The sequence below is a fragment of the Flavobacterium psychrophilum DSM 3660 = ATCC 49418 genome (genome assembly GCF_002217405.1).
GTDB lineage: Bacteria > Bacteroidota > Bacteroidia > Flavobacteriales > Flavobacteriaceae > Flavobacterium > Flavobacterium psychrophilum.
In genome coordinates this window covers 1-57,671 of the sequence record NZ_MUHE01000030.1, presented here as the reverse complement: position 1 = coordinate 57,671, position 57,671 = coordinate 1, and the positions used below count along the sequence as shown (strand labels likewise).

Here is a 57,671-nt window from a genome sequence, read left to right as displayed (position 1 = left end):
CCCAAACAGCTTTTACAAACCAAGTACAACCTACAACAATAGTGTGTCTTTAGCTGGCGGTAATGAAAATGGTACTTTCCGTATTTCATACACCAAATTTGACCAAAATGGTTTTATACCAAATAGTCAAATGAAAAAAGACAACATCAACATTAGTGGATCTTACAATTTAAGCCCTAAAACTAGCATATCGGCTAATGCAAACTACATAAAAACCGACATCTTAGGTCAAAATGAAGTTGGATACGGAGACGGTGGTAACAACATATTTGCTAGTTTCCGCCAGTGGTGGCAAACAAATGCCGACATGAAAGATCTTGAAGATGCTTACAACCTAACAGGCCGTAACCTTTCTTGGAATGCAAAATCAAGGTTTGACACATCACCTGAATTTCATGACAACCCTTATTTTGTACGTTACAACAACTACAATACTGTAAACAGAGATCGTTTTTTTGGTAACCTTACCTTTACCACACAATTAGCCAAATGGTTAAGTTTTACTGGTCGTGGATCTGCAGATACTTACCTAGAACTAGACGAGGAACGCATAGCTCCAACATCTAGTAGAACTACAAACCGCTTAGGTGCGTATAGCAGATACAACAGAAACTCAAAAGAAATAAACCTAGACGCATTTTTAAATTTCGACACTAAAATCGTAAGCGATTTAACATTAAAAGCGATGTTAGGTGGTACTGCTAGAAGAAATTTTGTAGATGCTATATACGCCACTACTTCTGGCGGATTAATTGTACCTGGTGTGTATAACTTAGGTAACTCTATAGGCCAAGTGCCAACTCCTACAGAAACATTGTTAAGAAAAGGAATAAATAGCGTATATGCAAATGCAACATTTGGTTACAAAGACACTTATTTTGTAGAAGGATCATACCGTATAGACCAATCCTCGACATTACCAGTAGAAAATGCAATATACAATTACCCTTCTATTTCAGGTAGTTGGATATTTAGCAACAACTTAAAACAAGTTGCTCCTTGGGTATCTTTTGGTAAATTACGTGTAAACTATGCACAAACAGGTAGCGATGCCGATTTTGCAGTAGTTAAATCAACTTACGCTAAAACTGATACTAATTTTGGTTCTGCCTATTTATTTAGTACCGAAGATTGGAAGAAAAATAGCTTACTAAAATCTGAACTTACTACCGCAAAAGAAATAGGTCTTGAACTTGCCTTATTTAAAAAACGCATAAACCTAGATGCTTCTGCTTATACTAGTGATACAAAAGACCAAATTATACCAGTAAGTGTATCTAACGCTTCTGGCTATTACAAGGCATATGTAAATGGTGGTACTGTACAAAATAGAGGTCTTGAAGCTAGTTTAAATGTTACTGCAATAAAAACCAATAATTTTTCTTGGAATACTAGAATCAACTGGGCAAGAAACATCAGTAAAGTATTAAGCTTACCAGATAACACACCAAATTTTGAATACGGATTCTACCAAGGTATATCAATAAAAGCAGAAGTTGGACAACCACTAGGTGTCTTAAGAGGATCTGGATATACATACCAAAATGGACAAAGATTAGTAAATTCTGCTGGTAATTATGTTTTAACACAAGGTGCCGTTATAGGAAATATTAATCCAGAATGGACAGCAGGTATTAACAATACATTTACTTACAAAAACGTATCATTAGGAGTTTTAATAGATGGACGTAAAGGTGGTAACATATTCTCTTTAGATCAATATTACGGTCAAGGATCTGGTTTATACGCAAATACTGTTGGTACTAACGATCTAGGAAATCCAATCAGAAATAGCGTAGCAAATGGTGGTGGCCAAATACTAGAAGGAGTACAAGCAAACGGTAGTACAAACACAGTAAGACAAGAATATAGCAGCGATACACAGGGGTACAATTCATTCCCTCATGAATCTTTTGTATATGACGCCTCATTTATCAAATTAAGAGAAGTAACATTAGGTTATAAATTGCCTTCTAAACTTCTAAAAAACACCTCGATAACTAATGTAATGTTCTCATTAAACGCAAGTAATCTCTGGATAATATATAAAAAATTACCATACGCAGATCCTGAATCTGGAGGAACAGGAAACACACAAGGTGTTCAAGGAGCGGTAATGCCTACCACTAGAGATATTAGCTTTAATGTAAAAATACAATTGTAATAAAAATTATACCGATGAAAAAAATAAACAAAACACTTCTTGGGCTTACACTAGGATTGTTGGTAGTAACTTCTTGTTCAGACATAGATAGTTTAAACCAAAACGAAAAAGCTTTCGAAAAGCCTATAGCAGAAGCGCTAATGAGTTCGGCACAAAAATCCTATGCTGATCAATTAACTATAATGGATGTAAATAGTAACATATTTCGTTACTTATCACAACATTGGACAAATATATATGCGATAGGAAACAGAGAAACAAAATACAATTTCTCTCGTGATATTGGAGGATCCCTATTCGGAAACACCTACGTTACTGTTTTACAAGACTTAAACAATTCAAGAAAGCTAATCGAAGCTAGCACAGCATTAACCACAACAGAAATTGCTGAAAAACAAAACAAAATTGCTATCATAGATATACAAATAGCCAATACTTATTTATTTTTGGTTGATTGTTTTGGAGATGTACCTTATACTGAGGCATTACAAGAAAACAACTACAATCCTAAATATGATGATGCAAAAAGTATTTATCTTGCAATGGGAGCTAAATTAACCAATGCCATTAATAAATTAGATGTTACAAACAACAGTTTTGCAAAAGAAGATTTAATATACAACGGTAATGTAGCAAAATGGAAACAATTTGCCAACTCTATCCGATTAAAAGCTGGACTTCATCTACATGATGTAGCACCAATGGAAGCAAAAGCATTAATAGAAGCTTCTGCCTCAGGTGCTATTGCTAGCAATGCTAATAATGCAGAATTAAAATATTTTGACAATGGCGAAAAAAGTAAAAACCCAAATTACTTATTAAATTCAGGTAGTCAAGAATTTGTACCTACAAAATTATTTGTAGATGAGTTAAACGCTAAGACAGACCCTAGAGCAGACAAATATTTAGACCCAACTTCAAAAATTGGAGCTAATTATGCAGGAGCTGTATATGCTGCCGATGGTGATTATACAGATTATTCACACTTTACAACTACATTTAACAATCCTACCTACGCAGCCGTTATATTTGATTATGCCGAAACTTGCTTTTTACTAGCAGACGCTAAAGACAAAGGATATGCAATAACAGGAACTACCCAAGATTGGTACAACAAAGGCATAACAGCAAGTATGGAGTCTTGGGGTGTAGCAACAGCAGACATCACCACTTACCTAGCTAAACCAAGCGTAGCATTTACTAGTGCAATAGGTATAAACGGAGAAGCAGTAAACGCTACTCAAAAAATCGCATACCAATTATGGTTATCTTACGGTAATAGAGGCTTTGAGGCTTGGACAGAATATCGTCGCTTAGACTATCCAAAACTACAAGCACCCGCAAATGCAGAACAGGAAGCAGGCAACAAAGTACCCGTACGCTTATTCTATTCAAGATCCGACATTAGCACTAATAATGCTAACTATCAAGCTGCCGCTAACAAAATTGGTGGAGACAAACTTACTACCAAAATATTCTGGGATAAATTCTAAAATTTGAGTTAGTATTTTCCTCAAACCACCAGCCAAAAACTGGTGGTTTTTTTATATCTTTGCCACATGGAAAAAGAAAACCAAATATTCGGAATACGTGCGATCATAGAAGCTATAAATGCCAAAAAAGAAATCGACAAAGTATTTATACAAAGCGACGCTCAAAGCGAATTAATGCAAGAATTACAAAAATTGATGAAAAAAAACAGCATCAACTTTTCGTATGTCCCTGTCGAGAAACTAAACAGACTAACACCAAATAACCACCAAGGAGCAGTAGCAACCATTGCCCCTATTGCCTTTCAGGATCTAGAAAAACTAATAGACACCGTTATAGAAAGTGGCAAAAAACCACTATTTCTTATATTAGACCAATTGTCTGACGCAAGAAATTTTGGCGCAATTATTCGTACCGCAGAATGCACAGGAGTCGATGGAATAATTGTACAAAAACAAGGCTCTGCCCCCGTAAACGGAGACACCGTAAAAACCTCCGCCGGTGCTGTTTTTAATGTACCCATCTGCAAAGTAGATCACATCAAAGACGCTATATTCTTACTACAAGCTTCTGGCATAAAAACGGTAGCTGCTACCGAAAAAACCGAAAGCAATATTTATGACATTTCACTAAACGAAGGCGTTGCCATCATCATGGGAAGCGAAGACCGAGGAGTAAATCCTTCTGTTTTAAAAATCGTAGATGAAAAAGCCAAATTACCAATGTTTGGAACCATTGGATCCCTAAATGTTTCCGTAGCTTGCGGCGCATTTTTATATGAAACCGTAAGACAAAGAGGATAAGACCCCAAAAAAAGTTAAATAAAAATAGTCTGAAGCGAAAGTTTCAGGCTTTTTTTGTAATCGCAATTCCTGCTATCGGCTTTAGTCTCGTTTCGAGAAAAACTCAACGAGAGCTATCGCCTCTATCAGGGCTATTCATAAAATTATTCGCCTCTTTGGATTTTACAAACTCATAATTAACAATAGGATTAAAAACAAAATAAGAAGACAATTCCTGCTCTACCACAACCCTAGAAATAGACACAAAATTACCATTATCATCAAAATGTTTCATAAACTCATCCTGACTAGGATCAAAATCTGGCCGCTCCCAATCATACCTTATTGGCTTCTCATACTTAGTCCTTTTAGTATAAAAAGCCAACAAATAACCCGCAATAAACCCAGACAAATGACCTTCCCAAGAAATATTTTCCTCCGCAGAAGGAAACACAAACCAAATCATTCCGCCATAAACAACAACAATTGCCAATGACAAAGCCACCAACCTAAAATACCCAGACTGTATCCCTTTAAAGAAAATAAAACTAACCAAAACATAAATTAATCCACTAGCACCAATATGATAACTTTCTCTCCCTATAAGCCAAGTGCCAAATCCAGAAAACAAAACACCCAAAATTAAAACCTTTAGCGATTCCCTCCGATAAAAAAACCGCAAAGCAGCCACTAAAACAAATAACGGAATCGAATTATTAAACAAATGCCCTATATCGCCATGCAAAAACGGACTCAGCACAATCCCCCTAAGCCCCCAAACTGTCCTTGGCCAGATCCCGAAATGAGAAAAATTACCCGGAAAAACAATTTCAACAGTATAAACCAACCACAACAACAAAACCAAATACAAAGGCCATGCTAGGACTGACAAGGAAAATTTAAAATCGGTTTCTTTCATAGAAGACAATAGATAATAGACTAAAAGATAATAGATTATTGTCAAATATTTAGCCAAAGTGAAATTAATGAACTTTTGTCAGAGTTAACTACTTTTAACCACAAAGAACACTAGGCAATCACCAAGCAAACAAGACCTCGTGAACTTTGCATCTAAAATAAAACTTCTCTTTGTGAACTTTGTGTAAAACTTCGTGAACTTTGTGGTTAAAAAAATATTATTTTTACCCCATGGAAGCACCATTAGCAGAGCGAATTCGTCCGCAGAATTTACAAGATTACATAAGTCAGTCACATTTAGTAGGCCAAAATGGCTCATTAACACATCAAATTGCGAAAGGAATTATTCCGTCGCTAATTTTCTGGGGACCGCCTGGCACAGGAAAAACAACCCTGTCCCAAATTATTGCACAAGAAAGCAAACGCCCATTTTATATCTTAAGCGCCATAAATTCTGGCGTAAAAGACATTCGTGATGTCATTGAAAAAGCCAAACAAGCAGGCGGATTATTTACAACTAAAAACCCCATTTTATTTATAGACGAGATACATCGTTTTAGTAAATCACAACAAGATTCTTTACTAGCCGCCGTCGAAAAAGGTTGGATAACACTCATTGGCGCAACTACCGAAAACCCTAGTTTTGAAGTAATCCCAGCCTTATTGTCAAGATGTCAGGTTTATATTTTAAATGCTTTTTCCAAGCAAGATCTCGAAGCACTTTTGCATCGTGCGATAACAACAGATACTTTTTTGAAAACCAAAAATATCGAATTAGCCGAAACCGAAGCTTTATTGCGACTTTCTGGCGGAGACGGACGCAAACTATTAAACATTTTCGAACTAGTCGTAAACGCAACCAATGAAGACCATATTTTGATTACCAATGAAAAAGTCATGCAATTGGTTCAAAAAAACACCGTTTTATATGATAAAACAGGCGAACAACATTACGATATTGTATCAGCATTTATAAAATCTATTCGTGGTAGCGATCCAAATGGTGCCGTTTATTGGTTGGCTCGTATGATTGAAGGTGGCGAAGATGTAAAATTTATTGCTCGCAGAATGCTAATCCTGTCTTCTGAAGATATTGGAAATGCTAATCCTACAGCTTTTATTATGGCAAACAATACTTTTCAGGCGGTAACAACTATTGGGTATCCTGAGAGTAGAATTATCCTGAGCCAATGTGCGGTTTATTTAGCTACTTCTCCTAAAAGTAATGCGAGTTATATAGCCATTGGTGAGGCTCAAAAAGTGGTAAAGCAAACAGGAGATTTACCTGTTCCTATTCCTCTGCGAAATGCACCAACTAAACTCATGAAAGAATTGAGTTATGGCGAAGAATACAAATATTCCCACGATTATAGTAATAATTTTGCTGCGCAAGAATTTTTGCCCAACGAAATTTCGGAAACTGTCTTTTATAATCCAGGGAATAATTCTCGTGAAAATGCCACCCGAGAATTTTTAAAAAACCGATGGAAAGACAAGTATGGATATTAAAAAATATTTCAAAATAAATGATACCGTTTGCGCCATTCTTCCGAAGGAGTAATATTGTAAACAACCAATATTAAGCCCCTCATTTTTGTAGCACACATTACAATGAAAATTCTTTTTAAGACTTATGCGGCTTCAAAAGAACTTTAGCTATACTTTTGTTTTTATCAGAATTCACTAAACTGCGTTTGTAACAAAAAGACAAACCCTTGAGGAAACACGCTAATATTCAAAATTAAAAACATCCGTTTTATTTGCAATTTGAGCAAGAATTACATGACTAAAACTCGACTGAATACAGCACAATACGCATTAAAAATTAACATCCAATTTTTCTGAAATTAACTTTCCGTTCTCTAAATATTCGAAAAACCAAACCTCATCTTTAGCAAAAACGACCCCGTTTTTTCCGTTTTGATTACACAAGTAAATACCTTCTCTAGAAGTTTTATACAACAGTAGTTCCTGCTGATTTGCTTGATTTACAACTTTTACAAACACTTCGCTTGTAACTAACGCATCTTGTTTTGTAACTTTCTCATACGTTACTCCTTTTTCAGACTTAGTGATTTTTGTAACCTCTGACGATATGCTATGCACATCACGACTTTTTATTTTTTCTTGCGCTTCCTCGTCGTAGTAAGTTTTTCCTGAAAATTTATACCTCGCTTTATCAAACGATTTCAAAGCTAATAATAATGCTTGATTGTATCCTTTACCTAATTCTTTTTCTCTACTTTCACCTAAATCGGTAGTAAATAAAACTAATTGCTTGCAATTTTTAAATTCGATTTTTATTCTTGTAGAAAAAAGAGTGTTTTCTTCTAGAACATTTACAAAAATTTTATTGCAATTGTAATCTAAAAATCCTTCTGGCAAGACATCGGTCGAAACATAAGCTTCAAATCCTTTTTGCTTTAAGAAGGCTTTAATTGTTGAGCTAATACGGTATTGATTATCTTCCTTTTGAAATTCGAATTTTGAAGGAATTATTGCCATTTCATAATCATTTAAACCTGATTGCGAATAAGTTACACTTGAAATTAAAGCAAACACGAGTATAGAAAAATATTTCTTCATTTTAAAAAAGTTTTATTAGTTCTGCTAAGTTAGCAATTTGGTTGATACTTTGTGGAACTTGAATTTTATTTGGATTAAAAAAAATAGCTTCTATCCCGAAATCTAATGCGCCCTTTACATCAGCATCTAGACAATCGCCTATCATGATACTTTCGTGTTTTTGAGCATTGGCTACCTTCAAAGCATGCTCGAAAATAATTGGATTTGGTTTTTTAGCTCCTGCCAATTCTGAATTTGTAATGGTTTGAAAGTAGTGACTAATATTAGAATTGTTTAGTTTTTTATCTTGCACTTGGGCAAAACCATTGGTAATTATATGCAACTGATAATTCTCGCTTAGGAAATTTAAAACTTCGATAGCGTTGTCAAACAAATGATTAAAATCTGGCAGAAATTCGATGTATTCATCTGAAATTAAATCAATTTGCTTGTCTGAAATTTTCTGATTCAAAACATCAAAAGTATCTTTTAGCCTTTTGTATCGTAATTCTTGATGCGTAATTTTGTCTTTTTGATACAATTTCCAACAGGCTTGATTGATTGGTGCATAAATCGCAACAAAATCTTCAATCTTAATATCTGGAAAATAATTGCTTAAAATTAGTCCGAAAGCCAATTCAGAATTTTTATCGAAATCCCAAAGTGTATGATCTAAATCGAAAAAAATGTGTTTGATGCTATGCTTCATTTGTATATAATATTTTTTTATTGGAATATGCTATCGTTATAAGAAATTTTACGTTTGTATATTCGTGAATTAAGTGTCATAAATATTTCATGAATTAAAATATATTTTCATCTTGAAAACTTAAATAACCTTTTTCGGTAATAATAATATGGTCTAAAATAGGAATTGACAGTTGTTGTCCCGCTAATTTTAATTGTTTTGTAATGTTTTTATCGGCATCGCTAGCTTCTAGTTTTCCTGACGGATGATTGTGTGTCAAGATTATTGAAGTTGCATTTTGCTCTAATGCCATTTTAAAAACCACACGAACATCGACCACTGTTCCGGTTATTCCGCCTTTACTAATTTGAGATTTGTAAATCACTTTATTAGCATTATTTAAGAACAAAACCCAAAATTCTTCATGAACCAACTCTCCAATTATGGGTTGCATAATTTCGAAAACCGCTTTGCTCGAAGTAATTTTGGCAAGTTCTACAGTTTCTTCCGTTCGGCGTCGGCGACCTAATTCGGTAGCGGCAACGATTGAAATGGCTTTTGCTTCTCCAATTCCTTTAAAATTTGTTAGTTGTTTGATTGATAGTTTTCCTAACGCATTCAAATTATTATCGACACTTGCCAAAATGCGTTGCGATAATTGCACGGCACTTTCCGCCCTACTTCCTGACCCTATGAGAATAGCAACCAACTCGGCATCGCTTAAAACTTGTTTGCCTTTTAGCATGAGCTTTTCTCGTGGTTTGTCGTCTTCGGACCAATATTTTATCGAAAAGGAATTGTTTTCTTCCATATAATTTTAAAAAATGCAAATTGTATTTAAAGCAATGTCTCTTTTAAACCATGCAAGACATATAAGGTTATTTAAGCTAGACTAATTTACATAATACCACTTCAATATTAGTGCCTTTTTAATTGATAATTAACTCCTTAACCTCATCAAAATTTAATCCTCCATAATTTCCTGAACTCATTAATAATAAGGCAGAATTTTCTAAATTAAGGTTAAATAAATAGTCTTTAAAATCTTTTGGATTGGTATAAATAATTAAATCTTCTCTATTAAATGCTTTTGCAATTTGCTCATAAGTGACTTCTTCTAGTTGTTTTATTTTTACGGCATCTGGCGAATAGAAAACAACAGCAACATCGGCATATTGCAACGCACCTTCGTATTCTTTAAGAAATTCGGCATTCAAACTGCTATAAGTATGTAATTCTAAACAAGCCACCACGTTTCTGTTAGGATATTGTTCTTTTACAGCTTTTGTGGTAGCAGCGACTTTACTTGGTGAATGTGCAAAATCTTTATAGGCTACTTTAGTTTTGCTTTCGGCAATTTTTTCTAATCTTTTTGAAGCGCCTTTGAAACTGGCTATGGCTTCGTAAAAATCGGCTTCATCGACCCCCATGTTTTGGCAAATCCATTTGGCTCCGGCCAAATTATTTAGATTATGTGCGCCAAAAACTTCAATTGGCATATCGCCTTCTGGTGTTTCTAACAGCGTAATTCCGTCATTTACCGAATAATTTGGTGTGTGATACGGAATTCTTCTAATAGGATTTGTTGATGCTTCGGCAACTCGTTTTACTTCTAAATCGTCTTCGTTATAAACTAAAATTCCGCCATTGGTTATTTTTTGAATAAAAATTTCGAACTGTGCTACATAGTTTTCATAGGTTGGAAACACATTAATATGATCCCAAGCAATTCCTGAAATTAGGGCAATATTGGGTTGGTACAAATGAAATTTAGGTCGCAAATCTGTAGGCGAAGACAAATATTCGTCACCTTCAAGTACCATAAAATCATTTTCTTCGGTAAGATGTACCATGGTATCGAAACCTTCTAGTTGTGCGCCAACCATATAATCGACCGCAATATTATGATAATGCATGACGTGCAAAATCATAGACGTTATGGTTGTTTTTCCGTGAGAACCTCCTATAACAACTCGTGTTTTATTTTTAGATTGTTCGTATAAAAATTCTGGATACGAATATATTTTTAATCCTAATTCTTGTGCTTTTAGTAATTCTGGATTGTCTGCTTTGGCGTGCATTCCTAAAATTACTGAGTCGAGATTTGAGGTGATTTTTTCAGGAAACCAACCCAATTCTTTTGGCATGATTCCTTTTTTTTCTAAACGCGATTTCGATGGTTCGAAAATCGCATCGTCGCTTCCTGTAACTTGATATCCTTTATTGTGCAATGCCAATGCTAAATTGTGCATGGCGCTTCCGCCGATGGCGATAAAATGTGTTCTCATTTTTTAAGTTTAGGAGTTTAGACCTTTAGATCTAAACTTTTTTATCGAATTCTTCTTTTAGTTTTTGAGCTTTTTGTTTGTCGTTCAATTTATTCAAATATAATTCATATAATGTGTTGAACGTAATTTTTGAATGTCCTATTTGGTGTGCTTTTATTTCATTTTTTTCGGCATCCTGATAGCGTTTGAAACACTCATCTATATATCCTTTTGAGAGATAACCATCTACTTTTGAGATAGACAGTAATTCATTAGCATATTTCTGGGCTTTGGTTTCGCTTCCACCAATGATTGCTGGCAATTCTATATAAAAAATAACTAATGCCCAACGGGTTTCTATGTGTTTTGAATCTAATTTTGCAGCGGTTAGAAAAGCGTTTTCTATGCCATCAATCATTCCAAAGGCTTTAAATTTATTAACACTTTTTGCTTTAAGCCCTAATGCCCCACCAAATTTGTACCAATAATTAGCGTTTTTTGGAAATGCCGTTTTTAGTTTTTTATAATAATAAATTGCATTGTCCCATTTTTGTTCATATCCCGAAATGTCGCCTAAATATTCGATGGTTTTTGCATTCATTGGATTCTCTTTCAAATCATTTTCAAACAATGGTTTTGCTAATGCGTATTTTCCTTGTTCGAAAAGGTTTTTGGCTTTTTCGAATGGTGTTTGCGACCAAATAAGAATTGGCAACAACAGAAAAATAATTATTATTTGTTTCATTTTTCAAAAGTAAGGAAATGCCATCAATAAAAAAACCGTTCCAAGAATAGAACGGTTTGATTTTATTTGTTTTGAAAGTCATTATTTAACTAAAGTCATTTCATCAACAATGTGTTTTGCTCCCGAGAAATTCTCGATTACCCAAAGCACATAACGAATATCAACATTGATAGTTCTTTGTAGTTTCTTGTCGAAAATAACATCTCCGGCCATAGCTTCGATATTTCCATCGAAAGCTAAACCAATTAGTTCTCCTTTTCCGTTTAGCACTGGCGAACCTGAATTTCCTCCTGTGATGTCATTGTCTGTTAAAAAATTTACGTGAAGCGAACCGTCTTTGTCTGCAAAACGACCAAAATCTTTGTTTTTGTTCATTTCTAACACGCGAATTGGCAAATCGAATTCTTCATCACCTTTTTTGTATTTTTTTACTTGCCCGTTAAGGGTTGTGTAGTTGTTTGCTTTTGCGTCATTACGTTTGTCGGCTGGCAAAGCACGAACTTTTCCGTAAGACAAACGCAAAGTTGAGTTTGCATCTGGATACTTTATTGTTCCTATTTTAGACTCTCTTAATCCTTCAACTAACAAACGGAAAGAGGCACCATAATCATTTTGTGCTTTTGTAATATCCTCAGATTTTGATGTAAAATGTGCTACCATATCGTTCGTCAAAGCATATAAAGGATCCTTATCTAATAACTCTTGACTTGGTAAATCTAAGAAAGCTTTAATTTTTTCTTTAGATGTTAAAAGACTCGTGTCGAAAGCAGCATTTATATATGTAGTAAAGTCATTATTATTCTCTTTAGCTAATTTATCTACCATTGGCGCAATAGCATAACCTGTAGCTTTTGTAGCATATAATTTTAATTGTGCTGCTAAAAGATCTTTTTCTGCAGGAATTAACAAGTCTTTAAACATCTCTTCAGAAGTTTCTATAATTACGGGAGCCATTTGAGCACGTTTGTTAACATCTGCTTTTACATAAATATCGAGTTGTTTTCCTAAAGTTTTGCCTATGGTTCCAAAAGCAGTCGTTCTGAATAATTGTTGCAAATAATTATCGTGGCGTGATTTCTGGTTTGTTAAAGCATAAAACTTATTGATGTTTGAAACCACATTTCCGTACTTAGCTTTATTTGCTGGCAGGTTTGCCCATTTGTCAAATTTGGTTTCTTGTATTGCTTTAGATTTAGCGGTTCCAAATTTGCTTAGCGCATCAATCATACCTTGACGATTTTTCCAATAATTTGCTGTTGAAGCATATTTTGAAGCATAAACTAATCTAGAAGCATCGCTTTGATCCATGTATTTCTTCATGTTATCCATTCCTGTTTTTGCACCTTCAACCCAAGCAGGATAAGCAAATTTTACATTTTGCTCGATTCCTCCAGCTGGCATCCAACGGTTTGTGCGACCTGGATAACCTAGAATCATAGCAAAATCTCCTTCTTTTACCCCAGATAAATTTACTGGCAAGTAGTGTTTTGGTTGTAACGGAACATTATTCGTAGAATATTCTGCCGGATTTCCGTTAGCGTCTGCATAAACTCTAAACATAGAAAAATCGGCAGTATGGCGTGGCCATTCCCAGTTGTCTGTATCTCCTCCAAATTTTCCTAAACTTTCTGGCGGAACGCCAACCAAACGAACATCTTTGTAATCTTGATATACAAAATAGTAGTATTCATTTCCTTGAAAGAAAGGACGAACAGAAACGGTATATTTTCCGCCTTCGTTGTTTTCTTTTTCGATTAATGCAATTTCCTTATTTACAGCCGCTTCACGCTCTAATTCAGTCATTGAAGGGTTTACTTTTGCTAAAATTCGTTTAGAGCAATCGTCCATACGAACAAAGAAGCGAACATAAAGACTTGATGGTTTTCTTTCGTCTGCACGATTTGCAGCCCAAAAACCATCTTTCAATAAGTTATGTTCTGCGGTAGAAAGTTCTGCAATTCCGTCATAACCACAATGGTGATTGGTAAGTACTAATCCGTCTTTAGAAATTAGTTCGGCAGTACAACCACCGTTAAATTGTACAATCGCATCTTTTAAACTATGGTGATTAATACTGTAAATTTCTTCAGCAGTTAGTTGCAATCCCATTTTTTCCATATCCCTGTGATTTAAACGTTCGATAAACATTAAAAACCACATTCCTTCATCGGCTTTAACACTTGCAGGAACTAGCATTATTGCAACAATTAAGGACAAAATAATCTTTTTCATATTTTTGTTTTTTTTTGTGATGCGAATATAATTTATTTTAAAAAAAGTACACTCAAAACTGAAACTGAAAACTGGTTTATTAAGACAATTTTAACTTTATGTAAAAAAAATAAAATATTAGCAAATATTTTGAATATCTCTAAATTATTTGGCTAAATTTGAAGTATAACATTGATAAAAATATAAATTATGGGATTATTTTCATTTATTAAAGGTGCTGGCAAAAAATTATTTGGCGCAAAAGAAGAGACTGCTCCAGCTGAGGAGAAATCGCAATTGAAAGCAAGTGCTTTATTAGCACATGTTCAAGGATTAGGATTGTCTTTTAAGAGTTTAAAAATTTCGGTAATGGCAGATGAATCTGTGGTTGTAAGTGGCGAAGTTGAGCAACAAGCAGATGCGGAAAAAATAGTTCTGGCTTTAGGAAATATTGATGGCGTTGAGACGGTTAACAATCAGATGACTGTTATGGTTCCTGCCCCAGAAGCTAGATACTATACCGTTGTGTCTGGCGACTCATTATCTAAAATTGCTAAAGAATATTATGGAGACATGATGAAGTATCATGTAATTTTTGATGCTAATAAGCCCATGCTTACCGATGCTGATTTAATTTATCCAGGTCAGGTTTTAAGAATTCCTAATTTATAAAAATTACTTTAATACTAAAAAGGGCTTCAAATAAATTTGAAGCCCTTTTTTTGTGATTTATAACAAATATATTACTGGAATTATATTTTGCAATTTCTCTAGGCTTCTACATTTAGCATTGCCCATAATTTATCTTTTAGCTCTACCAATCCTTGTTGTGCAATAGATGAAATAAACAGATACGGAATTCCTGCAAAATCCTTGTCTAATTGTTTTTTCATTTCTACTTGCAGTTCTTCATCTAGCATATCGCATTTAGAAACTACAATTAGTCTGTCTTTATCTAGCATTTCCGGATTGTAACGGCGTAACTCATCTAATAGAATATCGTATTCTTTCTTAATATCATCGGCATCGGCTGGTACTAGAAATAATAATGTTGAGTTTCGCTCGATGTGTCGTAAGAAATAATGCCCTAGTCCTTTTCCTTCAGCAGCTCCTTCTATAATTCCTGGAATATCGGCAATTACAAATGATTGATAATCACGGTAGGCTACAATTCCTAAGTTTGGTTTTAGGGTTGTAAATGGGTAATCGGCAATTTTTGGTTTTGCAGAGGTTAGTACTGATAATAATGTAGATTTTCCTGCATTAGGGAAGCCTACTAATCCTACATCGGCAAGTACTTTTAGTTCTAAAACAATATCAGCTTCTTGGGCTGGTAATCCTGGTTGCGAATATCTTGGTGTTTGGTTTGTTGAAGAACGGAAATGCCAGTTTCCTAGACCGCCTTTTCCGCCTTCGGCGATGATTCTTTTTTCGCCATGTTCTGTTATTTCGAAAAGGATTTCGTTTGTTTCTTTGTCACGAACTACGGTTCCTAATGGGACTTCGACATATTTGTCTTCGCCGTCGCTTCCTGTGCTTCGTGAGCTTCCGCCATCGCCACCGTGTCCTGCTTTTACGTGTCGTGCAAATTTGAGGTGAAATAAAGTCCATAGACTTTTTTCTCCTACTAAATATACGTGTCCGCCACGACCTCCGTCTCCTCCGTCTGGGCCTCCTTTTTCGATAAATTTTTCTCTGTGTAAGTGCGTAGATCCTTTTCCTCCTTTTCCGGAGGATACATATATTTTTGTGTAGTCTACAAAGTTTCCTTCTGTCATTACTCTTTCTCTTTCTTAATTATTATTTAAATTTTGAAAAATATGTGACTGCTATTGGCAGTTGTTCTTTTATTTTCAAATTTTCTGTCTTTTTTATTTTAGATTTTCATGTGGTAGTGAGAATCCTTTTTAAAATTATTTTTTTTTCAAGTATGCGAATAATTGGCTTTTTAACCCCGGTTGTAGCGGAAATCCTTTGCTTTTTTTCTTTAGAAAAGCAAAGATTGAAGTGCAAAACGGGAATATGGTTTGCTGAAAATGCCGGAACTATTCGTTCTTGATGGTTAGTGTTGTTTTATTTTTCTTTGATTGAACTGACTAAAATTTTGTCTATTTTTCTGCCGTCCATATCTATTACTTCGAGCTGCATTTTGTTCCAGATGAGTTTTTCTCCTACTTTTGGAATGTAGGATAACTCGGTCATTATTAACCCACTAACGGTTGTTACGTCGTAGTCGTTTATGAGGTCGTCCATGTCGAAATAGGTTAGGAAATCGTGTAGCGAATAGTGTCCGTCTACGAGCCATGTGCCGTCTTCGCGGGCGTTGAGTTGAAATTCTTCTTCGTAAAAATCTGCTGCATCGCCTACAAGTGCTTCTAGAATGTCGTTTAGGGTTATTATTCCTTGTATCATTCCGTGCTCGTCTGTTACTAGGGCATAATGTACTTTAGATTTTTTGAATATTTCTAAGGCTTTGTATGCTGATGTGTGTTCGATAAAATAGACTGGTTCTTTTGTGATGGCTCTTAAATCGAAATTTCCTTTTTCGAAACTGGCAAACAGGTCTTTTAGAAATACGATTCCTACTACCTCATCGAGGTTGTCTTCACAAACTGGATAGACTGAATGTAGTTCGTTGAGCATTTTTGATTTTAGTGATTTTATGTCGTCGTCTTCTATGGATAGGTAAACTAACGAATTTCTGTGTGTCATTAGTGAGTTTACTTTTCTGTCGCCAATATGAAAAACACGTTCTACGATGTCTTGTTCTATTTCTTGTACTTCGCCGCCTTCGGTTCCTTCTTTGATGATGGCTTTTATTTCTTCTTCGGTTACTTTACCATCGGCTGTTGGTTTTATTTTTAGAATGTCTAAAATAAAATCGGTGGTGGTGGTTAGCAACCAAATAAATGGTGCGGTTATTACCGAAATGACTTTCATAGGGACTGCGACTGCTTTTGCAATGGCTTCTGGATGATTGAGTCCTATTCTTTTGGGTAATAATTCGCCTAATACTAAGGAGAAAAATGTTAGTATAACTACTACAATTCCTACTGATAGGTTATGGGAATAGGGCTGCAAAACGGTAAATTTTTCTAGAAATAATCTGACGTCTGTTGTTATTTTGTCTCCTGAATATATACCAGTAAGTATGCCTATGAGGGTTATCCCTATTTGTACTGTCGATAGAAATTTGTTTGGCGAATTGGCTAAATCTAAAGCTGTTTTTGCACTGGTATTTCCTTTTTTTGCCGCCGATTCTAGCCGGTTTTTACGAGCTGATATCAATGCTATTTCTGACATTGAGAACACTCCGTTTAAAAGAATTAAAAAGAAAATGATGAGTATTTCCACTTTTTGTTGATTTGGTTATTCGTTAATTCATCTTACTTGGGGATAACGAAATCCTTTTGTTGTTTGCTAAGTTACAAATTATTAATAACTTCGCTAAGTCGTTTGGTAATTTCTTGAATTGTCCCGATCCCATTTACAGCATGAAACTTTTTGTTGTTTTTATAATAACTCATTAAAGGAGCTGTTTTTTCGTTGTATTCTTGGTAACGGTTTCTTATTTTTTCTTCGTCCTGATCGTCTACTCTTCCTGATGTTTTTCCTCTTTCTAGCAAACGTTGTACTAATATTTCGTCATCTGCTTCTAGTGCAATTGTTGCGGTAATTTCTTGGTCTTTTGAAGCCAAAAAAGTATCTAACGCCGCTGCTTGTGCTAAAGTTCTAGGAAATCCGTCGAACAAAAACCCTTTCGAATGCTGGTTTTTATCTACTTCAGATTCTAACATTTTGATGGTTACTGCATCTGGAACTAAATCGCCTTTGTCCATAAAGGTTTTTGCTAATTTACCTAATTCAGTTTCGTTTTTTATGTTAAATCTAAAAATATCACCTGTAGAAAGGTGTGTTAGATTGTATTTTTCTTTCAAAAATTCTGCTTGTGTACCTTTTCCTGCGCCCGGTTTCCCGAAAAGAACTATGTTAATCATTTTTTTAAATTTAAAGATTTAAAGATTTAAAGATTTAAAGATTTTGAAGTCTTTAAGTTTAAATGTTTATTTCTAATTTTCTAATCTTTTAATACTGCAATTATTTAATCTCTAAGCTGATAAACTTCTGGCAAATTTCTGCCTAAACCATCGTAATCTAAACCAAAACCAACTATAAATTTGTCTGGTATTCTTATTCCTATATAATCTAGTTTGATATCTTTTTTATAAGCTTCTGGCTTAAAAAATAGTGTGGCAATTTTAAGGTTTTTTACGCCTTGATTTTCGAATAAATTTTTCAATTCTTCGACTGTATTCCCTGTATCTACAATATCTTCAATAAGAACAACTGTTCTTCCTGTTAAATCCTGATTAATCCCTATAAGCTGTTTTACTTCGCTTGTAGATTGCATACCATCGTAAGAAGCCATTTTTATAAAACTTACTTCGCAAGGCGATTTGTAATGTTTCATAAAATCTGAAACAACCATAAATGATCCGTTAAGAATTCCTATAAAAATAGGAATCTCGTGAGCAAAGTCAGCTTCAACCTGAGTTGCCATCGTTGCAATTGCAAAATTTATTTCTTGTGCCGATATAAAAGGCACAAAATATTTGTCGTGTAATTTAATTTCCATACTTCGCTTATAGAATAATTCGCAAAGATAACAAATTAGTATTGAGTTAGAAGTTTTTATTTATTTTTGAAGCATGAATTTTGATTTACTTACAAGAATAGAAAACAGCACTGCGCACAGAAAAAGTCGAGAAGACAATGCGCGCTATATTTTAGATAATCCAGAGTTGTTTCTAGATTTATTAGAATTGGCTTTTAACATAAACAACAAAAACCACTACAAATCCTGTTGGGTTCTAGAATTAGTATTAGAAAAACAACTGCATTTATTAACGCCACATTTAGATATTTTTTGCAGTACGATTTCAAATTTTAAAAACGAAAGTGCCATTCGTCCTGTTTCTAAAATATGTATGTTCCTTGCTAAACACATGATATTAACCGAAGAACAAGAAGGCAAAATCGTGACAAATTGTTTCGATTGGCTTATTCTAGACAACGGAAAAGTAGCCACAAAAGCATATTCTATAAGGGCTTTATATGAATTTGGACGAAAAAACAACTGGATTTATCCCGAATTAAAACAAATCCTCGCCAAGGACTACCTAAAACATTCGGCGGCATACAAAGCCGTTACAAGAGAAATTTTAAAGAAAATAAAATAGCATTTCCCTATTCAATCATTATAAAGTATCTTTGCTAGAACAAACAACAACACAATGAATTATTTCTCGTCAAATTTCAAATTAGGAATTCTCGGTGGTGGTCAACTTGGCAAAATGATGTTATTTGACACCCGAAAATTCGACATTCAAACCTATATACTTGACCCAAGCGATGAAGCGCCATGCAAAATAGCATGTAACCATTTTTTTCAAGGAAGTTTGATGGATTTTGATACCGTTTATAACTTCGGAAAACTTGTCGATGTTTTAACTTTCGAAATAGAACTCGTTAATCTCGAAGCTTTAGAAAAATTAGAAAACGAAGGGTTAAAAATTTATCCGTCACCAAAGACTTTAAAACTAATTCAGAATAAAGGAATTCAGAAAGAGTTTTATGCTCAAAATAATATTCCAACGGCTCCTTTCGAAAAATATGCTGACGTACAAAATTTAAAATCAGCAATCCTCAATCAAAATTCCTCAATCAAAATTCCTTTCGTCTGGAAATGCACCCAATTTGGTTACGACGGAAATGGCGTAAAAGTAGTTCGAGCAATCGAAGATTTAGAAAACCTACCAAACGTAGAGTGCATTGCCGAAAAAATGGTTGCCTTCAAAAACGAATTAGCAGTAATTGTAGTTCGAAATCCTTCAGGCGAAGTAAAAACCTATCCCGTTGTAGAAATGGAATTTCACCCAGAAGCTAATCAGGTAGAATATGTAATTTGTCCCGCAAGAATTGAGGATAAAGTTGCCCAAAAAGCTAAAAAAATAGCGTTAAATGTTTCTGAAAAATTCAATCACGTGGGCTTATTAGCGGTCGAAATGTTTCAAACCCAAAACGATGAGATTCTAGTAAACGAGGTAGCTCCTCGCCCGCACAACTCAGGACACCACACCATAGAAGCTAGTTATACCTCGCAATTCGAGAATCATATCCGAGCAATTCTCGACTTACCCTTAGGAAATACCAATAGTAAAGTGGCAGGAATCATGGTTAACCTAGTTGGTGCCGAAGGGTTTTCTGGCGATGTAATTTACGAAAATATCGAAAAAATATTAGCCATAAACGGGGTAACACCACATATTTACGGAAAAAGAGAAACCCGTCCTTTCAGAAAAATGGGACACGTTACCATTGTAAATGAAAACATGACCGAAGCCAGAAAAATTGCAGAAGAAGTAAAAAACAGTATTCGCGTCATCGCGTAATTATTAATTATCAATTGTTAATTATCAATTAATATGAAAGTAGCCATAATCATGGGAAGCATATCAGATATGCCCATAATGCAAGAAGCCATAGACATCTTAAAATCGTTCGATATAGAAACCGAAGTCGATATTGTATCAGCACACAGAACACCAGAAAAACTATTCGATTTTAGCAAAAACGCACATACTCGTGGCATATCTGTCATTATCGCAGGAGCTGGTGGCGCAGCGCATTTGCCAGGAATGGTAGCCGCTATGTCGCCATTACCCATCATTGGCGTACCCGTAAAATCCAGCAATTCTATCGATGGTTGGGATTCCGTTTTATCAATACTTCAAATGCCAGGCGGTGTTCCCGTAGCAACCGTAGCCTTAAATGGCGCAAAAAACGCAGGAATTCTAGCTGCACAAATCATAGGATCTGCTAACAAATCAGTTTTAGACAAAATCATTTCCTACAAAGAAAGTCTAAAAGAAGCAGTAAATAAATCTTCGGAAAATTTAAAAAAGTAATTTTTTTTTAGAAGCTATTCCTGCTATTCGTTGCAATCTTTTCTTTTTTAAAGGAAAAAAGAAAAGGATTTCCACTGCTATCAGGGCTAAAAACCGAAACTTAAATTAACATAAACTTTGCGCCTTTGCGCCTTTGCCAGCAAATGAAAATACTCACTCAAAAATTCGACACAAAACACGATACAGCGCCCTTTTCTCAAATAAAACTAGAAGATTACAAGCCCGCATTTATCAAAAACATAGCCACCGCAAAAGCAGAAATAAACACCATAATAAACAATCCAGAAAACCCAACTTTCGAAAACACCATCGAAGCATTAGATTTTTCAGGAAATGCTTTAGATAGATTATCGTCTATTTTCTTCAATCTCAATTCGGCAGAAACGAGTGACGAGATGCAAAAAATCGCTCAGGAAGTTACACCATTATTAACAGAATTCAGCAACGATATCACTTTAAACGAAGATTTATTTAAAAAAATTAAATCCGTTTACGAGCAAAAAGACAGTTTAAATTTATCTACAGAACAAGCGACTTTACTCGACAAAAAATTCAAAAGTTTTTCTAGAAATGGCGCTTTATTATCGGAAGAAAAAAAATCTAAACTTCGAGAAATTGATGCTGAACTCGCAAAACTAAAACTAACTTATAGCGAAAATGTTTTGGCAGAAACCAATAACTATCAATTGCATATTACCAACGAATCTGACCTAAAAGGTTTGCCAGAAGGAACTATTGAAGCTGCTAAAGCATTGGCAAAAGCTAAAAATTTGGAAGGTTATATTTTTACTTTAGACATGCCAAGTTATTTGCCCTTTGTAACTTATGCTGAAAATCGTGAACTTCGAAAAGCAATTACTATCGCAGCAGGAAAAAAAGCTTTCCAAAATAATGAATTCGACAATCAGGAAATTACGCTTAAAATTGCAAAATTGCGTTTCGAAAGAGCTAATTTATTAGGATACAAAACCCATTCGCACTTTGTTCTCGAAGAACGAATGGCTCAAAATCCAGAAACGGTAAAATCTTTTCTGAATGATTTATTAATTAAAGCAAAACCAGCAGCCGAACGTGAATTTGCAGAATTAACCGCTTTCGCCAAAACACTAGACGGGATCGAACAACTAGAAAAATGGGACAGTTCTTATTATTCAGAAAAATTGAAACAAAAATTATTCAATTTAGATGACGAAAAACTAAAACCCTATTTTCAGCTAGAAAACGTTTTAAATGGTGCTTTTACCATTGCAAATAAATTATTCGGATTAACATTTACAGAAGTTTTTGATATCGAAAAATACCATGAAGAAGTGTCTATTTATGAAGTTAAAGATGAATTTGGTGAACTAATTGCCATTTTTTATGCCGATTTTTTTCCAAGAAAAGGAAAACGAAATGGCGCTTGGATGACTAGTTTCAAATCGCAATATATAAAAGACACAAAAAACGAACGACCACACATTTCAAACGTTTGTAATTTTACACCGCCCACAAATAGCAAACCATCATTATTAACTTTTAATGAAGTAACCACTTTATTTCACGAATTTGGTCACGGATTACATGGCATGTTAGCAAATACTGTTTACCCAAGTTTATCAGGAACATCGGTATATTGGGATTTTGTCGAACTGCCTTCTCAGGTCATGGAAAACTGGTGTTACGAGCCCGAAGCACTGGCATTATTTGCCAAACATTATGAAACAGGAGAAATTATTCCGCAAGAATATGTACAAAAAATAAAAGAAAGCGCCAGTTTTCAGGAAGGAATGGCAACGTTGCGCCAATTGAGTTTCGGATTGTTAGATATGGCTTTTCACAGCAATAATCCAACTGAAATTACTCATGTAAAAGCGTTTGAAAAAGCAGCTTTTGAAGGCACAACTTTATATCCTGATGTAGCCGAAAATTGCATGAGTGTTTCATTTTCACATATTTTTGCTGGGGGCTATTCTTCTGGATATTACAGTTACAAATGGGCAGAAGTACTCGATGCCGATGCCTTTGCATTTTTCCAAGAAAAAGGGATTTTTAATAAAGAAGTGGCAACAAAATTTAAAGAAAATGTACTTTCTAAAGGAGGCACAGAATTGCCCATGGAATTGTACAAACGCTTTCGTGGACAAGAACCAAAACCCGATGCTTTGTTGAAACGGGCTGGATTGATATAAATTATTGAATGAAGATTAACTAATTTAGATTTCAAATTTATGGCAAAAAGTAAAACAATAAATGTTCAAGGAAAAGAAATCAAAATAATTCAAAAAGAAAATTCTGATTTCATATCGCTAACAGATATGGTTAAAGGATTTGGCGATGATACTATGATATATAGTTGGATGCGCAATAGAAATACTTTAGAATTTATTGGAATTTGGGAAGAAATAAATAATCCTCTTTTTAAAGGTAACGAATTCGTAACCTTTAAAATTCAAGCAGGTTTGAATAGTTTCAATCTTACACCTCGAAAATGGATAGAAGCTACGAATGCTATTGGTATAACATCAAAAGCTGGACGTTATGGCGGAGGAACATTTGCACATAAAGATATAGCTTTTGAATTTGGCAGTTGGCTAAGTCCGTCATTCAAATTATATCTAATCAAAGAATTTCAACGTCTAAAAGAAGATGAAAACGACCGATTAAAACTAGATTGGAATTTTCAGCGCACTTTAGCCAAAGTAAATTATCATATTCATACCGATGCAATAAAGGCAAATTTAATCCCAGAAACACTCGACAAATCTAAAATAAATTTCATTTACGCTAACGAAGCCGATTTGCTAAATGTGGCTTTATTTGGAATTACAGCCAAGCAATGGCGTGATAAAAACCCAAATGCCGATGGAAATATTCGAGACGTGGCAACTATAGAACAGTTGGCAGTAATTTAAGGCTTGTCGTTATATTGACCTGAATCATTGATATTTAACTCAACTTTTTTCTCAAATTCAGTATAAAAAAAATCTGCTTCATCTTTATATTGGAATGTTCGATGATACAACATTAAGGTATTTATGGCAATCGAACCTTGTCTATCATAATCTTCATAATTATTGAAGTAATAAGATAAAAAGAGTAAATATGCTGAATATCTTGAATTATCCTCGTCTATTTTTCCAACATCATTAGATGCGGAAAAAACTAGAGCAAAATCTTCTTTTAAATTATAATATGCTTCTAAACAGGCTTTGAATATAGCTCTTGTATGACCTGGACCGATATCTGAACGTAATTTATACTTATTCTTTTCAGTTCCTTTGTTATGCTCGTAAAAAGAAATTACACAAATATTACTTTTGTAAATTTCAACTTCAACTATAGTTTTAATTGACTTTCCAAATTCAGGAATGAATCTATAAATTTGACGATATAAAAAATTTTCATTCTGCTTTGGATATTCATTCTGTATGAATACCAAACCTTTCTTAGCCATACCTAAAAATTAGAAAAGTACCCTAAAGTATTTTGTGTAATTACAACTGGAATTCTATTGTAAGAATCTAATGTAAAATCAACTGTAGTGTCTTTGTTGATTATTACTTCTTTATCACTCGGTTGATTACCTAAAAGTCCTTTTCTACTATTTTTCCAAGGCAAATCATTATGAGTTAAATCTACTAAATCTGAACCTGTTAAATGACCATATGACAGCCATATATCATTTAAATGATTTACGATTATGTCATCCAAGTTTAAAACTACTGCTCTACTACTTGGAATGATTGAACTTCTCTTCATAAACTTAAAATTAGCCCAAACATCATAAACAACTGGACCATATATCCAAGCTTGAATTTTATTATCAAATAACATTCTGTCATTTTTAACAAAAAACCAAAGTTGAGAATAATACAGTAACTTCTGTAATTTCAACGGACTAACACCTTTCTTAATGAAGAAAGAAGAAATGCCCAATGCTGAATAATTAGTTTTCATTTTAGTTTAATTTAGCAAATTAATACTTTTGCAAATGTACGATATAAATCGAATATATGTAAATTTATTTAATTAACCAAAACTACTGCCAACAACCATTTAGCAATATTGCGAATTTTGTAGTAAATTCACGCTCACGTTTCGCAAGAAATTTCACCCTTAACAGAAAATAAGCGGTCACGAAGTTCGCAACATCGCTAAGTGGCGAAACGTTAGTGGTTTTGTCAAATTTAGAAAGTTTGAATTCGGTTTTTATTCACCAAGGGCAATCGCAATCAGAACGATTAATACAACTTAATGCTATTGGAATTACGCAAATGAAAGCGTTATTGAATAGTAAAATGGTTGAGAAATTAATTTAAAAAAGTTATGAGCCAAAGGCCGATGCTTTGTTGAAGCGTGCTGGGTTGATATAAATTAAATTTTAAAATCAAAAAAATGAAACTAATCAAACTAGTTTTGATACCGATAATCTTTGCTTTGTTATTAAGGATTTCTTTTGGTGCAACAATATTTAATGACTTTCTATCGGTCATGACATGGACATTTTTTTTGTTAGTCCCTGCCGGAATTGGAGCTTTGTTTATCTATTTCTCACCAATAGAGAAAGTAAAATCTATTGCTTATAGAATTTTAGCGCCTTGGATTCCCATAATTTTAGTCATTGCTTTAACCATAGTTATTGGACTCGAAGGCTGGGCATGTTGGATAATGATTTCACCATTATTTTTAATTTTTGCAAGTATTGGCGGATTAATTGCGGGGCATTTTAAAAATAAGAAAAACGAAAATCTAAACATTTCTATTTTGGTATTACTTCCATTCTTAATTGGACCTATTGAAAATGCAATCCCAAGAAACGCAAAAACATATACGACTTACACATCGATTGAAATAAACTCTGATGCTCAAACAATTTGGAACAATGTCACCGCTGTTAAAGAAATAAAATCGAATGAAGATAATTCAAAACTAATAAGTTGGTTGGGATTTCCAAAACCTATTAAAGCCGAATTAGACACTCTAGCTGTTGGCGGTTACAGAAAAGCTATTTTTCAAAAAGGCTTGATATTTAATGAAACTGTTACTAAATATGAAAATTTAAAGCTTATGGAATTTCAAATTAAAGCCAATACCTACGAAATTCCGTCTACAACTTTAGACGAACATATTCTTATTGGTGGAGAATATTTTGACATGCTAAATGGGACTTATAAATTAAAAAAAATCAGCACAAACAAATACAACTTGATACTTTATAGTAATTTTTCGATGAAAACCACTTTCAATTCTTATGCAAGTATCTGGGGAAATTGGATAATGAAAGATATTCAAAATAATATTTTAAATGTAATTAAACGAAGAAGTGAAAAAATAGTCAATGACAACAATAACCCTAACAACTAAAGTAAACGCACCAATTCAGAAAGTTTTTGATATTAATAGAGATATTGATATTCATCAAAAATCCGCAAGTAAAACCAATGAAGTCGCTATTGCTGGCGTAACTTCTGGATTAATAAATCTTAATGAAACTGTGACTTGGCGTGGCAAACACTTCGGAATTTATCTTACGCACAAAAGCAGAATAACCGCTATGAATTTCTATGATTATTTTGTTGACGAAATGGTAGAAGGCAAATTTAAATCATTCAGACACGAGCATTTTTTCGAAGAGCAAAACGGAATTACCACCATGACCGATAAGTTATGTTACGAAACTCCGTTTGGGATTTTTGGTCAATTATTCGATTATTTATTCTTAAAAAAATATTTGACAACGTTTTTATTGGAACGAAATCGAGTTTTAAAAGAATTATCAGAGAATTAAATTTTCAAAAAATCCCTAAAATTATCTTTATTCACAACCAAAAAATTTGGTTGATAAGCATCGATAAAACTTTTCGGCAATTTTGCTTTTTTGGTTGGAGACCATTTGAATTCGAAAGCACTAATTTTTTCGGCTTCAACCTCGACATAATCAATTTCTTGTTGTTGGATTGTTCTCCAAAAATAAGGTTTGGCAACACTATTTGCATACGCTAATTTTTTCATTCGCTCCGAAACAAGAAAATTTTCCCACAAAGCACCTTTGTCCTGCCTAAACTCTAATGAATTAAAATTCCCTATCAGCATATTCCGAACGCCATTGTCATAAAAATAAATTTTTCTGTTTAGTTTAATTTCGTTTCTCAAATTCTTGCTAAAACTGTTTAGTCTAAAAATAACGAAAGCTTTTTCTAACAAATCAATATAGTTATTTACTGTGTTTTTGTCAACACCAACCAATTGTGCAATTTCATTATAACTGACTTCATTTCCTACTTGCAATGCCAATGCTCGTACAATTTTTTCCAAGATTTCAGGTTTTCTGATTCCTGCCAAGCTCAAAACGTCTTTGTACAGATAACTAGAAACAAGGTTTTTCAGAATCTCATATTCATTTCCAAAATTATTAATCACATCAGGATACATTCCGTACAGCAAACGCAATTCCAGCTGTTGTTGTCCTTTCATAAAACCAACATTATTCTCGAATTCTTCCCAAGAAATAGGAAACAAATGATACTCAAATTTTCGACCAGTTAAGGGTTCTTGGGTAAAATGATTAATATCAAAAGCAGAAGACCCACTCACAATCACTTGCACGTCTTTGATTTGATCTACAATAATTTTTAGTTTTAAACCAATATTAGGAATACGTTGTACCTCATCAATAAAAACATATTTATAAATCCCGATAATACTTTTTAAGGTTTCAGTATTTGCATTAGCTAGCGTTTCTGCCACAACCGCATCATCTCCATCAAGAAACAAGTAAGGAATATTAGTCAATAAAGTATTTATCAAGGTAGTTTTTCCTACTTGCCGTGGACCAATTAAAACAATTGCTTTTCCTTTGTGTAAATTAGCTTTTATTTTTGATGTTAAATCTCTAATAATCATAATTACTATTTTTACAAAAAAATGAAATTATTTTCTATTCACCAAATATACTTATAAATTGGTGAACGTATTCACCAGATATATATTATTTTTAGTGCATGTATTCACCAATATTATGTATTTTTATAGAAAAACAAACTAAAACCCACAAAATTATCGGAACACTTTCTACCCAAAAAGAAGTGTAATATTTAGAACGCCTCTCATGAGCAAAAAACATAAAAATCGCAATGAGAACAGAAATAATCGACTGTAAAGACAATGAAAAAAAATAAAGACTGAGATTGTCATTTGCAGTAACATTAAAAATCTCTAAAGCACAAAAAACCAATAATAAAAAATACCCTAAATATTTAGTACGCCTCACCCCTATTTGTTGCGGAACAGTTTTCAGATGAGGATCATCGTATTGCAAGTCGATAATTTCGAAAATTAAAACCAAGACAAAAACTAAAATAAAACGCTGCATACATTTAAGATAAAAATCGGAAGTAATAGAAATATCCGCATTTAAAATTGGTAAAATAACAGTCACACCAACCCAACTTAAACTAACGATGTAAATCTTGACTCCAGCCCAGTTTCTAGCATTTTTTTTGTTAGGAAAAAACGGAAGTGTGTACAACAATATTAATCCTACAAACCCAACAGCAACAATTTTAGTATGAATTTGCAGTTGAAAAAAACAAAATCCAACGGCAAGTAATGAGAAAAAACTAAAAAAAGCAATTGCTTTTAGCGCCTTTCGCATTTGTAGTTTCTTGGCCCTAGCCAAAGCATCATATTTTACAAAATTGTAACCTACAATGGTTCCAAAAAAAGCAAAACAAACCATCGATTGGTCATGCAAAATATGGAACATATATTGCGTTATTAGTACTAATGCACAAACAGACAAAGCCACGTGAACACTACTGTTTATATAAAAATCGAATATTTGCTTAAAAATTTTCATGCAACAAAATTAGTCAAACTGTTAACAAGATTATTATTTAGTTGAAAAATCGATAAAAATTGAGCGCTAAAACAACACTTATTAGCAGATTAATATTTATTTTTGCAATTAAAATCAAACAACACACATTCCTAGATTATATGAAAACAGACGCATTTGCATTACGCCACATAGGTCCAAATGAAAACGACCTACAACATATGTTGAAAACAATTGGAGCCCAATCGATAGAACAACTAATTTACGAGACACTTCCAAATGATATTCGCCTAAAAGAGCCTCTAAATTTAGAACCCGCAATGACCGAATATGAGTTTGCTAATCATATTACAAAACTAGGAAACAAAAACAAAATGTTTCAATCTTATATAGGATTGGGTTACAATCAGGCTATAATTCCTGCCGTAATTCAAAGAAATGTTTTTGAAAACCCAGGTTGGTACACCGCCTACACGCCTTACCAAGCAGAAATTGCACAAGGCCGTTTAGAAGCTATTTTAAATTTTCAAACTACAGTTATCGAACTTACTGGAATGGAAATTGCAAATGCCTCTTTATTAGACGAAGGGACTGCTGCGGCAGAAGCAATGGCACTACTTTTTGACGTTCGTTCTCGTGAACAAAAGAAAAACAACGTAAATAAGTTCTTCGTTTCCGAAGAAATATTACCACAAACACTATCGGTTTTACAAACCCGCTCTACTCCTATTGGTGTAGAATTAGTAATAGGAAACCACGAGGAATTTGATTTCTCAAAAGAATATTTTGGTGCAATTCTTCAATATCCAGGAAAATTCGGACAAGTAAATGATTACGCAGCATTTATTGCTAAAGCAAAAACTAACGAAATTAAAGTTGCTGTTGGGGCCGATATTTTAAGTTTAGTAAAACTAACCCCTCCCGGAGAAATGGGTGCCGATGTGGTTTTTGGAACAACACAACGCTTCGGAATTCCATTAGGATATGGCGGACCACACGCCGCTTATTTTGCTACAAAAGAAGAATACAAACGCAGCATGCCAGGAAGAATTATAGGCGTAACAGTTGACACAAACGGAAATAGAGCGCTTAGAATGGCTTTACAAACTCGTGAACAACACATCAAACGAGATAAAGCAACTTCTAATATTTGTACTGCCCAAGTTTTGCTATCAGTTATGGCCGGAATGTATGCCGTGTATCACGGACCAAAAGGATTACAATACATTGCAAACAAACTACACGCATCGGCAGTAACATTGGCAAAAGAACTACAAAAATTAGATTTACAGCAAACAAATACCGCTTATTTTGACACAATCGTTATCAAGACTGATGCCAAAAAAGTACGAGTAATTGCAGAACAAAACGAAGTAAATTTCTATTATATTGATGAAAATACGGTTTCAATCTCTTTAAATGAAACTACAAGCATTTCCGATATAAACAAAATAGTTTCTATTTTTGCCGAAGCAACTGGAAAACAAGCTTCAACAATTTCTGAATTACAAAACGAAAACCACATCCCTTCAAATTTAGAAAGAACAACTACTTTTTTACAACATGCTGTTTTCAACAAATACCATTCAGAAACGGCATTAATGCGTTACATCAAAATGCTAGAACGAAAAGATTTAGCACTAAACCACTCGATGATTTCCCTTGGTTCTTGTACAATGAAACTCAATGCAGCATCAGAAATGTTGCCATTAAGCATGGCACAATGGAACAATATTCACCCATTTGCACCATTAGACCAAGCACAAGGATACCAAGAAATGTTGTCTAAATTAGAACAACAACTAAACATAATTACTGGTTTCGCAGGAACAACTTTACAACCCAATTCTGGTGCACAAGGCGAATATGCAGGACTAATGGTTATTCGTGCATACCACCAATCTCGTGGCGATCACCACAGAAACATAGCTTTAATCCCCTCATCGGCACATGGTACAAATCCTGCTTCGGCAGCCATGGCAGGAATGAAAGTTGTCGTTACAAAAACATTAGAAAACGGAAATATCGACGTTGAAGATTTACGTGAAAAAGCAATTTTGCACAAAGACAACCTATCCTGTTTAATGGTTACTTACCCATCGACTCACGGTGTTTACGAAGCTTCAATTATCGAAGTTACGAAAATGATTCACGAAAACGGAGGACAAGTCTATATGGACGGCGCTAATATGAACGCTCAAGTTGGACTAACAAATCCAGCCACAATTGGAGCCGATGTTTGCCACTTAAATCTTCACAAAACATTTGCAATTCCTCATGGTGGCGGTGGTCCTGGTGTTGGCCCAATTTGCGTTGCACCACAATTAGTTCCGTTTTTACCCACAAACCCAGTGATTCCAACTGGAGGCGAAAAGGCAATTTCTGCAATTTCTGCTGCACCTTGGGGCTCTGCCTTGGTTTGCTTAATTTCGTACGGATATATTTGCATGCTGGGCGCTGAAGGTTTAAAAAAATCTACAGAATATGCTATTTTGAATGCAAATTACATCAAAGAAAAATTAAACGGTCATTACGACACTTTATATTCTGGCGAAATGGGTCGTGCGGCACACGAAATGATTTTAGAGTGTCGCCCATTTAAAGAAAAAGGAATCGAAGTAACTGACATTGCAAAACGATTGATGGATTACGGATTTCACGCACCAACCGTTTCGTTTCCAGTAGCAGGAACACTAATGATAGAACCTACAGAAAGTGAAAATTTAGAAGAATTAGATCGTTTTTGCGACGCTATGATTTCTATAAGAAAAGAAATTGAAGCTTCCTCTGCCGATGATTCTAACAATGTTTTAAAAAACTCTCCACATACACTTGCAATGATTACGACTGACGATTGGACTTATCCTTACACTCGTGAACAAGCTGCTTTTCCTCTAGATTATATTGCAGAAAACAAATTCTGGCCTACCGTTCGTCGTGCAGATGAAGCATATGGCGATAGAAATTTAGTTTGCAGTTGCGCTCCAATTGAAGCATACATGTAATGAACTAGTCATAAAGTTTGTAAAGTCGAATGTCTTAAAGTCCTATAAAACACTTTAGCATTCGACTTTCGACTTTAAGGCATATATGACAAAAAAAAATGAACGATATACAAAACCAAGAAGATTTATATTTATTAGTAGATGAATTTTACAAAAAACTACTTTCAGATGAATCTATAAGCTATTTTTTTACCGATGTTGTAAAAATAAAACTAGAAGAACATTTGCAAATCCTAGTCACATTTTGGTCGCAAGCCATTTTAGGAACTGGTGGTTATGCAAATAATCTCACTCAAATTCATTTAGATATTAACAAAAAAGAACCTCTAACCCCAGCGTTGTTTAAAATTTGGCTAAACCATTTTAATACCTCTGTCGATGAGAATTTTACAGGACAAAAAGCAGAACAAATAAAAACACAAGCGTTGAGCATTGCTACTATAATGCAAATAAAAATCACAAATCAAGAGCATTAATTTTACATTATTAATAATTAAAATTAATGTAAACTAATTATTTCATAATTAGATACACGCATAACAAATTTTATGCTTTCATTAAATTTATTATATCTAATTTAGCATAAACTACATTTTTTTAGACCTATGAACATCAAAATAACGGGTTCAGGAAGTTACATTCCGAATCAAATTGTAACCAATTCAGATTTTGCTAAACATCAGTTTTTGAATGAAGACGGAAGTATTTTTAATGCGTCAAACGAAATTATTGCCCATAAATTTAAACAAATAACAGGTATCGAAGAACGACGCTATGTAGATGAAAATCTCGTAACTTCAGACATCGCTCATTTTGCGGCTCAAAAAGCCATTGAGGCTGCAAATATTAACCCAGAAACTTTAGATTATATCATTTTTGCACACAATTTTGGCAATGTAAAACAAAACGCCGTACAAGGCGATGCTGTACCAAGTCTTGCCGCTAGAGTAAAACAAAAATTAAGAATAAAAAACCCAAAATGTGTTGCCTATGACCTTTTGTTTGGTTGTCCGGGTTGGGTAGAAGGTGTGATTCAGGCACAAGCTTTTATAAAAGCTGGAATGGCAAAAAAATGTTTGGTTATTGGTGCCGAAACTTTATCGAGAGTGGTTGACATTCACGACAGAGACAGCATGATTTATTCGGACGGTGCAGGTGCTACTATTATTGAAGCTACCAATGAAAATGGCGGAATTTTGGCACATGCTTCGGCAACTTTTGCTACAGATGAAGCTGATTATTTGTTTTTTGGCAATTCCTTCAATAAAAATCTGGATCAAGATGTTCGCTACATTAAAATGCAAGGTCGGAAAATATACGAATTTGCACTAACTGAAGTACCAAAAGCAATGAAAGACTGTCTTGATGAAAGCGGCATTCCAATTGCGGAAGTAAAAAAGGTCTTAATTCATCAAGCAAATGAAAAAATGGACGAAGCCATTATTGACCGCTTTTTTAAACTTTACAATCAAGAAACTCCAGTAGGCATTATGCCCATGAGTATTCACAAACTAGGAAATTCGAGTGTAGCAACAGTGCCTACTTTATACGATTTACTTATTAACGGAAAAATAGAAAACCAAGAAATTAACAAAGGTGATGTAATTATTTTTGCATCTGTTGGCGCAGGAATGAATATTAATGCAATTGTTTATCGTGTATAATTTCTAATTTTATTTATAGAAATTGTTACTTGATAAACTAGCTTTAGTTTGTAAACAATAAAAATATTCAGAAACAAACTTAGTAAAATTTTATATACTAAAGTGCAGATTTGATTGGTACATTTTGGCAAAAAATAGACAAATCCTAATGTCATTACTAGAATTAAAACCAACTTGAGATAATTATAATCGAATGGCAAAAGTTGAAATTTTTTGTATATAAACAATAATTTTGCGAAGTTGAAAACTACCATCGATAATAATGAGGCTACAGCTACGGCTTGAATGCCAAATTTGAAGTGAACTATAAACAGCAAATTTAACCCCACGTTGAGTACAATAAGTATAGCAATGGCAATTAAATTAAATTTGTAATATTTAGAATATGTAATTATTTCGCCATTAAAACCTGTTCCCATATTTACCAAAACATTAAATCCCAAAATGAGAATAATAGGAATTGACGTGATGAGTTGGTCATGAGTTGGCAAAAGCATAAATAAATTTTCGATTCCTAGAAAAATACAACTGTATAAAAGTGCGCCTATAAAAAAAAGCAACTTCGAGATTTCTTTGTATTTTAAATCTAATTCTGATAAATTATTGGTTTTTAAATAATTAGAAACAATAGGCGCATACAATGCAAAAACTCCTGTTGCTGGTATAGCTAATGCTGATGCTAATGTTACCCCTATGCTAAATGTACCGTTGGCTTGCATCGAGATAAATTTAGGAATCATTAAAGCATCTATCCTAAACGCAAAAACAGAGCCTAAACTTCCAGCAAAAGCATACATCGAAAAATGATAATAATCTCGTTTGGACACTTCGTTAAAAAGTGAGCTGAAGTTTAAATTGAATTTGGGTTTAAAGTATTTACACAAATAAATAGTAAGTAACATAAAAATTAACCCGTAAGAAAAAACATAAAAAAGGACCGATTGATTAAATGTTATGCGATGATAGATTAGTAATAAAAAAATAATGGGTAGCGAAATTTTAGGAATAATATTATCTAAAAATGTAGGCACTGCAATTTTCTGAATAATGGTTGCTTGTTTTTTAAACAATTCGATAAATGCCAAACATAGCGCAATAGGAAACGCTATATAAACATATTTCATGTCAGTAAAAGCAGGAATAAAAGAAACTATAAAGAGTGTTGCAAGGATAAAAACACTTATCATTAGTATAGAAAAAACACTATAATTAAATAGTTTTTTTTTGTGTAATTCGTCTAATTTTGGGGTAAAATTTACCAATGCTTGCGATGCTCCTATGAGCATTATTGGAAATAAAACATACGAAATCGCATCGATATATCTGAAAATTCCGAGTAATTCTTTGTTATTTGGATAAATAAAAAGTGTAGAAACTACGCCAATTACAATCCCAATATAATTAATGATAGTAAAGAAAAATGCTTGTTTTTGAGAAATTTTATTTAACATAAGTAAAGGATAAGTAACAGCATTTTAAGTACAACACTGGCTTTATAAGTGGTTTTTAATTCGTAATTGGCATTAAATCATTGTTTTTTTTCTCGTCATTTTAATAACTTTCATTCTAAAAATAAGTTGTAAATAATAAACAACCAAATTATAAAATAGCTGTGTTATAAAAGTAAAAGAATAACTTTGTTTGAAATATTTTGGTAATCCGAAAACCGATTGTAATGCGTTCGCATAACTGGCAAACAAAGTGTTATTTATATCTAAAACTTGCGATAACATTTTGTATTTCGACTGAATTAAATCTTTTTTGAAACTACGTGAAATTTTTCGGTCGTGGCAAATTTTGGCGTTTTTGGCAATTACAATCTGAAATTGATGGTACAAAACACGGTCACAGTAATTTCTATCTTCACCATAATGTCCGAAAAGTGATTCGAAACCACCCACTTTTTGCAAACAAGCGCTAGAAACCAGCCAAGCCGCAGCATTTACAAAAGGAACAATCGCAATGTTTTTGCCTGCATTTTCTTCAATATATCTGTTATAATAGGTTACAAAACCTTTGTCGAGCGTTTTTTCATCGCCCGAAAAATGCATCGGACTTACAATGCCAAACGAAGGATTATTTTGTGCCATAACCACTAAATTAGAAATGGTATCATCGAAAACCCAAGTATCCTGATTAAGTAAGAAAACATAATCTGCCTTATTCTTTAAAGCATAATCGATCCCAATATTATTGGCCCTCCCAAATCCTAAATTTTCTTTAGATTGAATAAGATGAATTTCTGAAAATTGCTTTAAAAGTTCGACCGAATCATCAGTAGAACAATTATCGACAACCAGAATATTGATAGGATAAATTGAACGCAACAAAGAATTGATACATTTTTCTATCCATTTCGAGCCATTATACGTCACAATGATGACAAAAATTTTTTTATTCAAAGCCAATATTTTTATTATCCTACAAAAATAAGGATATTTGCATTCGAGTTTAGTATAAAATGAAATATTACATTATAATTCCCGCACATAACGAAGAATCGTTTCTTGGTTTGACTTTACAGTCAATTATCGAGCAAACTATTTTGCCTTCAAAAATTGTGATTGTCAATGACAATTCGACCGATAAAACGGAGAATATCGCCTTGGCTTTCGCCGAAAACAATCCAATAATTACTTTAGTAAACACAACTTCTCAAGCCATACATTTACCCGGAAGTAAAGTCATACAAGCCTTTAACAAAGGATTAGAAACCGTAAATGATGACTATGATTTTATTGTAAAAGCCGATGCCGATTTGATATTTCCCACAAATTATTTCGAAACTATAATCAATCATTTCAAATCTGATAGTACCATAGGAATGGTTGGCGGATTTGCTTATGTAGAAAAAAACAAGGCTTGGATTTTAGAAAACCTAACCGATAAAGATCATATTCGTGGTGCTTTTAAAGCGTATCGAAAAGCAACTTTCAAACAAATTGGCGGGCTAAAACCAGCAATGGGCTGGGACACGGTCGATGAATTATTGTGCAAATTTTACCATTGGAAAGTGGTAACCGACCAATCATTACAAGTAAAACATCTTAAACCAACAGGGGCAAACTATAACAAAACTGCCCGATACAAACAAGGCGAAGCTTTTTATAGCTTAGGATACGGTTTTTTTATTACCGCTATTGCTTCGGCAAAACTAGCCATGATGAAAAAGAAACCGCTTCTTTTTCTAGATTATATAAAAGGTTTTTGGAAAGCAAAATTGGCCAAAAAACCGTTGCTAGTTTCCCAAGAACAAGCTAAATATATCAGAAAATATCGTTGGCAGAAAATGAAATCTAAAATTTTATAAAATCATTGATTATATTTGTAATATATAAACAAAAAAAATCACACAACTGATTGTAATGCTGCTCGAAAAACAACAGCTTCTTTTGCCATCTTTCCTAGAATATTAACTGCAAATGATATTGTAGGTTTGTCTCCTTTTTAACCAAAAAAATTGTTTTGAAGTTGGAAGAACTATGTTAAAAAAGACAAATGAGTTGTAAATTAGCAATGATAATTTTCCTTTAGGGACTACTTTAGTTACAAAACTTAAAGAATAGCACAATGAAAACATATAAAAAAATATCCAATCAAATAGTAAGAATAAAACCATGATGTTACTTCGTTATTTATCACAAATTGGAAGATATTTCCTAATGATCGTAGAAATTTTCAAAAAACCAACCAAATGGTCGGTAATGAGAACACTCATCTTCAAGGAAATAGATGATTTAATTATTGGCTCTTTAGGTATTGTAGCCTTCATTTCCTTTTTCGTAGGTGGTGTTGTAGCGATACAAACCGCTCTAAATTTGACCAACCCACTAATCCCTAAATATCTTATTGGTTTTGCGACCAGACAATCTATTATTTTAGAATTTGCACCTACGTTTATCTCTATTATCATGGCAGGAAAAATGGGTTCATTTATTACCTCGAGCATAGGAACCATGCGTGTTACCGAACAAATAGACGCACTAGAAGTAATGGGGGTAAACTCATTAAATTATCTTGTTTTCCCAAAACTAATTGCCTTGTTATTATACCCGTTTCTAATAGGAATAGCAATGTTTTTAGGAATTTTGGGCGGATATATTGCTAGTGTTTACGGTGGTTTTGGCACACATGCTGATTTCTTAAATGGTTTACAAAAAGAATTTATCCCTTTTCATATTACTTATGCCTTTATAAAAACATTAATATTTGCTTTAATTCTAGCTACCATACCATCGTTTCATGGTTATTATATGAAAGGTGGCGCACTCGAAGTAGGAAAAGCAAGTACCGTGTCTTTTGTTTGGACATCAGTTATGATTATTTTAATGAACTATATTTTAACCCAACTACTTTTAACCTAATGATAACAGTAAAAAATATCGAGAAATCGTTTGGAAACAGCAAGGTATTAAAAGGAATTTCGACTGTTTTTGAAACAGGAAAAACCAATTTAATTATAGGACAAAGTGGTTCTGGAAAAACAGTTTTACTAAAAAGCTTGTTGGGAATTCATTTGCCAGAAGTGGGAACAATCTCTTTTGATGGTAGAATATATTCCGAATTATCTGCCGATGAAAAACGAGAACTACGTACCGAAATTGGTATGGTTTTTCAAGGAAGTGCTTTATTCGATTCGATGACGGTCGAAGAAAACGTGGGTTTTCCGCTAAAAATGTTTACACAAAACTCTAAATCAGAAATTCAGGATCGTGTAGATTTTGTATTAAAAAGAGTTAATCTTATTGATGCACACAAAAAACTACCTTCTGAAATTTCGGGTGGCATGCAAAAACGTGTTGCCATTGCTCGTGCCATTGTAAACAATCCTAAATATTTATTTTGCGACGAACCCAACTCTGGTTTAGACCCCAATACTGCCATTTTGATTGATAATTTGATTGGTGAAATTACCGAAGAATACAATATTACAACCGTAATAAACACACACGATATGAACTCGGTAATGGAAATTGGGCAAAATATTTTGTTTCTAAAAAACGGTTTAAAAGCTTGGCAAGGAACCAAAGAAGAAATTTTTAGAACCGATAACGAAGCAGTAACTGATTTTGTATATTCGTCAGAATTGTTTAAAAAAGTAAGAGAAGCAGTGCTGAAGGAAGGAATTTAGCTTTTTAAGGCATCAAAATTTTACAACTTTAAACTTAACCCAAAAACAAACCTCGCTTAAAACGGATTAAACGAGGCTGTTTTTTATGGTTTTTGTAAATGTTTTTCAAAAATTTAGGGTTGTGCAACAGCTACCGCTGTTGTGTGCTGGTTATTTTGTGCTAAAATTTTAATTTATTTGTATAAATTCGGTTTCGTTATGCCTTTTTTGTCAAAATAATCTTTGTTCATTTCAAAGTGCATTTCAGTCATTGTGTTTAAATATTTTTTTAGTGAATCTAAATCATATTCTTTTCTTCTTTTGTCAACGTTTAAACTATCAATCAACCCATTTTTAGGTTTTGCTTGTCCGTTCATTCTATAATCAACTTGAGTTCCAAACATTTGTTTTTCGCCATTATTTGCATTTACTCGATCCATTAAATATGCGTAATTATTTGGATTTGCATTTCCTTTTTTAACCGCTTTATTCATTGATTTCAATACTCTTTTTTGGAACTCAGGAAACTTGTCACTATGTTGAACAAAAAGCCAAAAATCATTTGTTCCACTTTTCCCCAATTCATTTATTCCTAAATATCCATATTTACTAAATAAAAGCTCAATTCTATTTTTATGTTTTGAAAAAACACTGTCTTTAAATTTTCCCCAGTTTTCATTTGGATAATTTTTGAATTCTCCATTTGGTTTTCCAGCAGCAGCAATTTGGTCAATTCTATGCATTTCTGTAAATTCTACTATAAGATTTTCGGATTCAGTTTTACTTAATTTAGTTGTTGAACAACTAAAAATTAAAAAAGTAAATATTAAAATAATTTTTTTCATTTATAAATTTAGTTTAAAAAAATCTCTCTTGCGAAAATTTTCGCTTTAACTAGCACACAACGGGTTAGTACTACAGCGGGTTTGGGGTTAAATTAAGCCCTATTTTCGGATTTGCCTAAACATTCCAAATACAAGACCATTTTCCAATTAAGCCAAATACCCAAATCCGTTGTAGCGTGTGTTGGGCGTAGTGCTTTTTTTGAGTTATTTCACTACAAATATTATGTCTGTTAAAGCTGTAAATGTTTTTGTTTTCCCTTTGAATTGAAATTGTATTTTTAAGTCTTCAGTTTTTTTGGCTTTGAAGTTGTCCAAATACAATAAAATTGTAGGCTTTAAAAGGTCAATATTTCGTTTTAATTTCCACGAATTTGTAAAATCATCTGTGTCAACTAATACAAGAAATAAACGGTTTTCAGAACCAAAACGCATTTCTCCTTGATTTTCATAAAGCCAAGTTGCCAAGATTTTTGGGTCATCTTGAACTTCTTGTAAAATTTCTAATTTTTCGTCTTTTAATGATTTTAGAACTTGCAAACAGAAATCATCATTTCTATCTTTCATTTTCTCAACTATTTCATAGAATATGTCTGCTGGTTTTGCCGTTTTGTCAAAAACAATATTTGCTTCCGTTGCTTTCTTTTTCAGATAAGTTAATTCAACTGGCAATCCTTTTTCCTTGCGTTTTGTTTTTATATATTCTGCTGGCAAATAAGTAACTTTCAAATCAAATGGTAAATCATTAATGAAAAAGTCAACACTTTTTATTTGTCCAACAGTCGGTAAAACTTCGGAATGAGATTTGAAAATATGCTCTATTAAAATACTACTCCAATGGTTATACCAACTATTTAAAACATAACCTTGAACAGCTACACTAATTTCTGTTTCAAACTTTGAAAGCAAGTTTTCATAAGAAGGGTTTTGAACTTTTACATATCTGCTTACCAAATATTTGTCTAATGAATTTTGATAATCTCCACCCCAATCAAAGTTTTTAAGCTTATACAATTCAGAAACAAGTTCTTCAGTATTTAGATTTTCAACTTGTTTCTCATTTTCAAATTTTATAAAATCATCGAGAATTTGGTTTGAATTATCAACGTCAGAACTTAAAATCGCAAATAATTCAACAAACTGCTTGGAAATTGCAGTTTCCTGTAAAACAATATTGTTAGTTTTTACAAATTCTGGAATAAATTCTTTTCTAATAATTGATTTCGTTTTCAGCCATAAAAGCCCAACTTTATCGTTACTAAATTCTTCGAGTTCTTCGTTTTTATGTAATTTATCCCAATGGTTAAAGTCTTTCATCTACTAATTGTTCTTTATGGTTATTTGTAACGAAATGCTTCTTTTTAGGACTGCAAACAAATAATATTTCTTGGCTACCTGCAACGCTTCCTTTTCCACCTCTTCCGTTTTGATATGTTTTTGCCTCTACAGTTACGTTTCGGTATTTTGATATTAACTTTTCAAATTCCTCAATTCCGGGATAACTTCTATTATTGTAGCTAATTAACCAATTCGGAATTTCTTTTGAAAGTTCAAATAACTTTTCAAAAGAAGAAATAACATCTCTTTTTTTGTCAAAACCACTAAATCTTTGTGGCTCATAACGTTTTATACCATTTATAAAATCCTTGTCTTTCCAATATTCTGTGTAAGTTTCTAACAAATGGTAAAAGCCTTGATAGTCAGCGTGACTGTCACAATAAGGCGGGTCAAAATATGCCAAGTCAACATTTTCTATTTTAGGTAATAATTCCAATATATTTTGGTTGAAACTTTGATTATCTTGTTTATTGTCAAAAACAGCATCATTATATTTTGGAAGTAATTCTTCAAAAATTTCTTTGACTGGTCTTATTAAACTTCTATTACGTTTTATTCTTTCTGGGTCGCTTGCATATACCAAAGCTTGCGTATGTCCAAAATGCCCCATTGTTATTTTTCGGGTCATACTTCTATTGATAACAGTAAAAGCAAGAGCTTGCTTAAATTCGTTTTCTAATGATGGAATATTTGCTCTAAAATTGTCTAAAAACTGTGCTTCTTCTTTTTCAAAAAAAATATTAGTAAACGTATTTTCAATTAAATCAAATTCACATTTGTTTTTTGCAGTTTGAAAAAGAATATCTAAATCTGTTTTGTCTAATTTAGTAGACTTGTTTTCAATTAATGCTTTCCCAATTTGATTATTAAAGTTTAAAAAATCATTTGTAATCACCTTACAACCTTGTTGCTTTAATAAATACCCAACAGATTGTGACCCCGCAAAAGCATCAATTGCAGATTTTGTTTTTTTAGGTATAAATTGATTTATCCAAGACAAAAGAGTATGTTTGGCTCCTAAATATTGGGGTTCAGGGAATTGGTGGTTAAAATATTGATATTCTTCAAAAAGCATACTTAAATTTTATAAAATTCTACAAAAAACAAAGATAAGTTGTTTTTCTTGGGACTCTTTAATATCAGTACGTTTTTTTTTTAAATTAGCCCTAACGAGCCCCCGCTTTGCGGGGTTTTCGAGAGAGCTTGCTCTCGAAGAAAATCTAACAAAGCGGGTGATGGAAGAACATCGTGCGAAAGCAACGATGGTTTTTCATCACCCGCGTAGCGGGGGCTCGATGGAAAAAATTGTCCCGAAGGGCGCTTTTTTCCATCTAATGTATTTATCTAACTTTAATTCTGTTCCAATTTCTTTACAATACTTTTTATATCCTGTTCTTTACTTTTTGGGTAAATTAGCAAAATACCTTCTTTATCTACAATGATATAATCGTGTAAACCATCTATAACAATGAGCTTGTCGGCATCGGAACGAACAATGTTGTTAGAGGAGTTTTCGAGTAAAACTTTGGCATTTACAACGGCATTATTGTTTTCGTCTTTGTCTAGTTTTTCGTGTAAGGAACCCCAAGTTCCTAGGTCATTCCAGTCGAAAGTGGCGGGCAATACGTAAACGTTTTTAGCGGTTTCCATCACGGCATAATCGATAGAAATGTTTTCGGCAAGCGCATAATTTTCTTCTATAAATTGTTTTTCGGCAGGCGTATTATAACTTTCTAATCCTTGCAGGAACAAGTCATTCATTTTTGGCTGAAATACGGAGAATGCTTCTGTTATTGTTTTTACACTCCAAATAAAAATACCCCCATTCCAAAGGAAATTTCCTGAATCGAGGAATAGTTTTGCGGTTTCGTAATCTGGTTTTTCTCTAAATTGGTTTACTTTTTTTATCGGATTGGCATCGGTTTTATCGTATTCGATATACCCAAAACCTGTATTGGGAAATGTAGGCTGTATTCCTAAAGTCATCAGTGCGTTTTCTTTGGCACAAAAATCGAAACATTCTTGCAAATTTCTAGCAAAAGCTGTTTCGTCTTCTATCCAGTGATCGCTTGGTGCCACAACCATTACCGCATTTGGGTTTGCTTTTTGAATTTTTAGTGAGGCATACAAGATGCAAGGTGCTGTATTTCGCATGGCTGGTTCTAACAAAACTTGTTCTTGTTTTACCATTGGCAATTGTTCTAAAACCAAATGATTATAACTTTCGTTAGTTAAAATCAGAATATTTTCGGCAGGAATTAATTTGGCTAATCTAGAGAAAGTTTTTTGTATTAGTGTTTCTCCCGAACCTAACATGTCATGAAATTGTTTAGGAAATTCGGTTGTACTTACTGGCCAAAATCGTGATCCAACACCACCAGCCATTAATATTGCGTAATAATCTTTATTCATTTTTATGTCTAATTTTTTAACAATTCTACTTCTGCATTTGGATTAAATAAATAAGTTCGTCCAGAATTTATTTCTAAACATTCGTATCTTTTTAATCTTAAAGCTACTTTTTTAAAAATTTTCCCGTTGTGAATGCGAAACATGCTGCCGTAAGGAATCTCAAAGATATAATTTTTATCGTTCTCGGGATCAAATTCTTTTAGTGCTAATGACAAAGTAGCATCGGTATCGCTACTTGCTTTTGGGTTTCTGAAATGTCTTGCTAGCAATGGTAATAATTGGTTAGGAAATACCTCTGGCCTAATAAACGGAACCATTAGTCTTTGAAAAGTTAGCTTCCATTGCTCCCCGTGTGGCTTTATACTTCGTCCGTATTTTTCGAAAGCTACTAAATGGGCTATTTCATGAATTAATGTTATTAGAAATCGATATTTATTCAAACTCGTATTTACGGTAATTTCGTGTTTTCCAGACAAACTTTTTCGGTAATCTCCATGGCGGGTTACTCGCTCGTTTACGATTTTTAGATGCACCTGATTTATTTTGATTAATTCAAAAACTGGTGCTACCGAATGTTCTGGAATGTATTTTTCTAAAACGGTTTTCATTAATTATTGATGCCTTTTTTTGTTGCAATAAAGATTTTACATTTAAAGCAAAACTACTTTTTTTCTTATTTGAACTTCCTGTTCTTCGAGTGCCTCTTTTGGGATGTTTTCGCCTTTTTTCGCTTCTTTTTTTGATGTTTATATCGCTTTACTATAAATTTACTTTAATTTTAGTAAATCGTAAATAAAACACAAACAAGTAGGATCACAATATACGCCAAATATTACCGTATTTTTAAAATTAAAACAGTAATATCTTTTTTTTTACGGCGTAGTTGTTGAAACTTGCATAACCCTACCGTTATAATATTTATGGCCCGTTAGTGCAAAATTATAAATATAATCTGCCATTTCTGTGGCCGAAAGTGGTGCCTGATAACCCGGAAAGGCTTCTTGCAACATTTCGGTATTTACAGAACCAAGTGCTAGAACGTTAAACGAAATTCCTTTTTCTTTATATTCTTCGGCTAACAATTCCGATAGCGTAATTACAGCGCCTTTACTAGAGCTATAAGCAGCTAATCCTGCAAATTTCATGCTACCCTGAATTCCACCCATAGAACTAATCGTTACTACATGGCTTCCTTTTTGAAGGTAGGGCAAACAAATACGGGTTAGATTTGCTACGCCAAAAACGTTAACTTTATATATGTTTTCGAATTCCTGTGATGTGATTTCGCCAAATGGTTTTAACAACAGTGAACCTGCATTGTGAACTATAATATCTACTTTTTTCCAGGTTTGAGAAAGAAATTTTTCTACTTCTTGCAGTGCTTCTTCGTTAGACAAATCGACGGAAAGGCAAGTAACATTATTGTTATCTATTAATGTTTGTGGTATTTTTCTAGAAATAGCTAAAACATTATGTCCTGCATTTGCAAATTGCAAGGCTAATTCGTAGCCTATTCCTCTAGAAGTTCCTGTGATGATAATATTTTTCATAAAAAATGAATTTAAGCTAAAAAAAATCTCATTATGACCGAATCAAAATGAGATTTTATATTAATATATATTGAAAAATTTAAGCCAACATAGTTACTGGATTTTCAACAAATTGTTTTAATGTTTGTAAGAATTGTGCTCCCGTTGCCCCATCGACAGTTCTGTGATCGCAAGCAAGGGTTACTTTCATAGTGTTTCCAACTACAATTTGACCGTTTCTAACTACTGGTTTTTCTACAATAGCACCTACAGATAAAATTGCTGAATTGGGTTGATTTATTATTGATGTAAATTCGGTAATACCAAACATTCCAAGATTAGATACTGTAAATGTACTTCCGTCCATTTCGGCAGGTGTTAATTTTTTAGTTTTAGCTTTTCCCGCTAAATCACGAACACTTGATCCAATTTGAGTTAAACTCATTTGATCTGTAAAGTTTAAAACTGGCACTACTAATCCGTCTTCAACAGCTACGGCAACTCCAATATTTACATGATGATTAATAATCATGGCGTCTTCTCTCCATTGAGAGTTTACTTGCGGGTGCTTCTTTAAAGCCATCGCACAAGCTTTGACAACCATATCATTAAACGATACTTTTGTATCAGGAATTGTATTTATTGTGGCACGAGATTTCATAGCTTCGTCCATCGCAATTTCGATAGTTAAATAGAAATGAGGTGCTGTAAATATAGATTCTGATAATCGCTTTGCAATGGTTTTACGCATTTGCGAATTTTTTATTTCTTCAGAGAATTTTTCTCCAGCAGGAACAAATTGGGTTATAGAGCTTGGGCCTTGTGCTTTTGTAGTTGGTTGGCTTTCTACTTTCGGTTTTTGACTTTCGATTGCAAAACGTGCTACATCTTCTTTTATAATTCTTCCGTTCTCTCCAGAACCTTTTACTTGAGATAAGTTAATTCCTTTATCTTGAGCAATTTTTTTAGCCAATGGCGAAGCGAAAATTCTATCCGTTGGATTAGATGATGAATTTTGGTTATTTGATGTTGGATTAGAAACTTCGACAGCTTTTTCAGCAACTGGTTCCGAAGCTTCGGGAGTAACATTTCCAACTTTTTTATAATTTTCGGCAATACCTGCAATATTAGTTCCCTCTGGTCCTATAATAGCTAAAACGCTATCTACTGGGGCAGATTCTCCTTCTTGAATCCCTACGAACAATAAAGTACCCGCATTGAAAGACTCAAATTCCATCGTAGCTTTATCTGTTTCTATTTCGGCAAGAATATCGCCTTCGGCAACTTTATCACCTACTTTTTTTAACCAAGTTGCAACAGTTCCGTCAGTCATTGTGTCTGAAAGTCTTGGCATTGTAACTACTACAACTCCTTTTGGCAAAGTGGTTTCTGGTTTTAAATCTTGGGTATTAGCAACTGGAGCAATTTCTGCTTTTTCTTCTTTTATTAAACTTACTGTATCGCCGTTTAATAATCCTGAAATATCTTCTCCTTCGTTTCCTATAATGGCTAAAAGCGAATCTACTGGTGCAGATTCTCCTTCTGGTATTCCTATGTATAAAAGCGTTCCTGAATTGAATGATTCAAATTCCATAGTTGCTTTATCTGTTTCAATTTCGGCAAGAATATCGCCTTCTGAAATTTTATCGCCTACTTTTTTTAACCAAGCTGCTACTGTTCCTTCGGTCATTGTATCGCTTAGACGAGGCATTGTGATTACTGTTGCCATAATTATAGTCTATGAGGAATAAATGGATAATTTTCTTGGTCGTAAACTACGTCATATAGTTGTTGTACTTCTGGGAAAGCAGATTCTTCGGCAAATGTTGCGCATTCTTCTACTAAGTTTTTCACCCTTTCGTCAATCGCTTCAATTTCTTCTTCTGTAGCGTATTTTTCGTCTCTAATTACATCTAGAACTTGAGTAATTGGATCTATCTTTTTGTATTCTTCTACTTCGTCTTTAGAACGATACAATTGTGCGTCAGACATCGAGTGCCCTCTAAAACGGTATGTTTTCATTTCTAAGAAAGTTGGGCCATCACCACGGCGTGCTCTATCAATAGCTTCATGCATTGCTTCGGCAACTTTTACAGGGTTCATTCCATCTACTGGACCACAAGGCATTTCGTATCCTAAACCTAGTTTCCAAATATCTGTATGATTGGCTGTTCTTTCTACCGAAGTTCCCATGGCATAACCATTATTCTCGACAATAAAAACAACTGGAAGTTTCCATAACATGGCCATATTAAATGCTTCGTGCAAAGATCCTTGACGGGCTGCTCCGTCGCCAAAATAGGTTAGAGTAACACCATCACGACCAAAATATTTATCGGCAAAAGCCATTCCGGCACCAACAGGTATTTGAGCACCAACGATTCCGTGACCTCCAAAAAATCCTTTTTCTTTAGAGAAAATGTGCATAGAACCGCCCATTCCTTTAGATGTTCCTGTTACTTTTCCTAGTAACTCAGCCATGACAGCTTTAGGATCTACACCCATTCCTATTGGTTGTACGTGATTACGGTAAGCGGTAATCATTTTGTCTTTCCCCAATTCCATAGCATGCAAAGCACCTGCAAGAACGGCTTCCTGACCATTATATAGGTGAAGAAATCCTCTTACTTTTTGTTGTATGTAAAGTGCTGCTAGTTTGTCTTCAAACTTTCTCCAAAGTAGCATGTCTTCGTACCACTTTAAGTAAACTTCTTTTGTAATTTCTTTCATCTAAATTTTCTTTTTTTCTAGTAATTTACGCTTGTACTTTGTCTTATAAACTTTAAATATCAACCTCTTACAAATTTGCGAAAAGCAAAAATAAGACATTCCGCGTAAGAAGTAAAATTTAACTGCTTTTTTTTAATAAAATTTACAAGAAGTTCTTATCAAATGTTAATGGAAGTAAATTTTGAATAGAATCTGACTTATAAATTTCGCCTGTTTCTCCCATAAAATAAATCTCGATAGGAATGCCTTGCTTAAATTCGTATTCAAAAATAGATTGACGACAAGCGCCGCATGGCGGAATTGGTTTTGTAGTGGCTGTTTTTGTAGAACCTGCTGTTATTGCCATTTTTATAATTTTTGCGTTGGGATAAATAGCACCCGCATGAAAAATAGCAACCCTCTCTGCGCATAATCCTGACGGATATGCAGCATTTTCTTGGTTAGACCCCAAAGCAACCTTTCCGTTATCTAACAAAATAGCGGCTCCTACATTAAATTTAGAATAGGGGGCATACGCATTTTTTCTAATCTCGATAGCTTTTTGCATTAATTCATTTACATCGCTAGGTAGCGCTTGCATCGATTCGAAAACCGATAATCTTGTGTTTATATTAATTTCTTTCATAATTTATTAAGGGAAAAAAAATCCAAATTTCAGCAATTGAAATTTGGATTGTTTATTTGTTATTTATTGATTTTAATTTTGATCATAGTCATCTCCGAAATTAAATGTTAGAGAAAAACGCAGCGTATTTTCTAAAGGATTTGGCACTTTTGATGCCGAAAACAAATAAGAAACATCTAAAGTAACTACATTATACTTAAATCCAGCTCCTAATGTAAAGTATTTTCTTTTTCCTTTTTCTTCACTTTCATGAAAATACCCTAAACGAAAAGCAAATGAGTCTTGGTACCAATATTCTGCCCCGATTGCGTAGGTAAATTCTTTTATTTCTTCGCTAAAACCACCTGGTGCATCACCAAAAGATTTAAAAATTCCAGATGTCCAGCCAATGGCTTTATAATTTGTGTTAGCTTGCGCAATACCATTTTCACCTTGATCAGAAGTGTCTCCGTCGCCGTTTAAATCTACGGGTACTACTATTTGTGGCGTTGGAACTAATAGTTTTGAAAACTCTACATTAGTAGAAATTTTGTTATAATCGTCTAAAATAAAATCGAAACCACCACCTATACGCAGGTTTGACGGCAAGAAATTAGCGTTATTTTCGGCACCAGTCGCACCGTCATAATTGAGTTTAGGCCCTATGTTTTGAAGATTAAAACCTCCTCGCCAACGACCATTAAAATCAGAATAAGCAATCTCATCTGATTGATAATAACCTGCAACATCTATAGCAAAAGTACTTGCTGCCGAGGCATCGACTGTTTCTGAAGATACTTTTAGACTAGATCTTATATAACGACCAGCTACAGCCATAGAAAATTTTTCGCTCAATTTTAACGAGTAAGACAAGTCTAGTGCTAATTCGTTTGGTTTTACAATAGCTTTGTTGTTTCCTTGATCATCCGTTAACTGGATTTCTCCCAGACTAAAATAACGCAAACTGGTTCCTATGGCGCTTCTTTCGTTTATTTTATTAAAATAATTAAGTTGTCCTAATGAAATGTCATTTACAAGTGCCGTAAGATAAGGCGTATAACTTACTGCAAAACCTTGTTTCTTTATCGAAAAAGCGTATTTTGCAGGGTTATATAGTTGCGAAAAAGCATCAGGCGAGGTCGCAACTCCGTTATCTCCCATGGCTGCTGCACGAGCATCGGAAGCGATTAATAAAAAGGGCACTCCTGTGGTTATAGGTCGCTCGGTTTGTGCGTTTGCATTAATCCCGATAAATAATCCAGCTAATATAAATACTACTTTCTTCATTTTCTTTTTTGATATAATAATTAACAAATATATATTCTTTACACTAAAGAATTACTAATTTTTCGAATTTTTCAATCTTTTTATTGGTAAGATTAGATTTGACTGTTAGCTTATAAACATACACTCCTTTTCCTATTTTGTCACCAAAATCATCGCGTCCGTCCCAGGTAATATCACGTGAGGTAAATCCTTCGTTACTTACAATTTGGTTTTTTGTCCAGACTATTTTTCCTGTTATGGTAAACACTTGTATTTGAACCTCGAGTGGCTCGAATGGTCTGTTGTGAGTAAACCAAAATTCAGTATGATTTACAAATGGGTTTGGATAATTTAGAACATTTGTTAGCGCTAATCCTTCGTCGCCTACTACTACAAATTGCAAATTAGCTGTTGCGATATTGTTATAAACATCCCAAGCTTTGAATGTTAAGGTATGTAAACCTATTGCTAAATTCCTGAATGGATATTTTAATTTTCCTTTTGTATAATTGTTTAGTTCGGTTTCGTAAAAATCATTCAAGACATAAGGTTTTGCTTCATCGCCATCTAAATAAACGACTATATCGTGACCTATACCACTAGCTGTATTTATACCGTGTTCGTCTTCTAGAAAAGCTAAAAATAATGGGGACTGATTTGTGATTCCGCCAGAAACAAAAGACGTATCATTCATATAAATTTTTATTTTTGGCGGTACAACATCAGCGACAGCGTTAGTATTTAAACCTCCTATTTTTATAGAAAAATCATGACCTCTTTGATCTTCTAACGCATTATTATTTTTTGCATAAAAACTTATTTTTCCGTTACCTACGGGTATTTTTATATCACGTGGCACAACAAAACTAAATTCGAACTGTCCGTTTGTAACTGATGCGTTTCCTCTAAAAATAGTCTCTCCTAATGTGGTAAAATTCATTATTTGAAGAACGCCATTAAGAGATATTGCGTCATTTGCTAATGTGGTTCTATTTATATTTTTATCATATATATTTATAGCTAATTCTCCATTATAGCTTGTTAGCGGCGCATCGAACTGATCTGTAACCTCTCCAGTAAGCGTTACATATCCTAGGGCTTGCAATACATCTGGGGTTCCTGTAATAGGCACCCCGTTTATTTTTGTTAACTTTACTTTTGGTTTTGGTATTGCTAATTTTAGTGCAGGATCTCCTATATAAGAAATTACATTGTTACCTGAATCTGCAGACATTACTTTGGTTAATCGGACAGACTCTGCAACCGATGTATAATTCTCAGAACCGTATGCAAATAATTTTGAGGCTAAATTAACATTGAATATTTCTCCTGTTGACTGTCCAATTTGCCGTGTTGTAGTTATCATTGATACTGCGCCGCCTAAAGGATTCCAGTAGGTTTGTTCGCCCGCTGTAGGTCTTGACGGATTGTCGAAACGTGTAAATTCGCAGGTTACAGTTATAAATAACGGATATTTATATTTATTATTTAATGCCATGGCATCTTTTGCTTCAAAAAGTCTTTCGCCCGCAAGCCCTTCCTCACCTCCGTGCCCGAAATAGTTAAAAACCAAAGCACCTTGCCCAAAGGAATTTATAAAATCTAATTTGGCCTTAGGATATTTTTGTCCGCCCGATGTAGTTTCTTGCACATACGAATCGGCGTGTATTTTTTTGGCATTAAAAAAAGGTTTCTCTAAAGTAATCTTATTTGCCAAGTCGTCTAAATCCGTCTGCAAAGTAGCATCGCTAACTTTATCTATATCATCGGAAATAAATACGAGATTATTTCGCCATCTGCCAAACGATTTTTTATCATAATAATCTATTACTTTTGAAACCATCTGTTCTGCTTGAGGCAAACTAGAAACCAGCATTCTTCCTACGGCTATATCTAAGCCTAATGCACCTAGCATATTCCCTTCGTTAGCGTTCATTAACCCAAAATAATCATCGGAAACAAACGAACCTGAAAGAGAAAAACTTTCCATAGATTGAAATACTGGAACAATATTAGTGTTGTTTTTAATTCTGTCTTTAAAATCATACGAAGCATCTCCAAAAAGACATAAATATTTTAATCTTCTAGCAGGAATAGATGCGTTATCGTAAACGTATTTTACAAAATTTCTAATAGCCCCTATATCTTGTTTTCCGGACGAAAATTCTTCGTACAAATTCTCTAAATTAATCACTTTTACATTAAGATTAGAATTTATTCTGTGAAAATTTGCTAATCGCTCTGCCTGACTACTTAATGAAGCGGGCGTAATAATAAGATAATCTATATCTTCAAAAACGCCTTGTTTGGTAAAAAAAATAGTACCTTTTAAATCCTGATTGAAAACATTTGTATTTAAATCCTTTAGCGGTGTGTAAAAATCTACATTATCTATGGCTATATACTTTTTAGCCTCACCCATAAATGTTTTTAGTGAAAATTGTGCCTGTCCTGTATTAAATTTTGTTGAAACATTATATATATCTGTAATATCCCAAACCTGACCTATCGATGCGGCGTTACTAATTTGATATTCGCAAATCCCGATAGATGACGAAACAGCATCGACAGAAAATCTAAATTGCTTACCATAACCTTTCAAATTTGATTTTGCTTTTAATGTAATATAATCTAAATATCCTATACCACTAGGCACACCATTATTATTGTAATTTAAATTGACCGAAATATTCGAACTTGTCGTATTTATTGTATTTGAAAAAGCACCTTCGCTACCAAGGGCATAGGAAGAAACTCCAAATAAATTAATGTTTCCAACATTTAAATTATTAACCTTTATAGAAAAAGAAGAATTATTAGTACTAACAGCTCCTACTTGCACTTTTACCGATACTGGATTGGTAGTAACAATATTTGGAAATGAAAAATCAAAATTTTGATTGTTATTAATATTAAACGGCTCTCCAAACCATCTTCTACCTAAATGCGCAAGATTAGTTTTGTCTATTTCATGATACTGATACTCGTCATAAGTTGTAAATATAGCGTCTGGTGGCTGTGGAGACTCTAAAATTGGAGTAATTCTTTTTCCGATTGATGCAGATGATGTAACATAATAGTATGATTTATCTGCATATAAATTAACATGCGTATCGCTATCATTATTATAATTATCGACACCTTCTGCATAAAACAAAATAAAATCACCCTCATTAAAAACGCCATCGTTTTCGCCAACAAATTGTATCGCATTTTCAGCCAAATCCGTTGGATAAGGCACAGAATTGAGAAGCGGAATCATGCGACCGCCATTACCATAAATCTTTATTGTTCGAGGATCTACATTTACATTAAAACCCAATCCTGATAAAAATGCCTTAGAAATAGCGTAAACTCCAGATTTTTCTACATAAAACTTGCGCCAATTTCCTGTTTTCAGAACTGAACTCTCTACCTGACTTGTGGCTGTAGTAATATTTTGCCTATACAAAACAGCCGATGCTCCCGCCGTATAGCCAAACGATAACGACAAGACTCTTTTGTAAGTACCACCTTCCTTTATAATAGGAGAAAAAGTTAATAAACCGTAATTTATATCTCTAGCATTTACATTTACGATCGTTGCATTTAATCTTTCTGGAATTTTAGACCTATCTAAATCTCCTAGTTTTTCTTCGGCAATGGCTTCAAAAACAACATCAGACAAGTTTAAACTCTCCTCATCGATAGCAAAAGTTGTTTCAAATTTCTTAGAAAAGAAAATGCTTTTTTTTACATCATCATAAATAAAGCTATCCGATTTAAAATTCGGAATAGTTACCGCATAGTTTTCTGTAACAGAATACTTTCCGTCTGCCCAACTAATAGCAATTGTTGCAGACTCTTGAGAAAATAACATCTGAAAAGCAAACAATACAATTGTAAAGATAATTTTTTTCATATTTAAGGATAACGTGATTAAATGACATTTATTTTAGCAAGTAAAAATAAATTATTTTACACAATATAAAAACATATAATACGTTATTAGTAATAAGTAAAGAAAATAAATCATTTTATTTTAAAATATTTCTAAAAAAAGTGTTGCGGTTTAATCGTTAATTGTTATATTGCACCACAAAATAATTACCTACGAAAGTATGAAAGTAAACAAAATTGTGACTGTAAGAGTACTGTTTTCATTAATAGTATTGTTTGGATTTACTAGTTGTAGTAAAAAGTCTAGTTCGAAAAACACTTCTTCCGCTACCGGATGGAAGATTAACGACCCAAATGGTGGTTTCCAATACAACAATAATTTTACTAAACAAGCAACAGCTCCTGGATTAGTATTAGTTGAAGGTGGGACATTTACAATGGGTAAAGTGCAAGATGATGTAATGCATGATTGGAATAACACACCAACTCAGCAGCACGTTCAATCATTTTATATGGATGAAACTGAGGTGACAAACCTAATGTATATGGAATATTTAGATTGGACCAAGAGAGTTTTTCCACCTACTGAAGAAAACTACAAAAACATTTACGAAGGTGCACTTCCTGACACATTAGTTTGGAGAAATAGATTAGGTTATAATGAAACCATGACCAATAATTACCTAAGACACCCTGCTTACTCACAATACCCAGTTGTAGGAGTAAACTGGATTCAGTCTAGTGAATTCGCTAAATGGAGAACTGATCGTGTAAACGAATCAGTTCTTGAAAAAGAAGGATATATGAAAAAAGGCGCTAAAGTTGTCGATGCAGATGCAAACAACACTTTTAGCACCGAAGCATATTTGGCTTCTCCGTCAACAGCATTTAGTGGAAATGAGGAAATTATTTTGAAAAAAACAGGTCGTAAATCAGGTAAAAGTGCTAAAAAATCTAGTGCATCTGCAACTACTACTAGTGCAGATCCAGCTGCAACTGACGGCCCAAAAAACGTATATGCACAAAAAACTTCAGGAATACTTTTGCCTGAATACAGACTACCAACCGAAGCAGAATGGGAATACGCCTCTGCCGCCGATGTAGGAAATAGAGAATACAACCTATACAGAGGTCAGAAAAAATACCCTTGGAAAGGGTCTTACACACGTTCTGGAAGCAGATCAACAAAAGGTGATCAATTAGCCAATTTCAAACAAGGAAAAGGTGATTACGGAGGAATAGCAGGTTGGTCTGATGATGGAGCTGATATTACCGCTCCTGTAAAATCATACAAACCAAATGATTTCGGATTATATGACATGGCCGGTAACGTTGCAGAATGGGTGCAAGATGTTTACAGACCAATGGTTGATGATGAAGCAAATGATTTCAACTACGTTCGTGGAAATGTTTATACTAAAAATAAAATTGGTGAAGACGGAAAAATCGAATTAGTAACCTCTGAAAATATTAAATACGACACATTAAGTAACGGTAAAGTTATCGCTAGAAACAAACCAGGAGAAATTGTTCAAGTACCTGTAAATGAAAAAGAAACGTACTTAAGACAAAACTTTGACAAAAGTAATGAGATAAACTATAGAGATGGAGACAAACAATCTACACGTTTCTTCGATTATGGCGCATCTGAAGAAGGTGAAGCTAAAAAAGACGAAAAAAACAGAATGTACGACTCTCCTATGCATAAAGTTTCTGCCGATTCGACAGGAAAAATGGATAGAAAATTTGACAAGTCTGCAAAAAGAACAACACTTATTGGAGATGATGTAAGAGTTTACAAAGGTGGATCTTGGAAAGATAGAGCTTATTGGCTAGATCCAGCACAAAGAAGATACTGCCAACAAGATATTGCTTCTGATTATATTGGATTTAGATGCGCAATGTCTAGAGTTGGTCCAAAATCTGATAAGCCAAAAAGAGCAAGAAATTAGTAATTTCTTATACAAAAGTTAATGAGACTGTCCGAAAAATAATTTTCGGACAGTCTTTTTTATTAAATTTATTTTATTCAAAAGAGTAAAAACAATGCGCTTTAAAAAAAAGAGTTCAGTATTTACCTAATTTAAGTACAATAAATACATAGAAGATAAGCAAGTAAGATACTAATGATTTTTAAATTAGGTTCGATCCTATTTTGTGCATACTGAATTCACAACATAATTAAATCATAAAAACAAACACTAAAACTTAATAAACACAGTAGCTCTTTGAAACAGTAAGAGCTAAATTGTTTCTTCAGAAAACATACATCATATTGTTCTTGTTTTAGATCCCTTAGTTTTTTTATATACTCTTTCTTATATTCTTAAAACCGAACACAAACTCATCCTTCAGTAAAAAATCAGCTACTGTAATTATAATTAATAATTACAATATTTCGAGTGTTCGCTCTAATGACATTCCTCTTGAACCTTTAATTAAAATTGTGTTTTTACTTGTTTTCCTTGTTTTAAAACTTTTGGAAAATGATTCGTAAGTATCAAAAAAATGAATGTTTTTCATCTCAATTTTATTACAATAAAAGTCTTTTCCAATAAAATAAGTTTCTATTTCTGGTCCGTTTATAAAGAGTTCAATAATTTTTTTATGCTCTATTAAACTATCGTTACCAAGCTCAAACATATCCCCCAAAATCGCAATTTTATCTTTTGCTTTTAGTTGTATAAAGTTTGTAATTGCAGCCTCCATACTACTCGGGTTTGCATTATAAGCATCTAAAATAATGTTATTGCTGTTTTTTTCTATTAACTGGGAACGATTATTTGTAGGAATATAATTTTGTATGGCATCTTTAATATCATCGTCAGCAATATTAAAATATTTCCCAATAGCTATCGCAGCGCTTATATTATTTGCATTATACAACCCTATCAGATGGGATTTAATTTTCATTTTCTTATAATTAATCTCAACCATTGGATTTGCAACTACAAAATCTATCTTAACATCGCTTTCTTTTGCAATTGAAAAGCTATAACGCATTATTTGCATGGTTTTTTGATTCTGAATCTCATCATCAAGGTTTACAAAAGCTGTTTGCTTATTTTCTTCTAGGTAATTATACAATTCACTTTTTGCTTTTATCACTCCGTCTATCCCTCCAAAACCTTCTAGGTGAGCTTTACCAAAATTTGTGATGTATCCAAAATTAGGTTCTGCAATAGAGCATAACAATTCGATTTCTTTTTGGTGGTTAGCACCCATTTCTACAATACCAATATCTGTATCTTCGTCGAAAGATAGCAATGTGAGTGGCACACCAATATGATTGTTTAAATTACCAATCGTTGCTTTAGCATTATATTTTTTTGAAAGAACAACATTTATAAGTTCTTTGGTAGTTGTCTTCCCATTACTCCCTGTTAAAGCAATTATAGGGAGCCCTAATTGTTGGCGATGGTATTTTGCAAGTTCTTGGAGTGTTTGCAAACTATCTAATACAAGAATCATTTTGTCCTTATTGGTGTGATGTTTTTTATCATCAATGATTACAAATAACGCCCCTTTACTTATTGCTTCTTCCGCAAAAGTATTGGCATCAAAATTATCCCCCTTCAATGCAATAAACAAGGAGTTATTTTCTATTTTTCGTGTATCCGTGCTTACAGAAGTACACTGCAAATAACATTGGTAAATTTCTTCGATTTTCATGATACGAAAGTAATAAAAAAACAAAGAGCCTGTCCGATAAGTATAACTTTTTTTGGGTCACATAAATTTTCTAGAGATTCAGCAAAAAATATCTCTATCCTAAAGAGTAAGAATTTAACATCTACAAAACTCTTTAGTCGACTCTAAAGAGTTTTGTTTTACAATTGAATGACACTGTATTTGTATGTCGTTTTATAAAGAAGTCCAATGTCGTTTTCAAATGATATTTCAAACTGTTTCCTGGACATTAAAAACAGTGATTTCTAATAGTTTTGTTTTCTTTATCGAGTTCAATATCTTTTATTTGACGAGTACTCTCGAGGTTTATTTGATAAATATTTTTAAACTCAAGAGCATACTTATACGGGACCAAAACCTAGTGAGAGATAATTTAAAATTCTGATATTTATTAAAAAAAATAACAATTGGAATCATATATAGAATTATTGAAATTAATGTTACTGGAGTTTTTGATTGAGAATTTTAATCTTACTTCTTTTAAAAATTCCGAAGAAAAACTACACCTGTATTTTGAAGAGCAAGCAAAACCTCCAAAAGAATTTGCTGCCATTAAATTGGTCTCCAAAGGCTTCATGGAGGAAATTACGATTCAGGATTTTCCGTTAAGAGGTCAGTTTGAGTACTTACATATCAAAAGACGTCGTTGGACCAATAAATCCACTAGCGAAATCATAAAAAGAGATTGGAATTTAGTAGCCAAAGGAACCCACATGACACAAGAGTTTATGTTTTTTTTTAAGAAATTAATCGATAAAAAGCCTTTAGATTGTCAAACTATTGTTGTTTTCTTTGGCATTAAAAGCAAAATACTTCGGCTGAATCTTTTAATGCGAAAATTAAAGCGTTTAGAGCACAATTCAGAGGAGTGAGAAATATAGAATTCTTCCTTTTTAGACTAACTAATATTTATACCTAATTTTTGTCAATCCACAGGTTTTAGGATTGATCTGTTTTCGACTTAATCCGTTTTACTAATATTTT

At 33.6% G+C, this 57,671-nt stretch carries 51 protein-coding genes (1 of these 51 running past the window's edge); 22 read left to right on the top strand and 29 right to left on the bottom strand.

Going from position 1 to position 57,671, the window contains the following annotated elements; all coding sequences use genetic code 11:
* The 3 genes from B0A57_RS08465 to rlmB form a co-directional block, all read left to right on the top strand.
* Positions 1-2,164: the 3' portion of a SusC/RagA family TonB-linked outer membrane protein gene (locus tag B0A57_RS08465; protein ID WP_011963475.1), read on the top strand. Its footprint begins 1,046 nt before the window's first position; the window shows 2,164 of its 3,210 coding nt (coding positions 1,047-3,210); its start codon lies beyond the left edge, outside the window; its stop codon occupies positions 2,162-2,164.
* Positions 2,165-2,178: 14 nt separating this feature from the next.
* On the top strand, positions 2,179-3,657 hold the full coding sequence (locus B0A57_RS08460) for a SusD/RagB family nutrient-binding outer membrane lipoprotein (RefSeq protein ID WP_034099289.1): 1,479 nt from the start codon (positions 2,179-2,181) through the stop codon (positions 3,655-3,657).
* Positions 3,658-3,723: 66 nt separating this feature from the next.
* Positions 3,724-4,458: a 23S rRNA (guanosine(2251)-2'-O)-methyltransferase RlmB gene (gene rlmB / locus B0A57_RS08455; RefSeq protein ID WP_011963477.1), complete on the top strand. Its 735-nt coding sequence runs from the start codon at positions 3,724-3,726 to the stop codon at positions 4,456-4,458.
* A gap of 103 nt (positions 4,459-4,561) precedes the next feature.
* On the opposite strand, the gene B0A57_RS08450 is transcribed toward rlmB, so the two are convergent.
* Positions 4,562-5,356: a rhomboid family intramembrane serine protease gene (locus B0A57_RS08450; RefSeq protein WP_034099291.1), complete on the bottom strand. Its 795-nt coding sequence runs from the start codon at positions 5,354-5,356 to the stop codon at positions 4,562-4,564.
* Positions 5,357-5,586: 230 nt separating this feature from the next.
* On the opposite strand from B0A57_RS08450, the gene B0A57_RS08445 reads away from it, so the two are divergent.
* Positions 5,587-6,864 (top strand): replication-associated recombination protein A, encoded by a 1,278-nt coding sequence (locus B0A57_RS08445; RefSeq protein ID WP_034099293.1) that lies wholly within the window; start codon positions 5,587-5,589, stop codon positions 6,862-6,864.
* A 309-nt stretch (positions 6,865-7,173) separates the two neighbouring features.
* Here the strand turns inward: B0A57_RS08445 and B0A57_RS08440 are convergent, their stop codons facing one another.
* The 6 genes from B0A57_RS08440 to B0A57_RS08415 all read right to left on the bottom strand — a co-directional run bounded on the left by B0A57_RS08440 (position 7,174) and on the right by B0A57_RS08415 (position 13,852).
* Positions 7,174-7,941, bottom strand: coding sequence for a hypothetical protein (locus B0A57_RS08440; RefSeq protein WP_034099295.1), 768 nt, complete (start codon positions 7,939-7,941; stop codon positions 7,174-7,176).
* Between the two features lies 1 nt (position 7,942).
* Positions 7,943-8,629 carry a YjjG family noncanonical pyrimidine nucleotidase gene (locus B0A57_RS08435; RefSeq protein WP_034099297.1) on the bottom strand — a complete coding sequence of 229 codons (687 nt, stop codon included), beginning with the start codon at positions 8,627-8,629 and terminating at the stop codon, positions 7,943-7,945.
* A 94-nt stretch (positions 8,630-8,723) separates the two neighbouring features.
* Positions 8,724-9,419 (bottom strand): RadC family protein, encoded by a 696-nt coding sequence (gene radC / locus B0A57_RS08430; protein ID WP_011963482.1) that lies wholly within the window; start codon positions 9,417-9,419, stop codon positions 8,724-8,726.
* A gap of 118 nt (positions 9,420-9,537) precedes the next feature.
* Positions 9,538-10,896, bottom strand: a complete 1,359-nt coding sequence (locus B0A57_RS08425) for a UDP-N-acetylmuramate--L-alanine ligase (RefSeq protein WP_011963483.1) — start codon at positions 10,894-10,896, stop codon at positions 9,538-9,540.
* Between the two features lie 31 nt (positions 10,897-10,927).
* Positions 10,928-11,620, bottom strand: coding sequence for a tetratricopeptide repeat protein (locus tag B0A57_RS08420; protein ID WP_011963484.1), 693 nt, complete (start codon positions 11,618-11,620; stop codon positions 10,928-10,930).
* 81 nt (positions 11,621-11,701) lie between these two features.
* Complete coding sequence (locus tag B0A57_RS08415; RefSeq protein ID WP_038466062.1) at positions 11,702-13,852, bottom strand: S46 family peptidase; 2,151 nt, start codon at positions 13,850-13,852, stop codon at positions 11,702-11,704.
* Positions 13,853-14,041: 189 nt separating this feature from the next.
* Here B0A57_RS08415 and lysM point away from each other — a divergent pair, with 189 nt between their 5' ends.
* Positions 14,042-14,503, top strand: a complete 462-nt coding sequence (lysM, locus tag B0A57_RS08410) for a peptidoglycan-binding protein LysM (protein ID WP_034099303.1) — start codon at positions 14,042-14,044, stop codon at positions 14,501-14,503.
* Between the two features lie 98 nt (positions 14,504-14,601).
* Here the strand turns inward: lysM and obgE are convergent, their stop codons facing one another.
* The 4 genes from obgE to hpt all read right to left on the bottom strand — a co-directional run bounded on the left by obgE (position 14,602) and on the right by hpt (position 18,467).
* On the bottom strand, positions 14,602-15,609 hold the full coding sequence (obgE, locus tag B0A57_RS08405; protein ID WP_034099305.1) for a GTPase ObgE: 1,008 nt from the start codon (positions 15,607-15,609) through the stop codon (positions 14,602-14,604).
* Between the two features lie 295 nt (positions 15,610-15,904).
* Positions 15,905-17,134, bottom strand: a complete 1,230-nt coding sequence (locus B0A57_RS08395) for a hemolysin family protein (protein WP_034099308.1) — start codon at positions 17,132-17,134, stop codon at positions 15,905-15,907.
* A gap of 122 nt (positions 17,135-17,256) precedes the next feature.
* Complete coding sequence (locus B0A57_RS08390) at positions 17,257-17,829, bottom strand: adenylate kinase (RefSeq protein WP_034099310.1); 573 nt, start codon at positions 17,827-17,829, stop codon at positions 17,257-17,259.
* A 104-nt stretch (positions 17,830-17,933) separates the two neighbouring features.
* Positions 17,934-18,467, bottom strand: coding sequence for a hypoxanthine phosphoribosyltransferase (gene hpt / locus B0A57_RS08385; RefSeq protein ID WP_034099312.1), 534 nt, complete (start codon positions 18,465-18,467; stop codon positions 17,934-17,936).
* Positions 18,468-18,540: 73 nt separating this feature from the next.
* On the opposite strand from hpt, the gene B0A57_RS08380 reads away from it, so the two are divergent.
* From B0A57_RS08380 to B0A57_RS08360, 5 genes are all read left to right on the top strand, one after another.
* The gene (locus B0A57_RS08380) at positions 18,541-19,071 is read left to right on the top strand and encodes a hypothetical protein (protein ID WP_034099314.1); all 531 of its coding nucleotides are present in this window, start codon (positions 18,541-18,543) and stop codon (positions 19,069-19,071) included.
* 54 nt (positions 19,072-19,125) lie between these two features.
* The gene (locus tag B0A57_RS08375) at positions 19,126-20,283 is read left to right on the top strand and encodes a 5-(carboxyamino)imidazole ribonucleotide synthase (protein ID WP_034099316.1); all 1,158 of its coding nucleotides are present in this window, start codon (positions 19,126-19,128) and stop codon (positions 20,281-20,283) included.
* Positions 20,284-20,316: 33 nt separating this feature from the next.
* Positions 20,317-20,799 (top strand): 5-(carboxyamino)imidazole ribonucleotide mutase, encoded by a 483-nt coding sequence (gene purE / locus B0A57_RS08370; RefSeq protein WP_011963493.1) that lies wholly within the window; start codon positions 20,317-20,319, stop codon positions 20,797-20,799.
* A gap of 143 nt (positions 20,800-20,942) precedes the next feature.
* On the top strand, positions 20,943-22,970 hold the full coding sequence (locus B0A57_RS08365) for a M3 family metallopeptidase (RefSeq protein ID WP_034099318.1): 2,028 nt from the start codon (positions 20,943-20,945) through the stop codon (positions 22,968-22,970).
* Positions 22,971-23,009: 39 nt separating this feature from the next.
* Positions 23,010-23,693: a KilA-N domain-containing protein gene (locus B0A57_RS08360; protein WP_038467115.1), complete on the top strand. Its 684-nt coding sequence runs from the start codon at positions 23,010-23,012 to the stop codon at positions 23,691-23,693.
* Here the strand turns inward: B0A57_RS08360 and B0A57_RS08355 are convergent.
* Together B0A57_RS08355 and B0A57_RS08350 are read right to left on the bottom strand one after the other, a co-directional pair.
* A complete protein-coding gene (locus tag B0A57_RS08355; RefSeq protein WP_038466057.1) occupies positions 23,690-24,235 on the bottom strand; it encodes a hypothetical protein in 546 nt (181 codons plus the stop codon). The two genes, B0A57_RS08360 and B0A57_RS08355, sit on opposite strands and share 4 nt — an antisense overlap.
* Positions 24,236-24,237: 2 nt before the next feature.
* Positions 24,238-24,738: a Panacea domain-containing protein gene (locus B0A57_RS08350; RefSeq protein WP_052079078.1), complete on the bottom strand. Its 501-nt coding sequence runs from the start codon at positions 24,736-24,738 to the stop codon at positions 24,238-24,240.
* A 221-nt stretch (positions 24,739-24,959) separates the two neighbouring features.
* On the opposite strand from B0A57_RS08350, the gene B0A57_RS12090 reads away from it, so the two are divergent.
* The 3 genes from B0A57_RS12090 (at position 24,960) to B0A57_RS08340 (ending at position 26,569) form a co-directional block, all read left to right on the top strand.
* On the top strand, positions 24,960-25,100 hold the full coding sequence (locus B0A57_RS12090) for a hypothetical protein (RefSeq protein WP_176579538.1): 141 nt from the start codon (positions 24,960-24,962) through the stop codon (positions 25,098-25,100).
* Positions 25,101-25,176: 76 nt separating this feature from the next.
* The gene (locus B0A57_RS08345; protein ID WP_038466055.1) at positions 25,177-26,145 is read left to right on the top strand and encodes an APC family permease; all 969 of its coding nucleotides are present in this window, start codon (positions 25,177-25,179) and stop codon (positions 26,143-26,145) included.
* Positions 26,120-26,569 carry an SRPBCC family protein gene (locus B0A57_RS08340; protein WP_038466052.1) on the top strand — a complete coding sequence of 150 codons (450 nt, stop codon included), beginning with the start codon at positions 26,120-26,122 and terminating at the stop codon, positions 26,567-26,569. Before B0A57_RS08345 ends, B0A57_RS08340 begins: the two co-directional genes overlap by 26 nt.
* Here B0A57_RS08340 and B0A57_RS08335 read toward each other — a convergent pair.
* On the bottom strand, positions 26,566-27,684 hold the full coding sequence (locus B0A57_RS08335) for an ATP-binding protein (RefSeq protein ID WP_038466049.1): 1,119 nt from the start codon (positions 27,682-27,684) through the stop codon (positions 26,566-26,568). The genes B0A57_RS08340 and B0A57_RS08335 overlap by 4 nt on opposite strands.
* Before the next feature lie 91 nt (positions 27,685-27,775).
* Positions 27,776-28,639, bottom strand: a complete 864-nt coding sequence (locus B0A57_RS08330) for a UbiA prenyltransferase family protein (protein WP_016362021.1) — start codon at positions 28,637-28,639, stop codon at positions 27,776-27,778.
* A 140-nt stretch (positions 28,640-28,779) separates the two neighbouring features.
* Between B0A57_RS08330 and gcvP the strand changes: the two genes are divergently transcribed.
* From gcvP to B0A57_RS08315, 3 genes are all read left to right on the top strand, one after another.
* Positions 28,780-31,623, top strand: a complete 2,844-nt coding sequence (gene gcvP, locus B0A57_RS08325; RefSeq protein ID WP_011963500.1) for an aminomethyl-transferring glycine dehydrogenase — start codon at positions 28,780-28,782, stop codon at positions 31,621-31,623.
* Between the two features lie 98 nt (positions 31,624-31,721).
* On the top strand, positions 31,722-32,099 hold the full coding sequence (locus tag B0A57_RS08320) for a group III truncated hemoglobin (protein ID WP_034099328.1): 378 nt from the start codon (positions 31,722-31,724) through the stop codon (positions 32,097-32,099).
* Positions 32,100-32,228: 129 nt separating this feature from the next.
* A complete protein-coding gene (locus B0A57_RS08315) occupies positions 32,229-33,287 on the top strand; it encodes a 3-oxoacyl-ACP synthase III family protein (protein ID WP_034099330.1) in 1,059 nt (352 codons plus the stop codon).
* Here the strand turns inward: B0A57_RS08315 and B0A57_RS08310 are convergent.
* Together B0A57_RS08310 and B0A57_RS08305 are read right to left on the bottom strand one after the other, a co-directional pair.
* A complete protein-coding gene (locus B0A57_RS08310) occupies positions 33,275-34,738 on the bottom strand; it encodes an MATE family efflux transporter (RefSeq protein ID WP_034099332.1) in 1,464 nt (487 codons plus the stop codon). The two genes, B0A57_RS08315 and B0A57_RS08310, sit on opposite strands and share 13 nt — an antisense overlap.
* Positions 34,739-34,810: 72 nt before the next feature.
* The gene (locus B0A57_RS08305) at positions 34,811-35,689 is read right to left on the bottom strand and encodes a glycosyltransferase family 2 protein (RefSeq protein ID WP_034099334.1); all 879 of its coding nucleotides are present in this window, start codon (positions 35,687-35,689) and stop codon (positions 34,811-34,813) included.
* Between the two features lie 59 nt (positions 35,690-35,748).
* Between B0A57_RS08305 and B0A57_RS08300 the strand changes: the two genes are divergently transcribed.
* From B0A57_RS08300 to B0A57_RS08290, 3 genes are all read left to right on the top strand, one after another.
* Positions 35,749-36,597, top strand: a complete 849-nt coding sequence (locus tag B0A57_RS08300; protein WP_011963505.1) for a glycosyltransferase family 2 protein — start codon at positions 35,749-35,751, stop codon at positions 36,595-36,597.
* 307 nt (positions 36,598-36,904) lie between these two features.
* On the top strand, positions 36,905-37,651 hold the full coding sequence (locus tag B0A57_RS08295; protein ID WP_011963506.1) for an MlaE family ABC transporter permease: 747 nt from the start codon (positions 36,905-36,907) through the stop codon (positions 37,649-37,651).
* Positions 37,651-38,418, top strand: a complete 768-nt coding sequence (locus B0A57_RS08290; RefSeq protein ID WP_011963507.1) for an ABC transporter ATP-binding protein — start codon at positions 37,651-37,653, stop codon at positions 38,416-38,418. Before B0A57_RS08295 ends, B0A57_RS08290 begins: the two co-directional genes overlap by 1 nt.
* Positions 38,419-38,591: 173 nt before the next feature.
* Here the strand turns inward: B0A57_RS08290 and B0A57_RS08285 are convergent, their stop codons facing one another.
* From B0A57_RS08285 to porU, 11 genes are all read right to left on the bottom strand, one after another.
* The gene (locus tag B0A57_RS08285; protein WP_038466044.1) at positions 38,592-39,242 is read right to left on the bottom strand and encodes a DUF6624 domain-containing protein; all 651 of its coding nucleotides are present in this window, start codon (positions 39,240-39,242) and stop codon (positions 38,592-38,594) included.
* 204 nt (positions 39,243-39,446) lie between these two features.
* Positions 39,447-40,556: a hypothetical protein gene (locus tag B0A57_RS08280; RefSeq protein ID WP_038466041.1), complete on the bottom strand. Its 1,110-nt coding sequence runs from the start codon at positions 40,554-40,556 to the stop codon at positions 39,447-39,449.
* Positions 40,543-41,652, bottom strand: coding sequence for a DNA adenine methylase (locus B0A57_RS08275; RefSeq protein WP_038466038.1), 1,110 nt, complete (start codon positions 41,650-41,652; stop codon positions 40,543-40,545). Before B0A57_RS08275 ends, B0A57_RS08280 begins: the two co-directional genes overlap by 14 nt.
* Positions 41,653-41,927: 275 nt before the next feature.
* On the bottom strand, positions 41,928-42,989 hold the full coding sequence (locus B0A57_RS08270; protein WP_034099338.1) for a mannose-1-phosphate guanylyltransferase: 1,062 nt from the start codon (positions 42,987-42,989) through the stop codon (positions 41,928-41,930).
* An 8-nt stretch (positions 42,990-42,997) separates the two neighbouring features.
* The gene (locus B0A57_RS08265) at positions 42,998-43,597 is read right to left on the bottom strand and encodes a SprT-like domain-containing protein (protein WP_011963510.1); all 600 of its coding nucleotides are present in this window, start codon (positions 43,595-43,597) and stop codon (positions 42,998-43,000) included.
* A 264-nt stretch (positions 43,598-43,861) separates the two neighbouring features.
* Positions 43,862-44,539, bottom strand: a complete 678-nt coding sequence (locus B0A57_RS08260) for an SDR family NAD(P)-dependent oxidoreductase (protein WP_011963511.1) — start codon at positions 44,537-44,539, stop codon at positions 43,862-43,864.
* A 79-nt stretch (positions 44,540-44,618) separates the two neighbouring features.
* Positions 44,619-46,247, bottom strand: a complete 1,629-nt coding sequence (locus B0A57_RS08255; RefSeq protein ID WP_034099340.1) for a pyruvate dehydrogenase complex dihydrolipoamide acetyltransferase — start codon at positions 46,245-46,247, stop codon at positions 44,619-44,621.
* Positions 46,248-46,249: 2 nt separating this feature from the next.
* Positions 46,250-47,248 (bottom strand): pyruvate dehydrogenase (acetyl-transferring) E1 component subunit alpha, encoded by a 999-nt coding sequence (gene pdhA / locus B0A57_RS08250; protein WP_011963513.1) that lies wholly within the window; start codon positions 47,246-47,248, stop codon positions 46,250-46,252.
* 142 nt (positions 47,249-47,390) lie between these two features.
* Entirely contained in the window at positions 47,391-47,873 is a 483-nt protein-coding gene (gene cdd, locus B0A57_RS08245; RefSeq protein WP_011963514.1) for a cytidine deaminase, read from the bottom strand.
* A 72-nt stretch (positions 47,874-47,945) separates the two neighbouring features.
* On the bottom strand, positions 47,946-49,139 hold the full coding sequence (porV, locus tag B0A57_RS08240) for a type IX secretion system outer membrane channel protein PorV (RefSeq protein WP_011963515.1): 1,194 nt from the start codon (positions 49,137-49,139) through the stop codon (positions 47,946-47,948).
* A gap of 43 nt (positions 49,140-49,182) precedes the next feature.
* Positions 49,183-53,019, bottom strand: a complete 3,837-nt coding sequence (gene porU / locus B0A57_RS08235; protein ID WP_034099342.1) for a type IX secretion system sortase PorU — start codon at positions 53,017-53,019, stop codon at positions 49,183-49,185.
* A 199-nt stretch (positions 53,020-53,218) separates the two neighbouring features.
* Here porU and gldJ point away from each other — a divergent pair, with 199 nt between their 5' ends.
* Positions 53,219-54,949, top strand: a complete 1,731-nt coding sequence (gldJ, locus tag B0A57_RS08230) for a gliding motility lipoprotein GldJ (protein ID WP_011963517.1) — start codon at positions 53,219-53,221, stop codon at positions 54,947-54,949.
* Positions 54,950-55,385: 436 nt separating this feature from the next.
* On the opposite strand, the gene B0A57_RS08225 is transcribed toward gldJ, so the two are convergent.
* Positions 55,386-56,669, bottom strand: coding sequence for a UDP-N-acetylmuramoyl-tripeptide--D-alanyl-D-alanine ligase (locus B0A57_RS08225; protein WP_011963518.1), 1,284 nt, complete (start codon positions 56,667-56,669; stop codon positions 55,386-55,388).
* A 425-nt stretch (positions 56,670-57,094) separates the two neighbouring features.
* On the opposite strand from B0A57_RS08225, the gene B0A57_RS08220 reads away from it, so the two are divergent.
* Together B0A57_RS08220 and B0A57_RS12465 are read left to right on the top strand one after the other, a co-directional pair.
* Entirely contained in the window at positions 57,095-57,559 is a 465-nt protein-coding gene (locus B0A57_RS08220) for an ISAon1 family transposase N-terminal region protein (protein ID WP_316930242.1), read from the top strand.
* Positions 57,526-57,606: a hypothetical protein gene (locus B0A57_RS12465; protein ID WP_227039786.1), complete on the top strand. Its 81-nt coding sequence runs from the start codon at positions 57,526-57,528 to the stop codon at positions 57,604-57,606. Before B0A57_RS08220 ends, B0A57_RS12465 begins: the two co-directional genes overlap by 34 nt.
* Positions 57,607-57,671: the final 65 nt, after the last annotated feature.

What these genes read in the sequence shown, in the direction of transcription:
- B0A57_RS08460 (WP_034099289.1), top strand. Translation starts at nt 2,179, where the DNA reads ATGAAAAAAATAAACAAAACACTTCTTGGGCTTACACTAGGATTGTTG.
- rlmB (WP_011963477.1), top strand. Translation starts at nt 3,724, where the DNA reads ATGGAAAAAGAAAACCAAATATTCGGAATACGTGCGATCATAGAAGCT.
- B0A57_RS08450 (WP_034099291.1), bottom strand. Translation starts at nt 5,356, where the DNA reads ATGAAAGAAACCGATTTTAAATTTTCCTTGTCAGTCCTAGCATGGCCT.
- B0A57_RS08445 (WP_034099293.1), top strand. Translation starts at nt 5,587, where the DNA reads ATGGAAGCACCATTAGCAGAGCGAATTCGTCCGCAGAATTTACAAGAT.
- B0A57_RS08440 (WP_034099295.1), bottom strand. Translation starts at nt 7,941, where the DNA reads ATGAAGAAATATTTTTCTATACTCGTGTTTGCTTTAATTTCAAGTGTA.
- B0A57_RS08435 (WP_034099297.1), bottom strand. Translation starts at nt 8,629, where the DNA reads ATGAAGCATAGCATCAAACACATTTTTTTCGATTTAGATCATACACTT.
- radC (WP_011963482.1), bottom strand. Translation starts at nt 9,419, where the DNA reads ATGGAAGAAAACAATTCCTTTTCGATAAAATATTGGTCCGAAGACGAC.
- B0A57_RS08425 (WP_011963483.1), bottom strand. Translation starts at nt 10,896, where the DNA reads ATGAGAACACATTTTATCGCCATCGGCGGAAGCGCCATGCACAATTTA.
- B0A57_RS08420 (WP_011963484.1), bottom strand. Translation starts at nt 11,620, where the DNA reads ATGAAACAAATAATAATTATTTTTCTGTTGTTGCCAATTCTTATTTGG.
- B0A57_RS08415 (WP_038466062.1), bottom strand. Translation starts at nt 13,852, where the DNA reads ATGAAAAAGATTATTTTGTCCTTAATTGTTGCAATAATGCTAGTTCCT.
- lysM (WP_034099303.1), top strand. Translation starts at nt 14,042, where the DNA reads ATGGGATTATTTTCATTTATTAAAGGTGCTGGCAAAAAATTATTTGGC.
- obgE (WP_034099305.1), bottom strand. Translation starts at nt 15,609, where the DNA reads ATGACAGAAGGAAACTTTGTAGACTACACAAAAATATATGTATCCTCC.
- B0A57_RS08395 (WP_034099308.1), bottom strand. Translation starts at nt 17,134, where the DNA reads ATGTCAGAAATAGCATTGATATCAGCTCGTAAAAACCGGCTAGAATCG.
- B0A57_RS08390 (WP_034099310.1), bottom strand. Translation starts at nt 17,829, where the DNA reads ATGATTAACATAGTTCTTTTCGGGAAACCGGGCGCAGGAAAAGGTACA.
- hpt (WP_034099312.1), bottom strand. Translation starts at nt 18,467, where the DNA reads ATGGAAATTAAATTACACGACAAATATTTTGTGCCTTTTATATCGGCA.
- B0A57_RS08380 (WP_034099314.1), top strand. Translation starts at nt 18,541, where the DNA reads ATGAATTTTGATTTACTTACAAGAATAGAAAACAGCACTGCGCACAGA.
- B0A57_RS08375 (WP_034099316.1), top strand. Translation starts at nt 19,126, where the DNA reads ATGAATTATTTCTCGTCAAATTTCAAATTAGGAATTCTCGGTGGTGGT.
- purE (WP_011963493.1), top strand. Translation starts at nt 20,317, where the DNA reads ATGAAAGTAGCCATAATCATGGGAAGCATATCAGATATGCCCATAATG.
- B0A57_RS08365 (WP_034099318.1), top strand. Translation starts at nt 20,943, where the DNA reads ATGAAAATACTCACTCAAAAATTCGACACAAAACACGATACAGCGCCC.
- B0A57_RS08360 (WP_038467115.1), top strand. Translation starts at nt 23,010, where the DNA reads ATGGCAAAAAGTAAAACAATAAATGTTCAAGGAAAAGAAATCAAAATA.
- B0A57_RS08355 (WP_038466057.1), bottom strand. Translation starts at nt 24,235, where the DNA reads ATGGCTAAGAAAGGTTTGGTATTCATACAGAATGAATATCCAAAGCAG.
- B0A57_RS08350 (WP_052079078.1), bottom strand. Translation starts at nt 24,738, where the DNA reads ATGAAAACTAATTATTCAGCATTGGGCATTTCTTCTTTCTTCATTAAG.
- B0A57_RS08345 (WP_038466055.1), top strand. Translation starts at nt 25,177, where the DNA reads ATGAAACTAATCAAACTAGTTTTGATACCGATAATCTTTGCTTTGTTA.
- B0A57_RS08340 (WP_038466052.1), top strand. Translation starts at nt 26,120, where the DNA reads ATGACAACAATAACCCTAACAACTAAAGTAAACGCACCAATTCAGAAA.
- B0A57_RS08335 (WP_038466049.1), bottom strand. Translation starts at nt 27,684, where the DNA reads ATGATTATTAGAGATTTAACATCAAAAATAAAAGCTAATTTACACAAA.
- B0A57_RS08330 (WP_016362021.1), bottom strand. Translation starts at nt 28,639, where the DNA reads ATGAAAATTTTTAAGCAAATATTCGATTTTTATATAAACAGTAGTGTT.
- gcvP (WP_011963500.1), top strand. Translation starts at nt 28,780, where the DNA reads ATGAAAACAGACGCATTTGCATTACGCCACATAGGTCCAAATGAAAAC.
- B0A57_RS08320 (WP_034099328.1), top strand. Translation starts at nt 31,722, where the DNA reads ATGAACGATATACAAAACCAAGAAGATTTATATTTATTAGTAGATGAA.
- B0A57_RS08315 (WP_034099330.1), top strand. Translation starts at nt 32,229, where the DNA reads ATGAACATCAAAATAACGGGTTCAGGAAGTTACATTCCGAATCAAATT.
- B0A57_RS08310 (WP_034099332.1), bottom strand. Translation starts at nt 34,738, where the DNA reads ATGTTAAATAAAATTTCTCAAAAACAAGCATTTTTCTTTACTATCATT.
- B0A57_RS08300 (WP_011963505.1), top strand. Translation starts at nt 35,749, where the DNA reads ATGAAATATTACATTATAATTCCCGCACATAACGAAGAATCGTTTCTT.
- B0A57_RS08295 (WP_011963506.1), top strand. Translation starts at nt 36,905, where the DNA reads ATGATGTTACTTCGTTATTTATCACAAATTGGAAGATATTTCCTAATG.
- B0A57_RS08290 (WP_011963507.1), top strand. Translation starts at nt 37,651, where the DNA reads ATGATAACAGTAAAAAATATCGAGAAATCGTTTGGAAACAGCAAGGTA.
- B0A57_RS08285 (WP_038466044.1), bottom strand. Translation starts at nt 39,242, where the DNA reads ATGAAAAAAATTATTTTAATATTTACTTTTTTAATTTTTAGTTGTTCA.
- B0A57_RS08280 (WP_038466041.1), bottom strand. Translation starts at nt 40,556, where the DNA reads ATGAAAGACTTTAACCATTGGGATAAATTACATAAAAACGAAGAACTC.
- B0A57_RS08275 (WP_038466038.1), bottom strand. Translation starts at nt 41,652, where the DNA reads ATGCTTTTTGAAGAATATCAATATTTTAACCACCAATTCCCTGAACCC.
- B0A57_RS08270 (WP_034099338.1), bottom strand. Translation starts at nt 42,989, where the DNA reads ATGAATAAAGATTATTACGCAATATTAATGGCTGGTGGTGTTGGATCA.
- B0A57_RS08265 (WP_011963510.1), bottom strand. Translation starts at nt 43,597, where the DNA reads ATGAAAACCGTTTTAGAAAAATACATTCCAGAACATTCGGTAGCACCA.
- B0A57_RS08260 (WP_011963511.1), bottom strand. Translation starts at nt 44,539, where the DNA reads ATGAAAAATATTATCATCACAGGAACTTCTAGAGGAATAGGCTACGAA.
- B0A57_RS08255 (WP_034099340.1), bottom strand. Translation starts at nt 46,247, where the DNA reads ATGGCAACAGTAATCACAATGCCTCGTCTAAGCGATACAATGACCGAA.
- pdhA (WP_011963513.1), bottom strand. Translation starts at nt 47,248, where the DNA reads ATGAAAGAAATTACAAAAGAAGTTTACTTAAAGTGGTACGAAGACATG.
- cdd (WP_011963514.1), bottom strand. Translation starts at nt 47,873, where the DNA reads ATGAAAGAAATTAATATAAACACAAGATTATCGGTTTTCGAATCGATG.
- porV (WP_011963515.1), bottom strand. Translation starts at nt 49,139, where the DNA reads ATGAAGAAAGTAGTATTTATATTAGCTGGATTATTTATCGGGATTAAT.
- porU (WP_034099342.1), bottom strand. Translation starts at nt 53,019, where the DNA reads ATGAAAAAAATTATCTTTACAATTGTATTGTTTGCTTTTCAGATGTTA.
- gldJ (WP_011963517.1), top strand. Translation starts at nt 53,219, where the DNA reads ATGAAAGTAAACAAAATTGTGACTGTAAGAGTACTGTTTTCATTAATA.
- B0A57_RS08225 (WP_011963518.1), bottom strand. Translation starts at nt 56,669, where the DNA reads ATGAAAATCGAAGAAATTTACCAATGTTATTTGCAGTGTACTTCTGTA.